The following is a 57,671-nucleotide window of genomic DNA, read 5'->3' as shown; positions in this document are numbered from 1 at the left end:
AGGGCGAGACCACCGAGGCCACTGGCACCACCCAGACCTTCTACCCGGACCCGAGCATCTTCGAGACGGTCGACTTCGACTACGAGACGTTGCGTCGTCGGTTCCAGCAGATGGCCTTCCTCAACAAGGGTCTGCGCATTACCCTGACCGATGAGCGCGTCGGTGTTCAGGACGCCGGTGATGAGATCACCGGTGATGACTCCGCCCCTGACGCGCCCGAGGTCGGTTTTCGTACTGACACCTACTGCTACGAGCACGGCCTGCGTGATTACGTCGCCTTCCTCAACAAGTCCAAGAAGGCCGACCTCGTCCACCCCGAGATCATCGACTTCGAGGCCGAGCAGTCCCTGGATGAGAATCGCTCCATCAGCCTGGAGATCGCGCTGCAGTGGACCAGCTCCTACTCCGAGTCGGTCCACACCTACGCCAACACGATCAACACCACCGAGGGCGGCACCCATGAGGAGGGCTTCCGTACGGCGCTGACCACCCTGGTCAACAAATACGCCCGGGACAAGGGCCTGCTCAAGGAGCGCGACGACAACCTCACCGGCGACGACATCCGCGAGGGCCTGACGGCCGTCATCTCCGTCAAGCTCTCCGAGCCCCAGTTCGAGGGCCAGACCAAGACCAAGCTCGGCAACACCGAGGCCCGCACCTTCGTCCAGCAGACCGTCTACGGACAGCTCGGTGACTGGCTGGACTCCCACCCGAGCGACGCCCGTGCCATCATCACCAAAGCATCCCAGGCCGCCGCCGCGCGCCTGGCCGCCCGCAAGGCCCGCGAGGCCACCCGTCGTAAGGGCGTCCTGGAGTCCGCCTCCATGCCCGGCAAGCTGCGAGACTGTTCCTCGAAGAACGCCGCGGACTCCGAGATCTTCATCGTCGAGGGTGACTCGGCCGGTGGCTCCGCCGTCGGCGGCCGCGACCCCGAGCACCAGGCGATCATGCCGATTCGCGGCAAGATCCTCAACGTGGAGAAGGCGCGCCTGGACCGGGCCCTGTCCTCCGACACGATCCGCAGCCTCATCACCGCCTTCGGCACCGGCATCGGCGAGGACTTCGACATCACCAAGCTGCGCTACGGCAAGATCGTCATCATGGCCGACGCCGACGTCGACGGCCAGCACATCGCCACCCTCCTGCTGACCCTCCTGTTCCGTTACATGCGTCCGCTCATCGAGCACGGCCACACCTACATCGCCATGCCGCCGCTTTACCGGCTCAAGTGGTCCAACGCCGAGCACGAGTTCGCGTACTCCGACGCCGAGCGTGACAAGCTGCTGGCCGCCGGCCAGGAGAAGGGCCACCGTCTGCCCAAGGACGGTGGGATCCAGCGCTACAAGGGGCTGGGCGAAATGAATGACCACGAGCTGTGGGAGACCACGATGGACCCCACGACCCGCATTCTCAAGCAGGTCACGCTCGATGAGGCCGCCGATGCCGACGAGACCTTCGCAATCCTCATGGGCGACGACGTAGAGCAGCGGCGCTCCTTCATCCAGCGCAACGCCTCCGACGTCCGCTTCCTGGACATCTGAGCAGCACCGAGCGACACGTGAACCGCCGGCCTGTTTCCGGCGACATCCTCTGAACACGAAGGAATCCTGTGAGCGACGAAGTTGAAGAGATCACCGGCGACGAGGGGCAGACGGACGTCGTCACCTCCGAGCGCATCCAGCCGGTCGACCTCCAGATGGAGATGCAGCGCTCCTACCTCGACTACGCGATGAGCGTCATCGTGGGCCGGGCCCTGCCCGACGTGCGTGACGGGCTCAAACCGGTCCACCGCCGCGTCCTGTACGCCATGTACGACGGCGGCTACCGCCCCACCGCCTCCTTCTCCAAGTCCTCGCGCATCGTCGGCGACGTCATGGGGACCTACCACCCCCACGGCGACAGCGCCATCTACGACGCCCTGGCCCGTCTGGTCCAGTGGTGGTCGCTGCGCTATCCGCTGGTGGCCGGCCAGGGGAACTTCGGCACACCCGGCAATCTGGGGCCCGCCGCCCCCCGGTACACCGAGTGCAAGATGGCGCCCCTGGCCATGGAGATGCTCCGGGACATCGACGAGGACAGCGTCGACTTCCAGGACAACTACGACGGACGCAACCAGGAGCCGGTCATCCTGCCGGCGCGGTTCCCCAACCTCCTGGTCAACGGCTCCGAGGGCATCGCCGTCGGCATGGCCACCCGCATCCCGCCGCACAACCTGCGCGAGATCGCCCGTGGTGCCCAGTGGTACCTCGAGCATCCCGACGCCTCCCGTGAGGAGCTTCTCGACGCCCTCATCGAGAGGATCCCCGGACCCGACTTCCCCACTGGCGCCACCATCCTGGGCCGGCGGGGCATTGAGGACGCCTACCGCACCGGCCGCGGCTCCATCACCCAGCGGGCCGTGGTCAACGTCGAGGAGATCCAGGGCCGCCAGTGCCTGGTGGTCACCGAGCTGCCCTACCAGGTCAACCCCGACAACCTGGCCGACAAGATCGCCCAGCTCGTGCGCGACGGCCAGGTCACCGGCATCGCCGACATCCGCGACGAGACCTCCGGGCGCACCGGCCAGCGACTCGTCATCGTCCTCAAGCGCGACGCCGTCGCCAAGGTGGTCCTCAACAACCTCTACAAGCGCACCCAGCTTCAGGACAACTTCCCGGCCAACATGCTCGCCCTGGTCGACGGGGTGCCGCGCACCCTGAGCCTGGACGGATTCGTGCGCCACTGGGTGAGTCACCAGATCGACGTCATCGTGCGCCGCTCCCGCTTCCGTCTGCGCAAGGCCGAGGAGCGCCTCCACATCCTTGAGGGCCTGCTCAAGGCGATCGACGCCCTCGACGCCGTCATCGCTCTCATTCGCCGCTCGCCCACTACCGAGGAGGCCCGCACCGGTCTCATGGGCCTGCTCGACGTCGACGAGGCCCAGGCCGAGGCCATCCTCTCCCTCCAGCTGCGCCGTCTGGCCGCCCTGGAGCGCCTCAAGATCCAGCAGGAGTCCGAGGAGCTGCGGGCCCGGGTCAAGGATCTGCGCGAGATCATCGCCTCCCCGGAGCGTCAACGAAGCATCGTCTCCGACGAGCTCGCCGAGATCGTCGAGAAGTACGGGGATGAGCGTCGCACTCGGATCGTTCCTTTCGACGGCGAGATGAGCATGGAGGACCTCATCCCCGAGGAGGACGTGGTCGTCACCATCACCCGCTCTGGCTACGCCAAGCGCACCCGCACCGACTCCTACCGCTCCCAGCACCGCGGCGGCAAGGGCATCCGCGGCGCCACGCTGCGCGAGGACGATGTCGTCGACCACTTCTTCGTCACGACGACTCACCGCTGGCTGCTGTTCTTCACCAACTACGGCCGCGTCTACCGGGCCAAGGGCTATGAGCTGCCCGAGGGCGGACGCGACTCCAAGGGCCAGCACGTGGCCAACCTCCTGGCCTTCCAACCGGGTGAGGAGATCGCCCAGGTCATGGAGCTTCAGGACTACGACCAGGCCGACTTCCTGGTCCTGGCCACCCGCCGCGGCCTGGTGAAGAAGACGCGCCTGAGCGAGTACAACTCCAACCGCTCCGGCGGCGTCATCGCCATCAACCTGCGTCAGGACGAGGACGGCAACTATGACGAGCTCGTCTCCGCCAGGCTCTTGAGCAAGGGACAGGACCTCCTCCTGGTCTCCCACGCCGGTCAGTCGCTGCGCTTCCACGCCGATGATGACACCCTGCGCCCCACGGGCCGGGCCACCAGCGGTGTCACCGGCATGCGATTCCGTCCCGGCGACTACCTGCTGGCCATGGACGTCGTCGATCCCTCCTGGCAGGACGCCGACCTGTTCGTCGTCACCGAGGGCGGCTATGCCAAGCGCACCAACGTCATCGACTATCCGGTCAAGGGCCGTGGTGGCCTCGGCGTCAAGGTCGCCAACCTCGTTGAGGCGAGGGGCAACCTCGTGGGCGCCCTGGTGACCGACTCCGGTGATGAGGTCCTGTGCATCATGGCCTCGGGCAAGGTGGTCCGCTCCGCCGTCGGTGAGGTCTCGCGTACGGGACGAACCACCCAGGGCGTGACTTTCGCCAAGCCCGACACCGGAGACCGCATCATCGCGGTGGCCCGCAACACCGAGCGGGACATGGAGAAGGCGGTTGACGCGGCTGACAGCCCCGCTGAAGCCGTCGCCGAGAACTCCGTCGACGGCGGTGCGGAAGGTCGCGCACCAGAAGGTGAGACTGATGACTCTCCTGCAGACTCAGTGGCTGACACGGTAGCGTTGGAAGACAACGAGAGTGAGGTCGAAGCATGAGCCAGCCGGTTCCCATGTCCCCCGACAGCGGGCAGTCCGCAGGTGCCGCATCCATCGTGAGCGGCACAGGTGCGTCGGGCGGCAAGAGCAGTAAGAGCAAGAAGACTATTGCCGGGCCGCGCCGTGTGCGCCTGGCGCTGACTCGGGTGGACCCCTGGTCAGTGCTGAAGGCGAGCTTCCTGCTCAGCTTCGCGGGCGGCATTATGCTGATCGTCGCCACAGCCATCGTGTGGTTCATGCTGGACCGTATGCATGTTTTCGCCACCATTGAGGGCCTGGTCAAGACAGTGGCCGGCGAGAGGTCCAACACCTTCTCCGCGATCGTGGCCTACCTCGAGCTACCACGAGCCCTGGCTGTCTCCACGATCATCGCCGTTGTCGATATGGTGCTGGTGACAGCACTGAGCACTCTCGGCGCCTTTCTTTACAACATCACTGCCGCTCTTGTCGGTGGGATCCATCTCACGCTTGCGGATGAGTGATCGGATTTGGTCTCCCGTGGCCAGGTAGGTTAACCTCTTCCGGTCGCAAGGGCCTATAGCTCAGTCGGTTAGAGCGCATCCCTGATAAGGATGAGGTCGCTGGTTCGAGTCCAGCTAGGCCCACGGCAACTTTGGAGGGAGACCATGAAGAAGTTTCTGTTCGTACTGACGGCTGCAGCTGTCGGGTATGTCGCATGGATCGAGATTCAGAAGAAGGGTCAAGATCGGGCTGTTTGGCAGGAAGTCACGGACCCGGTGGACTGACGAGCCCGCATGGTCGGGCTGCCGATGAGGGGCCGACGCTCCCACGGCCATTCGGGGCTATGGCGCAATTGGTAGCGCACCTGCTTTGCAAGCAGGGGGTTACGGGTTCGAGTCCCGTTGGCTCCACCATCTTCTTCCTCATATTCTCCGTTCCCCGAGACGAACCATTGATAATGGTTGATCTCGGGGAACGTGTTTAGTGCCGTTGTATTGAAGAAGAATCGGGACGTGGAAGCCGACAACCTGCAATGGTGAAGGCCTCTTCCAATGTTGGTGTATGTCCCAGGTAGTTGTGCCGGTACAGGCTGGTTCCGATCATCATGTCCACGCTCGTCTCCGCGTCCGGACCCTCCCAGGAGGCCTGCTCAATAGCCCGCCGGACGGTATCGATCGCAGCGTCGCGCAGGGGGCTGATCACTCGTTCTCGGTAGAGACGGGCGGTCTCGGGACGGTTGACGAGGTCGAGGGCCAGCTGCGGCAAGGTACCGGTCAGGGGTGAGTTGACGAGTAGCGTGTGTGTACGGACAACGATCTGGGCCAGGTCGTTGAGTGGATCGTCGCTGATGACGGCTTCCCGGTCCCCCAGGGCATCATCGACAGCGGCGACGGCGAGATCCGTCAGCGAGGGCCATCGCCGGTAGATCGTCGACTGCGGTGCTCTACGGCTACGGCATGCACACCTTCAGCCACCTGGTCACAGCGGCCCTTGCCGGTGCTACACCCCGGGATCGGCGACGGCGTTAACAGTCGTCCTTCCCTTCTGGATCTTCGCGAGACGGACGTTGCGAGTTCACGGGGTCGAGGTGCGTCCCCATCGATGGGTGATTCCCGTTTTCCCGCTCGCCGCAAGCAGTGTTCTCGGCAGTGCGTACCTGGTGACGAAACAAAGGGCGGGAGAACGCCGTCAATAGGAAAGTAACCTTGACTGAATGACGGGGTTACTTTACAATTTTGGTTGTGCCACGGTTGACTCAACTGATAACCGGTAGCCGATCCGCTTCTCTCCATCGACGGAAGGTAGCCATGACCATTGAGCGTAAGGCGGGTGTCGCTTACTCCATCCGATTCGGCATCGGTGCTGCTCTCTACTCCGTCGGAGTTCTGATCGGCCTGCGGTGGGCGCGATCCATGGAAGACAACCCGTGGCGCTTCGCCGTCGTTCTGCTTCCCATGGTTGGCGTTGCCGTGTGTGTGTGGGCCATGATGAGAATGTCTCAGGAGCTGGACGAGATGCAGGCGCGCAAGATGCTGGAGGCACTCGTCATCTCCGCAGCAGGAACGGTGATCGTCTCGATGGCATACGGCTTCATGGAGGAAGTTGGGGCGCCTCATGCCAGTCTCATATGGGTCAGCGCCATATGGGCCTTCTTCTTTGGTGCCGGGATGCTGTGGTCCACTTGGCGGTACCGGTGAGGAATGATCTCAAGGTGCTGCGCGCCCAGCGCAGCTGGACTCAGGCCCGGCTCGCCGAGGAGCTGGGGGTTTCCCGCCAGACGGTCAACGCCCTGGAGGCCGAGCGCTACGACCCCTCCCTGCCCCTGGCCTTCGCCATCGCGCGCGTCTTCGGCCTGACCATCGAGGAGATCTTCTTCCCCGATGACGAGGCCTCCTAGGATGATTACCGTGAGCCGCATCGTGGACATTCCTCCCCCGAGGCGGGGGCGTCGTGAGCTCGCTGAGGACACCAGGGTGCGCCTGGGCCTGCACATCAAGACGGCGGAGCAGGCCATGATGGCCGCTAAGACGGAGGCCCTGAGGAGCTTCGGCCTCACGGTGGCCCAGTACGCCGCCATGCTCTCCCTGTACTATGTGCCCGAGCAGTCCTCGGCCCAGCTGGCCAGGGCCGCCGCGGTCACCCCGCAGACGATGGCCACCGTCATCGCCAAGCTGGAGCGGAAGCGACTCGTCACCCGCCGCCCCTCCTCCGACCACGCCAAAGTCCTCATCGCCTCACTGACCCCCGAAGGCGAGGCTCTGGTTCTGCATGCCGATGAGGGCGCGCGGCGCATTGAACAGTGCATGGCGGAGGCATTCTCCGTGAAGGAGCGCGAGCAGCTCACTGAGATGCTTGAGCGGGTCACCGCAGTCCTGCGGGGCGATCTCAGTGCCGACTAGCGGCGAGTCATCGCCGATCACTGCTTTCGCGGGCGCGAGATCACACTGTCTCCACGGATCACGGCGGATGCCGCCTCGTCTTGAGTATCAGAGATCTGATACAGTGTTGATCACTGATATAGAAAGGTGTCTCAGATGAAGGCCATGCAGATCGTCAGTTTCGACGGCCCCTCGGGGCTGTGCTTCCAGGACGCCCCCACTCCCGAGCCCGGACCCGGCCAGATCGCCGTGGACGTGGACTATGCGGGTGTCGGTTACGTCGAGGCGCTCTTCGCCGAAGGTTTCGTCCCCATCGACCTGCCCTGGACTCCTGGGCTGGAGGTGACCGGTCGTGTGCGTGCCCTCGGCGAAGGAGTGAACGGATACCGGCTCGGGGACGCCGTCGTCGCCCTGACCATCACCGGGGGCGGAGGCTACGGGCAGGTGGCCGTGGCGCCCGCCGAGCTCGTCACGCCGCTGCCGGAGGGACTCGATCCGGTCCTGGCCGCTGCCGTTCCCGCCAACTCGACGACGGCGCTCGTCGCCCTGGAGGAGATCGCCCGCCTGCGCCGCGGTGAGAGTGTGCTGGTCCATGCCGCCGCCGGTGGCCTCGGCTCGCAGATGGGGCAGGTGGCCCGGCTGCTCGGGGCGGGCCGCGTCGTCGGCGTGACCCGCAGCGAGGCCAAGCGCCAGGAGATCCTGGACCTGGGTTATGATGAGGCCTGGCTGACCGAGGACCTCGCCGACGCCGAACCCGCCCAGTTCGACGTCATCGCCGACCCGGTGGCCGGTCCGGCCAGACTGCGCAGCCTCGATCTGCTGCGCACAGGAGGACGGCTCCTGGTGCTGGGCGATGCCTCCCAGGCGGAGGATCAGCGGGTGAGCACCACGTCGCTGTGGCTGCGAGGCATCGGTGTCATCGGCTTCAACCTCGGGGCATTCAGCCGGGTGGACCCGGCGCTCGTTGGTCGCCACCTGAGGCGTGCGGTGGAGCTCGTGGCGGCCGGAGAGCTCAGCGTCCATGTCACCGACCGAGTTCCGATTCAGGACGCCGCGCAGGCGGTTACCGCCGTCCGCTCAGGCTCTACCACCGGCAAGATCGTCCTGACCCACGCAGACCACTGACGGCCTCTCCAAGTCCGCAAGAATCGTCGGTGAACTCCGGGCGCCATGTGCGCATCATGGTGCGCATGAGAGAAATGATCGAGTCCTTCTACGTCGTCGGCCTGCCTCTTCGGACATCGAACCGCGAGGCGGCCCGTAGCATTCCCCCTCACTGGCGGGCCGCTGCTGACGCCGGGCTCCTCGAGCCGGGAGAACCGGGCGTCGGCTCTGGCATCTACGCGGTCTACACCGACTACGAGACTCCTGGAGACGATGTCGACGGCGTCTACACCCTCATCATCGGCAGACGCATCGAGGCCGGAAGCCCGGTTCCCCCGGGCCAGGTGGTTGTGACGATCCCGGCCTCCACTCACGAAGTCGTCACGGTGGTCAACGCCCGCCCGGAGAGCGTCTACGAGGCGTGGGCGGGTATCTGGGCACGTGACGACCTGGCCCGCGACTACCGTGCCGACTACGAGTACTACGCCCCTGACGGCTCGACCCACCTGTCCATCGGAATCCGGCCCGACCGATGAGGGCGGATCAGTACCAGCGCCACCTCGACGCCGTCACCGACTACATCTACGCCCATCTCGACGACGATCTCAGCCTGGAGACTCTCGCGCACGTCTCCGGGTTCTCCCGCTTCCACTGGCATCGCATCTACCGGGCGGTACGCGGGGAGACGACCGCTCAGACCGTGCGCCGGCTCCGCCTGGAGCGGGCGGCCGCCATGCTCAGGGAGACCTCATGGCCGGTGGAACGAATCGCCCGGAAAGCCGGATTCACCGGTAGTGAGGTCTTCAGCCGATCCTTCCTCCGCTCCTACGGGACGACTCCAAGCCAATTCCGCACTGGCCAGCGCCCGGCGTCGACCGACTCAGCGTTGACGAGCAGCGGTTCAGGCTCGACGTCGTCGGTGAGAGAGGTCCCGGGATGGCCGGTGCGCGTGGAGGCGCGGTGCGGCTATCGACTTGCTGCATCCGAGCATCGCGGGGCGTATATGGATATCGGCCGGGCATTCAGTCGAGTCAAAGACCGTATGGGAGCCGGGAGCCCGATGGTCGCCATCTATGAGGACGATCCCGACGCCGTTCCCCGGGCCGATCTGCGCTCGGCGGCTGGAACCGTCGCCGATCCCGGCACGAAGATCCCCCACGACCTCGTCGAGAGGACAGTGCCGGCCGGCCGGTACGCGATCATGCGCTACATCGGTCCGTACTCCTCGATGCACGCCGCCTACCTGTGGCTCTACGGTCAGTGGCTGCCGAACTCGGGCGAGGAGCCGCGAGACCATCCGATCATCGAGGAGTACCTCACCGATCCGGCTACCACCCCGCCTGTCCGCGCGGTTACCGACATCCTCCTGCCGCTCCTGTGAGATTTCTGGTCCGATGCTTCGTGCAGATGGGCTGCCGACGCCGAAGCATCCGCAGCCCATCAGGCGAGTTCCGACTGCTCGCTCAGATCATGAGTCGAGTCATGAGTCCAGGGCTCGACGGCGTTTGCGCGCCTGGATCATCACGACGGGCGCCGTGATTCCCAGCAGGATCCCTCCGGCGATGAGGTAGGTGGTGGCGGCGCTTCCGCCAGTGAGGGGGATGGCGGGAACCGCTGATTTGCGGTTGGAGATGTTGCCCAGCGCCACAACCTGGTCCGGAGTGGAGATGGTGATAGTGCGGGGTGTGGCATCGAGGACGTAGCCGGCTGGCGCCTTGGTCTCAATGAGCCGGTAAGAGCCGTAACCCAGGTCCGTCAGCTTGAAGGCGCCGGGGGCTGCGTCGGTGTCCAGGCTGCCTTGGGGGCAGGTGCCTGCGCAGTCGGTGATGGTGCGGGCTTGATCGGACAAGGGCTTGCCGTCGGAGTCCAGAGGAGTCAGTGACCACTGCGCTCCCTTGATGGCGTTGCCCCGTTCATCAGTCTTGGTCCAGGTGGCCGCACCCTTGATCCGGGTATTGGTGACCTGACCGAGATCGAGCGTGGGGGTGGTGTCGTCGGCACTGGCGGCGGGGGCCGATCCGTCGAGGGTCTTGGTCAGTGTCTCGCCGGAGATGTGGTATCCGGTCGGTGCCTGAGTCTCTGTGAGGGAGTACTCGCCCCAGGTCAGCCCCACGATCTTGAAGTATCCGGCTCTGGGATCCTGATCGACTGAACCGTTGGGGCAAGCGGTTCCGTCGTTGTCGGTGACGCAGTCGGTCACCTCCACCTGGCCGTTGTTCAGAGAGCTCGAGGCCATAGTGAAGACGGCTCCGGCCAGGGCATTGCCGGCATCGTCGACCTTGCTCCAGATGACCTGGCCAGGCATGGCGGTGTTGAGGACCGTGCACGTCATCCACTCGCCTGTGGCGAGGTTCAGAGTGCTCGAAGCAGTGTCGAAGGTCGATGCGGGAGTCTTGAGATCCGAGTTCGGGTGCGGTGCGCAGGTGATGGTGGCCTTGTACCCGGCGGACTTGGCCGACGAGGAGGACTCGGACAGAACCGTCTTGCCCTGGGGCAGGTAGGACGCACTGAAGCCACCGGCTCCGGAGACCGCTGTGCCGCTCTGGGGAGAAGCGGTGAGTGCCCAGTCGCTGGCGGCCAGTCCCAGACCACCGGCTGCCGTGTTGTCCACCTCCTTGACCATGGTGAGGTTGGGGAGCTGGACCTGAACCTGGTAGTCCTCGACCTCACCGTTGAGCGCGATGCCGGTGGGCTGAGGATCCTCGGCCGCCTGACCCGTCGGCGTTGGACCAGTGATGCGCAGACGCATGAACGTGGCTGCGCCATCTCCGTTGAGAGTGCTTCGCTTGGCGCCCTGGGGGACGGTCCAGGTCAGGGTGGCTTTGCCGGCTCTGGAGCAGGAGGTCACCTCGGAGCGCTCATCAGAGGAGAAGGAGCCGTCCCGATTCCAGTCCACCCAGCCGGCGACCTTGGTGCTGGTGCCCGAGCAACTGATCTGCTGGCTCCACTTCTGGCCGATGTCGGTCCAGATGACGCGGTCCCAGTTACCGGGCAGAGCATCCTCGTCGTCAGTATCGGTGACGTCGTCACCCGAGGCGTCGGTCGTCTGAGCGATGCCCTCGTCGGTGTCTGTCAACGATCCCAGACGGACGAGTGCGGACTTCGCGGTGGCCACACGGTTCTGGCCCGCTGCCTGGCTGAGGTTGTACCAAAGGCCTGCTTCAGCCTGGTCCGGACCTGTTTGAGGAGGAATATTGCTCGGACCACGGCCGGATAGTAGTCCGCCGCTCCACGAGGGCTGGAACACGCTACCAGCGGTCCCGTACGTTTCCGGTGCGTCTCCCAAATCGATATAGGACACGACTCCGAGGGCGACCGCACTATTACCACCGCCGTGAATCTCAACATAGCCACTCTTGCTGTTGCTGATGAACATGACTGAAGAAGGACCGTAACCATTTCTGATTTGATAACTGCACTCACCAGCATCCGGGCGCAGTTTGAGACCATTCTTGGTTCCAGCCGCGGTTGAGATATTAGTCAGACCCACCCAAGAATTTGTGGTACATCCTGTGACTCGGGCGCTCTCCAACAGGTAGTAGGAAACGCTTTGACCCGGATTACTGGGTTCAGGAGCCACAGAAATATATTCCTGTGGACCGCGAGTACTCCAGTTGGAGGCTTCGGCGTCAGCGAACACCATGCCCTCCATCGGAACCTCGATCTTGTTGGGCGATTCCTCCAGATCGGCCTTGCGTGGTTGGGTTGGGGAAGTGACAATGTACGCCTGGCAGTCGATCTTGAATTGATGGGTCGATGCGTCCTGGAGATTAGTGATACCAAGAGGAAGTTCGGATGAGGTAATATTAGGATTCTTGGCAACGCCTGCTGCGTAGTTCTTGCCATCGTTGTAGAGGCGAGCTAGACCGTCACCCCGCCAGGATCCCGGTTTGTACTCGACCTGTATGCCGGCGTGTGTTTTTAACCTGGTGTCGTTACGCCCTGCAGCCGTGGTTCGCACATCGGATAATGTGCATCGACTTGTGCGCCATAGACCGCTGGAAACTTGTGAAGGAGTGGACCATGCGACACCGGTGGTCCCGTCTGGAAGGATTCTCTTCTGATTCTCCCATCGGGTATTGGTCATTTCTGTCCAGTCGATCCAGTCGATCACCTGACTGAACTTGCCCCCTCCTCCGGATGGATTTGCGTGAACAGCCTCCGCCTGGGGGATCGGAAGTGCGACATTGACCATAATGGCACTGGCCAAGGCCAGTACGGAAATCGATGCGCTGGCCCGTATACGCCGATGCGAATGACATGATGGCCGACGTGCTGACGTCAGCGTCGTCCGGTGTGAGCGGACGAGGAGGCGGCGAAGCATGAAGGAGCACCTCGGTCTCGGGGAACGGGACTTGTCACGGTAGCATCAAGGTAATTTGCTGAAAATCTGGAGAGAGTCCTTGCAACTCAATAGTAATCAATATTACGGTTGAGTGTCATCAATATTTACGTCACCGATTGGATATTGATGTTTCGGTGATCTACCGTGAGGGCACGGTGTACGTGGTTTCAACAATAAGAATCCTGTTCAGGTTTGTTATCGCCGGCATGTCATGAAGGATCGTGAGGAGACTGGACTCGAACGGCTGCACCGTTGGACGGGACTGTTTAGGCTAGGTGAGGCTCAGTTATCACCCGGTGTGGAAGGATGAGGTCATGTCACAGCCTTGGGAGATCTACGACGCGCTTCTTGACGGACTGCCCGGCGACGTTGTCGTGCGTGCGGCGGGTCAGGGGCCGCGCTGGAGTCGCGTCCTCAACTCCGCCGGCGGTGTCGGCGCGGCCTGGACCATGGATGTCCGGAGCCGCCCGGCTCTTGTGGAGGGTCCGCTGGAGGGCCGCCCGCTGCGCGATGTCGCTGCCCTGGTGAAGTCCTGGAACCTCGCCGAGGCCAGTATCGGTCAGGCCGCCATCAACTCCTGGTACTCGCGTGAGGAGACGGCCGTCGTTCATGGGTTCGAACCCACTGGGGAGGGGACCACCTGGCGCCAGGTCTTCGACCCCTACAGGGAGATGGTCGTCGGCAAGAAGGTTGCGGTTATCGGTCACTTCCCTTTCGCTGAGGCCGCTCTGGCCACGGCCGGGGAATACATCTGTCTCGAGCGCAACCTTCAGCCCGGCGACTGGCCTGACAGCGCCTGCGAGTACCTCCTGCCCGAGTGTGACATCGTCTTCATTTCCTCATCGAGCTTCGTCAACAAGACCGCGCCCAGGCTCATCGAGCTCTCCCGCCATGCGCACACGGTCTTGGTCGGTCCCTCGACACCGCTGAGCCCTATGCTCCTCGACTCTGGCGTGGACACCATCACCGGCTTCGTCGCGGCGCGTTCCCTCTCTGATCCGGATGCTTTGGTCGAGCTGATCCCCGCCGGGGACATCGGCCCCGGCTTCCGCGTCCATCGTCACCGGGCCTGAATGGACTCGAGGCCCGAGGCGAGGTGTGAGCGCGCGGCTCGCACGCGCCGATCACACTTGGATCTGATCAGGGTGGGACCCGGTGCGCAGGCCTTGGTCCAGGGCGTCCAGCGCCGCCATCTGGGCGTCGTCGAGTGCGATGGAGAGGACATCGGCATTGGTCACCATGCGTCCACGGTGAGTCGACTTGGGAATGACCACCAGTGACTTCTGCAGGTGCCAGCGGATGATGATCTGGGATGGACTCACCCCAACGGTCTCCGCGATGTCCATGACAACGGGGTTCGTCAGCAACCTGCCCCGTCCCAATGGTGACCAGGACTCCGTGGTGATGCCCAGTTGCGCATGCATCGAGCGCAGCTCTGACTGGATCAGCCAGGGGTGTAGCTCGATCTGGTTGACCGCTGGGACCACGCCCGTGGCCTCCACGATCCGGCGCAGGTGCTCGGGCTGATAGTTGGAGACCCCGATGGCGCGAACCCGCCCACTGTGAAGGATCTCGATCATGGTGCGCCAGGTGTCCACCAGGTCGATTCCGGCTGAGTCCGCCAGTGGCCAGTGGACGAGAAACAGGTCGAGGACCTCAAGCCCTAGCGTTTCCATGGTGGCGTCGAAACTGCGCAGCGCGTCCTCGCGCCGATGATGTGGATTGTTGAGCTTAGAGGTGATGAACAGGTCTTGGCGCGGTAGGCCCGCGGCGGCGATCGCCCGCCCCACTCCGGCTTCGTTGCCGTACATCTGCGCGGTGTCGATATGCCGATACCCCACCTCCAGGGCATCACTGACAACGCGCTCCGCCTCGTCATCGGGAATCTTGTAGGTCCCCAGCCCCAACTGGGGGATGAGTGCCTCCTCCCCGTTGGTTCCGCGGGTCAGGGCAATGGCGGGAACAGACAGCGCGCACATACATCCAGGCTACCCACGGTGCGGGAGAATGGAGTAGGAACCTTGCGCAGGAACGTACAACGACGGCGCCGTGCGGTGAGGGACCGGAGCGGCGCCGTCGTCAACGGATCCGAGCGGCCGTCAGGCCTGAGCGGCCTCGGGGCTGATGCCGTAGCCGGCCTCCTCCTCGGTGGAGTCAGCCCAGTACTCCTCTGCCCACGGGTCCTCAACTGGCTGACTGCGACGCCATACGACGTAGGCGCCAGCGGCGGCCACTCCGGCGACGGCGAGCCAACCCAGGGTCTTGAGCACGCGGTGCTTCTTCTGCTTCTTCACGGGAACCTCCAATGCGGCGGACTTTGCGGCAACAGCCACGCGCTGAGCGCGCTCTGTCAGGGTACCGTCTGTTCCCGCAGCAGCCTGGGCAGCCACGGCGGCGCGCTGCGCACGCGGAATGTAGTCCTTGACAACTCGCTGTCGAGCTTCGCTCACCACGGGCTCCAGACGCTCCTGTGCGTCCTTGGCGACGCGGGTCACTTCCTCGGCGGCCTTGCTCACGTGCGGAGCAGCCCATAGCGCGGCTCGCTCAGCCTGATCAGCGACGGACCCGGCGAAGGACGCTGCCTCCTTGCGCAGATGAGTAGTGTCGAACTTCTTGTCGCAGCATGTCTTCATCAGGCACGACATGGTTGCCTCCCAGGTCGGATACGGTTTACAGACGGTTGTTGTGCAACGTGCCCCAATGGTCGCACCGTTGGACGATCGAGCCCACAAGATGTCCAGGCGTTTTGCCTGGGGTGAACAGCGCGGTACACCCCTCAGGGGTCGTACCGATGAGCCTGTGGGCATGCCACCATGGCCCCCATGGAAGCGACTCTTCACACCAACCTCGGCGATATCCGCCTCGAGCTCTACCCCGAGCAGGCGCCTGAGACCGTCTCCAACTTCGCGGGGCTGGCCACCGGCCAGAAGGCATGGACTGACCCTCGCACCGGCGAGGAGTCCCATGCACCCCTGTACAACAATGTCATCTTCCATCGTGTCATCCCCGGCTTCATGATTCAGGGCGGTGACCCACTGGGCACCGGCACCGGTGGCCCTGGTTATGTCTTCGACGATGAGATCGATGCCTCGCTGACCTTCGCCGCTCCCTACGTCCTGGCCATGGCCAACGCCGGTCGCCGCCTGGGTAAGGGAACCAACGGCTCGCAGTTCTTCATCACCACCGCCCCCACAGAGTGGCTTCAGGGCAAGCACACGATCTTCGGTGCCGTCACCGACGAGGCCTCCCGTGCCGTTGTCGACGCGATCTCCGCCGTTGAGACCGATCCGCGTGACCGTCCGGTGCAGAACGTCGTTATCACCTCGGTGGACATCGTCGAGTAGTCGCAAGAGGAGACTGAGTCACTGGCGCCGGGATGTGACTCGCCCCTGTGGCGCCGCCGGGACCCGAGTCTCGGCGGCGTCGTCGTATTCCGTCCTACCCGTTACTGCACGCCGAGTCGTCACAAGCCGCACAGGAGCCCCTATGACCTCAACGAACTCGTTCGCCGAGCAGGCGCCCCCGATCTGTCCCCGTCATCCGCATACGGTGGCTTATGTGCGCTGCCAGCGCTGCGACCGGCCAACGTGCCCCGCCTGCCAGGTTCCCAGCACCGTGGGAATTCACTGCGTGGACTGCGCCCGTCGGTCACAGGCCGGCCGGCGTCAGGCGCGCACGTTGCTGGGCGGGGCCGTGGTCTCCGACGCCATTGTCACCAAGGTGCTCATCGGCCTGTGCCTCGCCGTTTATGCCTGGCAGGTCTTCACCCCAGCCCTGGATTCCCGTCTTTCCTTTGTGCCGGTGCTGGCCGCCGGCGAGCCCTGGCGGTTCCTGACCACCGCCTTCCTTCACGCGGGATATATGCATCTCGGCTTCAACATGTGGGCTCTGTGGGTGCTGGGTGGCTCCCTCGAGCCGGTGCTCGGGCGCTGGCGCTTCACCGCCGTCTACCTGCTCAGTGCCTTGGGCGGCTCGACGGCGATCTACTGGCTCTCCTGGCCGGGCACTGTCTCCTGGATCACGCCGACGGTGGGAGCCTCTGGAGCGGTCTTTGGCCTGTTCTCCACCATGTTCGTGGTTCAACGGCGTTTTGGGCGGGATACCTCGGGGATTGTGATGCTGCTGATCGTCAATGCCGCCATCTCCTTCCTGGGCGCCAATATCTCCTGGCAGGGGCACCTCGGTGGGCTCATCACCGGAGGGATCATCGCGGCGATCTACGCCTGGGCCCCCCGTGGAAGGCGCCAGTCGGTGGGGATTGCCGGCACCATTGCGGTGGCGGTGGTGATCGTGGGGCTCAACGCCGTGCGGGTCCTCATGACCTGAGGTGCCGTGTTCCGCCGAACGATCATGAATGACACAGTTCGAAGAACACCCCTGTAGTTCATCCACATCTGGGGACACGGATGTGGAAATACAAGGATGTAGTTATCCACAGATGTGTCCACACTTGGGGAAAGTCGGGGTGGGTTGTGGGGAGGCATCTGTCCACCGATCCACAGGGAGGCTGTGGAATTCGAGGGGTGTTCAGCGTTTTCTCAGTGATTTGTAGTCAGAACCACAGGGCCGCTCGGGGCTCGCGTTGACGTAACCAATCGAGCCCCGTCGAAAATCGGAAAGACGGACCCCCGAGCCAGTGCTCGGGGGCCCTCGAGTTCGTCCGCTGATCGCGCAGAACGTCTGGTGGCGCGTTACTTCCAGCGCAGCAGGCCGAGGAAGCCTGACATCATGATGAGGAAGCCGATGTAGAGGTTGCCGTTGAGCAGCCAATCCGTGGCATGGTGCTTGGCGAAGTACGGCAGCGGGTACAGGCCGTTGAACAGGTAGGTGGTCACTACCCACAGCAGCCCGATGACCATGAGTGTCACCATAGTGGGGGCGTACCAGCGCGGTGAAGCGCTGTCCTTGACCTTCGTGGGCGTGCGCGAGACCCGGTTCGCCGCGGCGCGCGACTCCTCCTCCAGAACCTTGGCGACCTTGGCCGGGTTGCCCGAGCGCTCAGGGTGCCTTCTCTTCGACGTCGAGCCCTTGCTCTGCGAGTCCTTCTTCTCGGACGTCGCGGCACTCTTCTCAGAACTCTCCTTCGAGACCTTCTCCGAGCTCTTGTCGGCGTCCTCCTTTGCGGACTTCTTCTCCAAGGCCACCCTAGGTCTCCTCACTGCTTGGGGCCGGCGGCCGAGGGCCACCGCAATACATCCGGGCCTAGCCTAGGACATGGGGAGAAGCTTCCTCACGATGTGCCCTGTGATACGTCCACCACTCCCAGTTGGTCATGGGTGGGGTGCGCCGCCTTAGACTGGCGGCTAATCTGATGATGTCTCAGTTGTGAGGAGAGGTGATGGGTAGAAGGGGTGTTGTGCGACATCGTGCGTCTGGCCAGAGCCGTGTTGCACGAGTCTTCAACGGCGTGTTGACCGGGATCGGTGAGTTGCTCATCACCGCCGGCCTTGTTGTTGCGCTCTTCCTGTGCTGGCAGCTGTGGTGGACCAGTATCGATGCCAATGCCAGCGCGCAGGCTGTGGCCACCCAGTTCCACGACAAGCAGGTCGAGTCGCCGAAGACCGAGGGTACCAAGCACTACGACGATCCCCCGGTGATGGACAAGGTCGGCTACGGCGAGACCATCGGGATGCTTGTCGTCCCCAAGTGGTACGGCGTCACCAACAACAACATGCCCATCCTGGAGGGCACCGGCTCCGACGTCCTGGACCAAGCGGCCGCCGGCCACTATCCCGACACCCAGCAGCTCGGGGAGCTCGGCAACTTCGCCATTGCAGGGCACCGTCGCACCTATGGAAACTCCTTCCGGCGCATCGACCTGCTCCAGGAGGGCGATGAGATCGTCGTCTCCACAGCGAGTACCTGGTACGTGTTCACGGTGACCAACCACGAGATCGTCCAGCCCGAGCAGGTGGAGGTCATCGCCCCGGTTCCCGATCAGCCTGACGCACAACCCACTGAGCGCTACATCACGCTGACCACCTGCCATGGCTCGACCGCCGGTGAGTTCGGCAACGACCAGCGCTGGATCGTCCACGCGAAGTTCTCCTACTGGATGGACCGCTCCGAGGGGCGCCCGGCATCCGTCCTCAACGATCCGGGAGTCAACTGATGTACGGCTTCATCTGGCGCCACTTGCCCGGGCCGGCGTGGCTCAAGGCCATCGAGGCGCTCATCCTCATCGCCGGGGTCGTCTACGTACTCATGCAGTACGTCTTCCCCTGGGCCAATGAGACCTGGCACCTCTCCGGCAATGCCGACGTCGGCTGACCACAACCGGTAAAGGAGCCGCAGGCCTTTTTGCGCCACTGATGCAGCGCTGATGGGGCCGACCGTCATCTGACAGTCGGCCCCAGTTGCGTGCTTCTGCTCTGTTCACCGGCTCATGAGCCGACCAGCGAGCTTGTGCAGCTTGTCGATCCACAGCACCAGGGAGGCCATGACGACGGTGACTAGTGGCCGGGAGACGGGCGGGTCGTTGGACTGGCCCAGGAAACAAACGCAACCAGTCCAGTCGGCCGCCGTCGGCTTCAGGCCAGCGAGGGCTGAAGGCCGAGCGTGCCGACGAGGTGCTCGCGGTAGGCCGGACTGGTGACCTTGTCCAGCCAGGCGCGGGCCTCGGCCAAGCGGCCCTCGATGCCCAGGCGCTCGATGACCTCCGCGTTGTTCTCCGCGGTGTAGAAGCGGGTGAGGCCCTCAATGGCCTGGTGGGCCTGGCGGGTGTCTCGGGCGACCTTGGCGTCCAGGCGCGCCGCGTACCACGACGAGCTCAGGATGTTCTCGCGCTCGAACAGGGCGCGGAACTCCGGGCTCGTCAGGTCCCAGCCCTCGCGGGAGGTGCCGTCGATCATGATCTCCAGCAGGGCCCGCAGTGGCGGCACGGCCCACTCGATGGAGCCGTCGGCCCGGTAGTGCTCGGCCACCACCTTGTGGGTGGTGACGATGATGTCCACCGAGTCGGCGAAGACCGCCTCGTCCTGCAGTTCGGGACGCAGCATCTCCTCGGTGAAGACGACATCGGGGTGCAGGAAGATCCGGCCGAAGAATGTCGAGGCGAAGGCCTGGTTCATGCGGTAGCCCAGGCGCGAGGCCTGGATGGTGCGGCCCTCGTACTCGAAGTCCTCGATCCGCTCGAGGTAGCCGTCCTCGATGAGGCTGTGGGCGTTGCGCTCCTCGGCGCTCATGCGCGAGAAGATCTCCGGGATGAGCAGCGAGATGTCGTGAGCCACTTGGACCTTCGGCCCGATGTAGCCGGCCGAGGACAGCCAGCCGTCGTAGCCACTGAGGGCGTAGGACAGCAGGGCCGCATTGAGGTCGTAGATGGCCGGCAGTGCGTTGAACGGGGACTTGGTGAGCGCTCCCTCGCTGCCGGCGCCCGTGGTCGAGGGGGATTTGCCGGTCATGGAGGAGATGAACTCCATGAAGAGCTCGGGCAGCTCCATGTAGTGCAGCGGGTTGTAGGCGCACAGCGGAGGAACCCCGTCCTCGGGCGGGTTGTTGCGGCGCCCGGCGGCGACGACGTCGACGCTGTGACGCAGCGGCTCGGTCAGCGGCACGTCGCGGAAGAGGTGGTTGGCCAGGTCCGCCAGCGCCACATCCTTCGGGTTGGCGACGTCGGGACGCACCTGGAGGTAACGGGGGTTCTTGGTGGGGGCCCCGTTGACCAGGCGCGGGTCGGCGGTGGAGACCCAGTAGGTCTGCTCGGCGGGGTCCTCGGCCTCGGGCAGGGCCGCGGCGCGGGCCACGAGGTCCTGCATGGGCCGGGTGAAGCGGGACAGGCCGGGGGCGTCGGCGACCATCGCCCGGGCGTCGGCGGGCGTGAGCGGCTGGAAGTTCGAGATGAACAGGTCCGCCTGCGCATCCGACATGTCCGACTCGGTCTGCTTGTCGTAGCCGCGAACGATCGCGTCGTCTGGTCGCTGGAAGAGCAGGGACTCGCAGTTGGTGACGAACTTGCGCGACAGCGCCGAGTCCGGGGTTGAGACCAGGCCGCCGGGGGCCACGATCGAGGCGGTGATGTCGTCCTCGGTCTGGACCTTGGCGGCGGGGGAGAAGTCCGGGCGCAGGGACAGCAGGCGCCAGGCGCCGTCGTCCTCGAAGCCCACGCGCAGCATGTTGACCTTGATGACCTCACCGTCCAGGCGCAGGGAGTTGCCCTTGCGGCCGTTGATGATGCCCACGGAGAAGTGGCTGCGCCAGTCCTGGCCCCAGCTGGGCTGGTAGAAGCGCTTGACGGTGAAGATGAGTTCCTTGATGTGGGCCGGGATCGACTCCAGGAAGGCGTTGTACTCATCGGTGTACATCGATGACGGGGTCAGCAGCTTGATGACGCTTCCCAGAGAGCGGCGCTCGGAGAGGATCGAGCGGTGGTTGTCGCTCTTGTTGGCCGGGTCGACGAAGCGGTCGGCATAGTTGCCATCGAGGATGCTCTGGACGGCGTCGAAGTCCTCGTCGACGTCGCCGACGTATGCCTCACCGAAGACGACGGCGTCCAGGAGGGACTTGGAGATCTCCGACTTGCCGCCGCCGGAGACGGTGGCCGGCTTGTGAGCCTGAGTGGACCAGGGGGCGGTCCCCACCAGGTGCCACTGAGTGGCGTCGCCCTCGCGGTGCTTGGCATGGACCCGGTAGCCGTTGGGGGCCACGTAGGTATTGCTCACGAGCAGCGGGATTGAGGACTCCTGGCCGTCGGGGCGGGTCCAGGTGATCGTCTGGTTGTGCATCGAGTAGCGGGCGCCGGCGGGCACCAGGACCACAGTTGGGTCGTCGATGGCGACGGCGGAGCCGTCCTCGCGCACCTCGAAGCGACCGGGGTTGCGCTCGACGACATGCTCGAGGGTCAGACCCTCGGGCGTGTGGGTGTCGGTGTACTCCTGGCTCAGGTTGTAGCGCGGGTAGGCGACGGCGCCGCCGGCGTGCTCCTCCTCCACGCAGCCGAAGAGGTTGGCCGAGTACCCGATCTGGGTCTTGACCTCCTTCTTGCAGTAGCCGAAGTAGTTGTCCGCGATGACGGTGACGATGACGCCGCGCTCGTCGCGGGCCACGCACTTGAAGGCCTTGCCGCCGTTGTAGAGCTCGGCCTCGTCCTTCCAGCACTGGCCGTCGCGGCGCTGGCGCTCGGTGGCCTCCTCCCAGGAGGGCAGGCCCAACTCCTTCTTGGTCAAGGTGGTCAGGTGCGGGGCGAGAATGACGCAGCCGGTGTGGCCGGTCCAGGACTCCGGGGCCAGGGAGGAGTCGTTCTCCGGCAGGTAAGGGTCGCCGCCGTTGCCGAAGATGCCCTCGACGAAGTCCAGGTTGGAGACCAGGCCGCCGGGGGCGATGAAACGGATCTCCATGGAGCGCTCAGCGGAGAATCCGGGGACCTCGGGCACGACGACGGGGCGCAGCAGCAGGGACACGAAGCAGCGCGCTGGGTCCTCCTGCCTGGAGGCCCATGGCAGGGTCAGCAGGTCCTCGGGAGCCTCGACGGCGTGGGCCAGCAGGCGGGCGAAGACATCGCGCGGGACGGCGATCTTGTCATCGGGGATCGGCAGGCCGCCCTCGGCGACGTGGAAGACGCCGGCAGTGGTGCGGCGGTCGTTGCGGGGGTTGTGCAGGACGCCGCCGAGCACCTGGTAGCTCTCGACGTAGTCGGAGGTGAAGCTGGTGGAATCCGCAGGCAGGGACAGGGCCCGCGCCAGGCCCGGCTGATCCAGCACGAAGGTCGAGCGGGGCAGCTTCGGGGTGGCGGCCGCGCCCTGCAGGTAGGAGTCGAGGAAGGTCTGGATGCGCTGGTCGGCGGCGCAGGGGCGGTGGGCCAGTCGGCGGGAGAGCTCGCGTTGGCGTGCCAGGATCGGGGACATGAGACGGTCCGCCTCACTTTGCTTGACCGGAGCCGGGACGGAGAGCCCCAGCAGCTCCAAACGCAGGGCGATGGCGGAAGTGGTGGCTACGTCTGTCGTTGTCATGGCACGAGCCTAGCCAGACCTGATGACACGACCCTGTTACGTTCTGCCCAGAAAGACGGCTTCAGCGGTGTGGTTGACGTCGCACCTGCCGGCCGGTCATTCGTCGCCCGCGCCACCCGGCAGGTGACCGGCTCACGACAGGAGCAGTTGGGACAGTGTCGTCCCCACCAGACAGGAGGTGACGACTCCGATGAGCCCGGGCACCAGGAAGGAGTGGTTGACGACGTACTTGCCAATGCGGGTGGTGCCGGTGGGATCGAAGCCGATCGCCGCGAGGTCCGAGGGGTAGGTGGGCAGGATGAAGTACCCGTAGGAGGCGCCGATGAACCCGACGACGACGACCGGGCTCACCCCGAGCGACAGGGCCATGGGGGCGACGATGAGCAGGCCGGCCGCCTGAGAGTTCACCAGCTTGCCGATGATGAACAGGACGATGGCGTACATCCACGCATGGCTCGACAGGACTCCGGCGAGGCTGTGCTCCAGGCTCTCCAGATGGGCGTGGACGACCGTCTCGGTCATCCAGGCAACCCCGAATATGGAGAACATGGCAGTGGCTCCAGCCTTGAAAACGGCGGTGGAGGCGATCTTTCCGGCCTGCACCTTGCAGGTCAGCAGGATGAGGGCTCCGGCGGCGAGCATGACCATCTGGATGACGAGGTTCATGCTCAGGTGCTCCATCTTCCCGCCGTCGCCCGTGGGGAACTCGGGGCGCAGCACGTCGAAGGCGCCCAGGGCGACGACGATGGCTATGGCCCCCAGGAAGATCCAGGTGGCACGGTAGGCCTCGGGTGAGAACACCTTGCCGATGAGGGTCTCGGAGCTGGAGCGGACGGTGGCGCGGAACTCCGGGTCCTCCAGGCGCTTCTGGTACTCCTCGTCCTTGTCCAGGTCCTTGCCCCGGCGCATCGACCACAGGGCGGCCAGGAGCACTCCGCACAGCGACGCCGGGATGGAGATCGTCAGGATCTGAAGAACCGACCAGTGCCTGTCGGTGTTCTTGGCGATGATGGAGACTATCGAGACCGTGGCGACGGAGACCGGTGAGGCGGTGATCCCCATCTGGGCGGCGACCGATGAGGCGGCCATGGGGCGCTCGGGCCTGATGTCCTTCTTGATGGCGATGTCCGCGATGATCGGCAGCATCGTGTAGACCACGTGGCCGGTTCCGCACAGGACGGTGAGGAACCAGGTGACGCACGGTCCCAGGATGGTGATTTGTTCGGGGTGGCGGCGCAGCACGCGCTCGGCCATCTGCATCATGACGTCCAGGCCACCGGACTGCTGGAGGGTTGCGGCGCATCCGATGACGGCCAGGATGGTGAGGATGACATCGACCGGCGCCTCACCGGGTTCCAGACGGAAGCCGAAGACGAGGACCAGCAGACCGATTCCGGAGATGAGACCGAGGGCGATCCCTCCCTTCTTCGCCCCGACGATCAGGCAGGTGAGGATGATGATGACTTGGAGGATGATGCTGAGGGTCTGGAGGGCTGAGCTGGCGTCCATGGCGTGTCTCCCCGGTGAGCCGGACGGGCGGTAGCCGGTGCTCCTCGGGTAGGTGAGGAATCGGCACGAGAAACTGACACTGTGTCAGTGCCATGCCCAGTGTCTCATTTGTATCGCAGGACTATTGTCCCGATCGATATCGTCTGTTTTCAGTGCTTCTTATTGTCGCTTGGGCTCGAACTCACATTCGGGTTCAAGATCAGGTCCTCCTCCTCCGTCGAGGCGTGTGAGCACACTGGTCAGAACGGTTCATGTTGAGTCGCAGTCAGATCCAGCGCGAGCATCGTGGACGTTTTCCAGGTCCGCCTCGCTACCATCACTGCCCGCTGTTCCCCCATACTGGAGCGCATGTCGACGCCCGTTGCGGCTCGTCCGCGGCGACCGCCGCCGGCACGCAGCAGGATGTCGGCTGTCGTCAGACTCGGCATCGGCGACCAATATCGGTCATGATGGGACCGAAGATCGCAACCGGAGCGTTATCCCCGAGCCGTTGCGGTGACCGGATACCTCCATGACAGTCAACCGAAACGAGGAGCACGTGGCAGAAGGCACGAACGGGGGCGGACTCGGCCGCCCCGTCGGCAAGAAGCTGACCCAGGTAGCCAGTGCCGGTCGGCAGGTTCCGGACAAGGGCTCGAAGTCCGGCAGCAAGGCTGGAAAAGGTGGCAAGCCCTCCCAGCTCAAGCGGTCCAAGGATGCCGCCCCGGGACGTAAGCGCCGCTTCTTCAACTATCCGCGTGCCGGCAAGGGCAAGATTCATCGCTGGATCCCGAGCTGGCGGTTCGTCCTGGGTTCTTTCCTGCTCATCATTCTGGGCCTCATCGGCGCCTTCGCGTGGGCATACAACACCATCAAGGTCCCCAGTCCCAGCGAGTTCGCCCTGGCGCAGACCACCACGGTCTACTTCGCTGACGGGTCCACGGAGATGGGTAAGTTCGCCGAGATCAACCGTGAGTCCGTCGATGCCTCTACCCTGCCGGACTACGTGGGTAACTCGGTTGTGGCCTCGGAGGATCGCACCTTCTACTCCAACAACGGTGTCGATCCCAAAGGTATCGCCCGGGCCCTGCTGAACAATCTGCGCGGAGGCGACACCCAGGGCGCCTCAACCCTGACGCAGCAGTATGTGAAGAACTACTACGTTGACACCACAAGTTCCTATGGCGGTAAGTTCCGACAGGCCATCATGGCCATCAAGATCGACCGGGAGAAATCCAAGAAGGATATCCTGGGCGACTATCTCAACACGGTCTACTTCGGGCGCGGCGCCTACGGTATCGAGGCCGCCTCGAAGGCATTCTTCAACAAGTCCGCCAAGGACCTGAGCCCGTCCGAGGCAGCGCTCCTGGCTGGAATCCTTCCGTCCCCCAGCGCCTGGGATCCGGCCGAGAACCCGGAGAAGGCCCAGGAGCGCTGGGAACGGGTTCTCCAGTTCATGGCCGATGACGACTACATCACCCAGCAGCAGTACAACGATGCCAAGCAGGGGGGGATGCCGAGGACTGAGGCGCCCAAGACGGATCAGGTCTACGCCGGAACCAACGGCTATCTGCTCCAGATGGTTCGTGAAGAGCTTCAGAGCAAGGCCGGGCTCAAGCCCGAGCAGATCGACACTGGCGGTTTCAAGATCACCACCACGATCAGCCAGAAGGACCAGGAGACCGCCGTCAAGGCGGTGCACTCGCTGCCCGAGGGCGCCTCGCCGAACCTGCACAAGGCGCTGGTGTCTGTCGACCCCAAGACGGGGGGCATCCTGGCGCTCTACGGGGGGGATGACTACCTGACCAGCCAGGTCAACACCTCGACCAACGCGATCGCTCAGGCGGGCTCGACCTTCAAACCCTTCGCGCTGGTGGCCGCCCTGGAGAACGGATGGTCGCTGGGCAGTAGCTACCCGGCCACCTCGCCGATGACCATCGAGGGTCACCAGTTCCAGAACTTCAAGAATGTCTCCCTGAAGTCGGCGGACCTCGTTGAGGCCACCGAGCGCTCGCTCAACACGCCCTACCTCCAGCTCAACCAGGACCTCACCACCGCCGAAGACATCGACTCGGATGTGACCGCCCGGGTGGCGAACCGTGCCGGCTATCCCGAGAAGACCAAGGGTTTGGAGACCAAGGAGGAACGAACTCTCGTCCAGAACGTCCTGGGATCGGCCTCGCCGCACACGATCGACATCGCCTCGGCCTACTCCACCTTCGCCGCTCAGGGGATGAAGCGCGACACCCATATCGTCGCCACCGTCAAGAACACCGACGGCGGAGACCGCTACACGGCGCCGACCGCCGGGAAGCGGGAGTTCGACGAGGACGTTATGGCGGATACGACCTATGCCCTCCAGCAGGTCGTCTCCGGTGCGAACGGCAGCGCCGACAAGGTGGCCGCCCAGATGGACCGCCCTGTGGCCGCGAAGACCGGATCGTCGTCGGACAACAAGTCGGCTCAGTTCGTGGGTTTCACCCCGCAGGTGGTCACCGCGGTGACTCTCTACCAGTCCGGCGAGGACGGCTCGGAGGAGTCGATCACGCCCTGGGGCGAGTACGACGAGATCACCGGCTCGACCTATCCTGCGGATGTCTTCGTCAACTACATGAAGGTCGCCCATGAGGGGCTCAAGGTCGAGGAGTTCCCGGAGCCCGCCAACGTCATGGCCACACGCGGCGGCAGTACCGCTAAGCCCACCGCCGAGCCGGAGCCCGAGCCCACCGCGATCCTCACCGACGGTCCCGAGGAGACCGCGGCCCCCACCGATCAGGGCACTGCGGAGGCGACCCAGCCCGAGGGCTCGCAGCCGCCCGGTGGTGATGAGCCGACGTCAGAACCCACGTCCGGAAGTGGTGATGATGGCGGTGGCCGCTCGACCGGGAATCCTCGTGATGGAGGAGGGCCGAGCCAGGTTCCAGGTCCTCGGGTTGACCCACCTGATCGAGGTGCCCAAGGACAGGACGCACAGCAGTGAGCCGGACCTACTAATAATGAGGTAGGGCGTGACGGTGAGGTGGTGAACCTGACGACGGCTGACACCCGCCTCCCAGTTCGCGACTGACGGTGGGCCGACGACGTGTTGCATGGCACGTCGTCGGCCCACCGTCTCGGCTTTCAGGGCCGTCGGGTTGTCCGGTAATGTGGCGGACTGGCTGCGTCGTCGGGCGGATGAAACCTCTGTCCGTCGGATGGTGCGCCGCACGCATCACCCTCCTGTCACGGAAGGACCGTGACCGCCACAGACCAGAGGAGGTGGGTACCAAGCATGCGTCACTACGAGATCATGATCATTCTCGACCCCGAGACGGACGAGCGCACCGCCAACGCGACGCTCGAGAAGCTGCTGCAGGTCGTCCCCAGCAACGGGGGCACCGTGGACAAGGTCGACATCTGGGGCAAGCGCCGGCTGGCCTACGACATCAAGAAGAAGTCCGAGGGCTTCTACGCCGTCGTGGACATGACCACCACGCCTGAGATCGCCCAGGAGCTCGACCGCCAGCTCGGCCTCAACGAGACCGTCCTGCGCACCAAGCTGCTGCGTCCCGAGGCCTGAGCCTCTACCGGGAACGGAGACAACGCCATGGCCGGAGACACCATCATCACCATCGTCGGGAACCTCACCGCGGACCCCGAGATGCGCTTCACGCCCTCCGGGGCAGCGGTGGCCTCCTTCACCGTCGCCTCCACGCCGCGCACCTTCGACCGCGCCGCCGGCGAGTGGAAGGACGGGGAGACCCTGTTCATGCGCTGCTCGATCTGGCGCGACGCCGCGGAGAACGTGGCCGAGTCGCTGACCAAGGGCACGCGCGTCATCGTCCAGGGCCGCCTGGTCCAGCGCTCCTTCACCACCCGTGAGGGCGAGAACCGCACAGTGGTTGAGATGCAGGTCGATGAGATCGGACCCTCCCTGCGCTACGCCAAGGCCCAGGTCACCCGCCAGCCGCGTGGCGGCGGCCAGGGCGGCTTCGGCAACCAGGGAGGCCAGGCCGGCCCTCAGGGCGGAGGCTTCGGCAACCAGGGCGGATACAACCAGGGCGGCCCCCAGCAGGGTGGCTACAACAACGCTGGTGGCGGCATCGGCCAGGGTCAGTCCGGGTACAACGCCCCCGCCGGCGGAGCCGTGGACGACCCGTGGGCCACGGGCGGCTCCACCTCCTTCGGTGACGAGCCCCCGTTCTGATCCGCGACGTCGTCGACACGTTCCCCACATCACACTTTTCATCTCGTAGAGCGCCCAGGCGCTCAGACCAAGGAGTACCACCATGGCGAAGCCCCAACTTCGCAAGCCGAAGAAGAAGGTCAGCCCCGTCAAGGCCATCAAGGTCGGCACCATCGACTACAAGGACACCGCCACGCTGCGGAAGTTCATCTCCGACCGCGGCAAGATCCGCGCCCGTCGCGTCACCGGCGTCTCCGTCCAGGAGCAGCGCAAGATCGCCAAGGCCGTGAAGAACGCCCGCGAGATGGCTCTGCTGCCCTACTCGAGCTCGGCTCGCTGATCGGAGGCTCGCGCAATGACCACCAAGCTCATCCTCACGCACGACGTCTCCCACCTCGGCTCCGCCGGTGAGGTCGTGGAGGTCAAGGACGGCTACGCCCGTAACTACCTCCTGCCCCGCAAGCTGGCCACCCCGTGGACCAAGGGCGCCCAGCGCCAGATTGACCAGATGACCGAGGCGCGCCGCAAGCGCTCCATCGAGTCCCTTGAGCACGCCCAGACCGCGCGGGCCTGGCTGCAGGAGAACGTCGTCACCGTCTCCGCCACCGCCGGTGACAACGGCCGGCTCTTCGGCGCCGTCACCACCGCGGCCCTGGCCGACGCCGTCAAGGCCGCCGGCGGCCCCGCCGTCGACCGTCGCAAGATCCAGGTCGTGCCGCCGATCAAGTCGACCGGCCGTCACAGTGCCTCCGTGCGCCTGCACGCCGACGTCGTGGCCCCTCTCGAGGTCAACGTCGTCCCCGCGCGCTGAGCGCCGGGCATCCTTCCGCCGTCGGGCCGGGCCTTACAACCGTGAGGTACCGGCTCGACGGCGTCGTGCTGGCTGTTCGGGTCATAGGGTAGGTCGCGCGTTCGAACCCTCGACCCCCCGAACGCGAGACACGAGGTGCGAACGAGCAGGGAAGGGTACCGGAGGCAGTGAGGGGCTGATATCAGTGGCGCCAGGCGGTGCCGCGGGCGCGCAGGTAGGTGGTGGCGCCGCGGGCGGCCATGAAGACCCAGGCGAAGGCGACCCACAGTTGGATGAGGCCCGACGTCGAGCCGGCGGCCCCCGGCATCGCGCCGCTGCCGATGAGCAGCGCCAGGGGGACGTAGGGGACCAGTGTCACTAGACCCGCCCCTGCCAGGTAGCGGCCGTCACCGGCGCCCATGAGGACACCATCGAGCAGATAGACGACCCCGGCCAGCGGCAGTGCGCTCGCCGCGACCAGGAGCGTCGGCGTTGTCACCGCGATGACGCCCGCGTCGGAGGTGAAGGCTCGCGGCAGCCAGCCGGCGCCCGCCGCCATGACTACCCCGATGAGCAAGCCGGTTCCCGCGCCCCAGATCAGCATCCGTCGCAGGAGCTCGTCGATGGACCATCCTGCCGTTGCCGAGGCGTTCCGAGTATCGGCCTCCTCGACGGTCTCGTCAGCTGCTTGACTGGCTGTCTCGTCGGCTCTCTGTGCCCGTCCCAGGGCGGTACCGATGAGCGCCTGCGCGGCCACGGCCAGCGCATCCAGGGCGAAGGCGGCGAAGTTCCACAGGGCGCCTACCACCTGGTGCGCGGCCAGGGACACCTCCCCGAGCGCTGTCGCCGCCCACACGGTGGCCAGAATCGCCACCCGCAGGCTCAGGGAGCGGATGAGCAGCGGCGTGCCGCTGCCCAGGGAGGCCCGCAGGCCCCGACGGTGAGGCAGCAGCCCTACGCCGGCCCCCCGGGCCTCCTGGACGATCGGGCGGACCAGAGCCAGCGCCATGGCGGTCTGCGCGATGGCGGTACCCGCGCCTGAGCCCGCGATCCCCATCCCAGCGCCGTACAGCAGGATCGCGTTGACGGCCACGTTGAGTGCCGCCCCGGCGGCGGCCACGACAAAAGGTGTGCGCGTGTCCAGTAGTCCGCGCAGCACACCGGTGGCCGCCAGAACGACGAACATGCCGGGCAGCCCCGGGCAGGAGGTGTGCAGATAGGCGACGGCGGCCTGCGCCACGGGGCCGTGGGCGCCCATCGCGTCAGTCAGCCACGGGGCGGCTAGCCCCAGAAGGGCTCCTGTCCCCAGCCCCAGCAGGAGCGCCAGCCACATCCCGTCGACGCCGGCCCGCAGGCCCTCGGTGCGTCGGCCGGCCCCGAACAGACGCGCCGTCGTCGCCGTGGTGGCGTAGGCCAGGAAGACGAACAGCCCTACCGTCGTCATCAGGATCGTGGAGGCCAGCGACAGGCCTGCCAGGCTCACCGCGCCGAGATGGCCGACCATCGCCGAGTCCGCCAGTACGAAGAGAGGCTCGGCGATCAGAGCCCCCAGCGCAGGCAGAGCCAGGGACAGGATCTGCCGGTTGAGGCCTCTGGAGGCGGGGGTGATGGTGTCGGGCACGGCCCCCATTGTGGACCAGGGGGACGTCTCGGAGCATCAGGGTGTCGACAGTCCCCGGGTGGTAAGAAGCGCTGTGGAGTGAGGGCGCGGGAAGCCTCCGTGGCGGCGTGTGGCCACCACTGTGGAGCGGGGCGGGGCGCTCGAGGGCGGGAGCCGAATGTCGGCATCGAGCGGCGGAGGGAGACTGCGCGAGGCGGTCCTCACGAGCAGGTTGAGGATGAGGTTGAGGATGAGGTCGCGGGGATGGGTTGTGAACGTGACTGAGGCTACTGATCGCCCGGATTGTCCTGGAGGATCACACAACTATTCGACTTCGAGGAAAGTACTAGAAGGCTGAATATTTGCTGAGTATATGCCTGATGGGGCCGTTGTTCGGCCGAGATGACGGGGTCTGGGGATAACTGGTGCGGATCACCCTGTAGGGGAGCCACAAACGGTGTGGACCTCAAGTCGAACGTGATGTTTGTCCACAGGTTTACCCACTTGTCCACAGATCACATTGTGATGTCGTGGGAAACGCCTATAGGAACCCTGAACCGGCGAATTGCACTGATGCCAATGAAAAATCAATCGCCGTCGGAGAGGTGGCGCCGACTGCACACATCTGTGTCCACAGCCTCGTCACTTCTGTCCCCAGGCGATGGGGTGCTTCCCACAGGAGGGGTGCTGATATCCCCAGAGCTGGTGAACTTGAGAGTTTGCGAGGTCATCCTGATGGCGTTATCGTCACGCGCGCGCTCCACGCGGGCGAGCGTCTTTTCCGGCGCGGCACGACGTCGTCGGGAGCGGTAGGACGGGTCGGTGCGAGCCGGCGGAACAGTGCGGAAGGTGGCCGGATGGATAACGGCATGGGTGGGCGGGGCGGCTCGGGCGGTGACGTCGTCGGGAGCGTGCGGTCCGACAGCTCCGCCTTCGACCGCTTGCCTCCGCAGGACCTCGAGGCGGAGATGGCAACGCTCGGCGGCATGCTTCTGAGCAAGGAGGCCATCACTGACGTCATTGACGTCCTGCGCGGCTCGGAGTTCTACCGCTCGGCCCACGAGTCGATCTTCGACGCCATCGTCGAGGTCTACAACCGCTCCGAGCCCGCTGATCCCCTCATCGTGGCCGACGAGCTCTCCAAGCGCGGCGAGCTCGAGCGCGTCGGCGGCGCCCCTTACCTGGCCTCCCTCATGGCCACCGTCCCCACCGCGGCCAATGCCGGCTACTACGCCCGCATCGTCAAGGACAAGGCGCTCATGCGTGGCCTGGTCCAGGCCGGCACCCGCATTACCCAGCTGGGGTACTCCACCGACGCCGGTGACATCGCCGAGCTCGTTACGCTGGCTGAGGCCGAGGTCTACTCGGTGGCCCACCACGAGGGGGAGAAGGAGGACTACGTCGCCGTCTCAGAGCTCCTGGGGGAGGCCAACCTGGAGATCGAGGCCGCCCAGAACCGCGACAACGGGGCGCTGACGGGTGTGCCCACCGGCTTCATCGAGCTCGACGAGCTCACCGGCGGACTCCATGCCGGTCAGATGATCATCGTGGCTGCGCGCCCGGCCATGGGCAAGTCCACCCTGGCGGTCGACTTCTGCCGCTCGGCCTCGATCCACCACGGCATCACCAGCTGCTACTTCTCCCTGGAGATGGGGCGCATGGAGCTCATGATGCGCATCCTGGCCGCCGAGTCCAACGTGGACATGAACAAGCTGCGCGGCTCTCGCCAGATGGAGGACCGCGACTGGACCGACGTCGCCGTGGCCTACAACCCCGTCTCCAACGCGCCGCTGTTCATCGACGACTCACCCAACCTCACGATGCCGGAGATCCGCTCCAAGGCGCTGCGCATGAAGCAGCAGCACAACCTGGGCCTCATGGTCATCGACTACCTTCAGCTCATGAGCTCGGGCAAGCGGGTCGAGTCGCGTCAGCAGGAGGTCTCCGAGTTCTCCCGCTCCCTCAAGCTGCTGGCCAAGGAGCTGGAGATCCCGGTGATCGCTGTCGCCCAGCTCAACCGCGGTCCTGAGCAGCGAACCGGCAACAAGCCGCAGATGAGTGACCTGCGTGAGTCCGGGTCCCTGGAGCAGGACGCGGACATCATCATCCTGCTGCACCGCCCGGAGTACTACAACAACGAGGAGCGCCCCGGCGAGGCCGACATCATCGTGGCCAAGCACCGCAACGGGCAGACCCGCACCATCCCGGTGGCCTTCCAGGGGCACGTGTCGCGCTTCGCCAACATGGCGCGCGATGTCACCCCTGAGCCCGCCTACGAGTAGGCCGGCCGGGCGTCGTCGGGAGCCGGGAGGCTGACCGTGCGCAGGCGCAGGGCGCCCACAGTCCAGCTCGCGACCGTCAGCAGGACGGCCATGACGGCGACATGCGCCAGTCCCCGGTGCAGGTGAGTGGCGGCGTCGGATCCCAGATTCTCCACGACGACACTGGCCAGCTCCCGCGTCGACCACAGCGGTAGAACCCGGGTCCAGCCCTCGGAGGGGTCGACAAGCACTTGAATCGCCATGACCGATAGCAGCAGGAGCGCACCCTCCAGGTCCCGTGGGACCAGGGCGGCTGCCAGGGAGCCCAGGGGAGTGGCCACAGTGGCAGTCAGTAGCAGCATGACCGGTACCGCGCTCGGGTGGGTGAGCTCATCGCTGATCGTGACCAGCACAAGACCGGTGTAGAGCAGGCCAATGGTCCACCCCAGCCCGAGGACAGCGAGGTATCTGCCCAGAAGCAGTGCGGTGGGTGGTGCCCCGCTCACTGCGAGACGGCGGTCCACCGACCGGGACGAGACCTGTGTGAACAGCGCCAGTGTCGCCGTCGCCCACCCCAGGCCGATCGACAGGAGCCGGATGGCGGTCCAGTGCGTCTCCAGGCGCACCAGGTAGAAGACCAGCGGTAGGAGGGCCGCCAGCGTGAGTGCGCCGCGCCGTCGGGCGAGCTCACGCAGGGTGATGAGGGTGACCAGACCCGCGGTCGCGGCCGTCGACCGGAACCGGGGGCCCCCGGTGTGGGGCGACTCGGTCTGTGGTGTGGACTGGATGGGTGAGGTGCTCATGCGGGCTCCTTCCGCCGAGTCGGGCGGAGTGCCCAGTGGGGCGTCCTGCCGCTGCTCTCCTGCGGGGCCGGCAGCTCGATGACGCGGTCGACGAGGTCGATGTCTTGCAGCAGGTGGGTGACGAGCAGGACTCCCGCGCCTGAGGCGCGCCATGAGGAGATGAGTCTCCACAGGTCCTCGTAGGCCAGGGAGTCCAGGCCCTGGTAGGGCTCGTCCAGCAGGAGCAGATCGGGCGCGTCGAGCTGGGCGAGGGCGACGTTGAGCTTCTGTTGGGTACCGCCGGAGAGCATCCCGGCGGTCTGGTCTCCGCGGACGGTCCAGCCCAGACGGGTCAGAAGACGGCGACCCGTTGAGACGGAGCGGCCCCGCCGCATGCCGCGCGCTGCCCCGAAGAGGCGAAGGTGTTCATCGACCGTGAGCAGCGGTGCCAGGGAGTCGAGCTGGGGTGCGTAGCCGAAGCGCGGCGTCCTCTCGATGCTCCCACCGCTTGCGCGCAGCAGGCCCGCGCAGAGTTGGAGCAGGGTCGACTTGCCGGCGCCGTTGGCTCCGACGACGGCGACCACCTCGCTGCGGTGGATGGTGAGGTTGATGCCTGACAGGACGGTGCGGCCACCGCGGCGTGCGGACACGTTCGTCAATCGCAGGACGACAGGGGTGGCAGTGGTGGGAGCGGGTGTCGTTGCCTGATAATCCCGCAAGGCGGAGGCGACCTCGCGGGCGTAGAGGACCGCCGGTCCGTACAGGTCCTTGGGCTGTGCGCCGGCCGCCTCCGCCTCGGCGCGGGTCGAGGCGACCGTACGCACGACTTCGGGGACCGGCAGTCCGCGAGTGGCGAGCTCCGCCTCGAAGTTTCGGTACCAGTCGGCTGTGTCCGCCGTCCGGCCGAGGGCTTCCTCAAAGCGGCTCACGAGGAGGCCTCTGCCCGGGCGGTCCGACCCTCGATGAGGCCGCCGACCGCCGTGGAGAAGGTTCGCCACTCGGTCCGGCGTGCGGCGAGTTCGGTACGTCCGGCCTCGGTCAGCTCATAGTACTTGCGGGCCGGTCCGGAGGTGGAGGGGTGCCAGGAGACCGCGACGAGGCCGCGCTTCTCCAGGCGCATGAGGGCCGGGTAGAGCGTGCCGCCGGGTATTGCTTCCAAGCCGGAGACCGTGAGTCGCCGAGACAGGGACAGACCGTAGTCGGCGCGTTCGGCCAGCAGTGAGAGCAGGCAGGGTTCCAGGAACCCGCGCAGGAGGCGGGATGTCGAAGCGTCCACGCTTAATAGTCTACCTAGTTACTAGGTTGTCTATCTACCGGGACATGGGAACTCGCCGTCGGTGGTTCTCAGAGCGTCCCGGTGTCGGCGCTCCGCCCGCCGCCCGGTGCGTCGTCGTTACCCGATTTCAGGAGCCGAAAGGTCGATCTGAGACAGGGCGGCGGGTCTGGAGCGGCGGACCAGCTTGTAGCCGAGGAACAGGATGGCGGTGATCGGTAGCCCGATGTATGCGACGAGGAGGCCGTACCAGCTGAACCCGTCCAGGACCAGGCCGATGCCCTGACCGAGGATGACTCCGACGAAGACGATGAGTGCGAACCAGGTACCCGCTGGGAAGAGCTTGGCGCGGTAGGGCAGCTCGGATACGTTGCGGTTCTGGGCCTTCCAGGCCGCTCGGAAGCGCAGGTGTGCCACGCACACGGCCGCCCAGACGATGAAGCCGGTCAATCCGGTGGCGTTGTAGAACCAGGTGTAGGCCACCGAGTCGCCGACCAGGCTGGACAGGAACCCGAGCATGGAGATGATGATGGTGGCCAGGACGCCCCATACTGGGACGCCTCGGGAGGTCACTCGTCCGAAGATACGTGGTGCATGTCCGGCGCCGGCCATCGAGTACAGCAGCCGGCTGCCCACATAGAGCGTCGAGTTGCCGGCCGAGAGCACTGACGTCAGAACGACGGCGTTCATGAGGGCGGCCGCCGCCGCCAGTCCCGCTCGCTCCAGGACGAGGGTGAAGGGGCTGGCGGCGATGTTGGATTCCGAGCTGCTGAGCAGACGTGGGTCGGTGTAGGCCACGAGAGTGGCGACCACGGCGATGGCGCCGACGTAGAACAGCATGATCCTGACGAACACGGAGTTGATGGAGCGGGGCATTGTCGTGCGGGGGTTCTCGGCCTCGCCGGCGGCCACGGCGGCCGACTCGATCCCCACGAAGGAGAATCCGGCCACCATGAGTACGGACAGGGTGCCGGTGAACCCGTGGACGAAAGGTGCCTCGCCCGTGCTCCAGTTGGATAGACCGCCGTCGTGTCCGCTGAGGATGCCGATGATCATCGCGACACCCAGAACCAGGAAGACTATGACGGTGATGACCTTGATGCCGGCGAACCAGAACTCCGCCTCGCCGAAGACGCGGGCGGAGAAAAGGTTGAGCAGCAGAATGATTGTCAGGAAGGCCCCGCTCCACAGAAGTGACGGCGAGGCGGGGAACCAGTACTTCATGACAATGGAGGCCGCTACCAGTTCCACGGCGATCGTCATTGCACAGCTGTACCAGTACATCCAGCCCACCGTGAATCCCAGAGCGGGGTCCACGTAGTCGGAGGTGAAGGTCTCGAAGGCGCCGGCGACGGGGCGATGAGTGATCATCTCTCCCAGTGCGCCCATCATGAAGTAGATCGCCAGGCCGATGATCCCGTAGGAGAGCACAGCGCCTCCTGGCCCCGCCGAGGAGATCGAGGCGCCGGTGCCCACGAACAGGCCGGTACCAATTGCTCCGCCCAGCGCGATGAGGTTGATGTGGCGAACCTTCAGGTTGCGCTTCAGGGAGCCGTGGGAGGAGGTCTCGTCAGGGACGTCGGAATCGACGCTGTGGGGAGCATGGGGAAGCGCGGTGGAGGGATCGCTCATCGGGTCCTCCTTGTCCAGATAGACGGTATGGGTGTGACGTGCATGTTCATGCGGGTCGATGTAGTTTTCTACCACGTTCCGCCGAGCCCTTTGCGGGTTCTCATGAAAGGAGTATCTCGTTGGAGACGACTAAGGCGTTGGTGCGCCGTCCTGGTCCGCGGCTCTCGGAGGGTCTTGTCACCCATATCGACCGTACGGAGGTGGACTGCGACCTGGCGCAGCGGCAGTGGCGAGACTATGTGGATGCGCTCCATACGGCCGGCTGGGAGACCATTGAGGTCGACGAGGCGCCTGACTGCCCCGATGCCGTCTTCGTCGAGGACGCGGTAGTGGTCTATGGCAGCGTCGCCGTTGTCACTCGGCCGGGGGCCGATGAGCGCAAGCCCGAGGTGGACGCCGTCGAGAAGTCGGTGCGTGAGCTCGGGTATGACGTGAAGCGCATCGAGGCCCCCGGAACGCTCGACGGCGGTGACGTCCTCAAGTTCGGCGGGAAGGTCTGGGTGGGGCAGGGCGGTCGCAGCAATGCGGAGGGGCTGCGCCAACTGCGTGAGCACCTGGTGGCCGAGGGGGCGGAGACGATCGGTGTGCCATTGACCAAGGTGCTGCATCTGAAGTCCGCGGTGACGATGCTTCCGGACGGAACCGTCATCGGTTACGAGCCCCTGGTGGACGATCCGACCCTGTGGGACAGTTTCCTGGCGGTTCCCGAGGAGAGCGGAGCCCACGTCGTCCTCCTGGGAGGCTCGCACCTGCTCATGGCGGCTGATGCTCCGCGTAGCGCCGAGCTCTTCCGCTCGCGGGGCTACGAGGTCACCGAGGTGGACATCTCGGAGTTCGAGAAGCTTGAGGGCTGCGTTACCTGCCTCTCGGTGCGTTTGCGCGGCTGCCCCCGGTAGACGAGGTGCCGACCCGGTCGTTCGACAAGAGCGGGCCCCATGCCGCGACATGTATCGCGACATGGGCGGCGGTGAGAACCGATACCAGGTACTACGGTCTGCCGCTATTGTCGGGAAGCCGGTTTCAGGCCTTCCGGAACTCCCCTTGATAGACGTAGAGGAAGGGCATGTTGCCGCGCAGCCCGTGCCGGATGGAGGAGGAGACGACCTCCTTGGCGGTGACGGCGGCCTGAAGCGGGGCGGCGCCCTTGGCGAGCTCGGCGGTCACCGCAGCGGCCAGAGTGCAGCCGGCGCCGTGGACGCGCTCGGTGCCCACGGCCTCGACCTCGAGGACCTCCAGGGTGGTGCCGTCGTAGAAGATGTCCAGAGCGGTACCGGTGCCCAGCGACGGGCCGGCCTTGGCCAGGACGTTGGGGACCCCGTGATCGTGGATGCGCTTGGCGGCGTCCTTGAGCTGGGAGACCGTGGTGATCTCCTCCATGCCCGCCAGCGTGGCGGCCTCGAAGAGATTCGGGGTGGTCATCGTGGCGCGCGGCAGGATCTTGGTGCGCAAGGCGTTGTCCACCTCGAGGGCGCCCCCGAACTCCTGGCCCTTGCAGATGAGGACCGGGTCGAGCACCACTGCGGGGAAGTCGTAGGTCTCCAGGGCCTGCTCGACGACATCGATGGTGGGCGCCGTGCCCAGCATGCCGATCTTGACGGCGTCGACGCGCGAGTGGACGGCGGCGCAGGTCTCGATCTGGTCGGCGATGACACCGGGGTCCACCGGCACGAAGCGGTGGTTCCACCCGTCCTTGGGGTCCATCGACACGATGCAGGTCAGGGCCGTGCAGCCGAAGACTCCGAGGGTGTGGAAGGTCTTGAGGTCGGTCTGGGCGCCGGCGCCGCCCGAGGCCTCGGAGCCGGCGATGGTCAGGGCGATCGGAGTTCGGGGCTTGTCGACTGTAGTCATGGGAAGAAGCGTGCCCGCGCACAGGGTCCAGCGCAAACATGATGTCCACAACTGTCAGCAACTGCTAATTTGGGCTAGATTAGCAACAAACGACAGGTCGGCAGTGAGGTTCTGCGTCATGAAGGTTCCTGTTCCATCTCCAGCGGCCATGGAGGTGCTTCTGGCTCACCTGGCTGAGGACGGCCGCCTGACTGAGGTGCTCGTGTCGCCGTCGACGGCGGACACCGACTACCGGCCTTGGGACTGGTTCTTCCGCCACAATCCTCCAGCTGGCCTCACACGTGAGCAGTGGTGGGCGGCCGTGCGGCTGCGCCGAACCCAGACAGCCCGGCCCACTCCGTTCACGATGAAGGACGGCACCCGGTTCACCTACAACCTGCCAGACCCACTCCTGCGCGTCATCGATGACGTGTCCGCACGGGCGCGGGGGCAGGTTGAGCTGCCCGAGCCCATCGCCAATGCCGCGACGCGAGATCGCTACCTCGTGCGCTCCCTCATCGAGGAGGCGATGACCTCCTCGCAGTTGGAGGGGGCCTCGACCTCTCGGGTACGGGCCAAGCAGATGCTGAGGGAGGACCGGGCCCCCCGTGACCGTAGCGAGCAGATGATCCTCAACAACTACAGTGCGATGCAGCGTGTCATCGAGCTCAAGGACGAGCGGCTGACGCCCGGGCTTGTATGTGAGATCCACCGGATCGTCACAGACGGCGCGCTCGATGACCCGGCTGACGCCGGTCGACTTCAGCGCCCGGGGGATGCGAGAGTCCGCATCTACGGCACCCAGACCGAGGAGCAGATCCTTCACGTCCCACCCCCGGCCGAGACCCTGCCCGAACGACTTGAGACTCTATGCGGCTTTGCCAACGACTCCGACCGCTCTGACAGCACAGTCCCCTACATGCCACCGCTCCTGCGCGCGCTCACGCTGCACTTCATGATGGGCTACGACCACTACTTCGCGGACGGCAACGGTCGTACCTCACGGGCCGTCTTCTACTGGTCAATGCTCCGCCAGGGCTTCTTCCTCACTGAGTTCCTGTCGATCTCGCGCCTGCTGCGCAAGGCCCCGGCGAAGTACGCGCGCAGCTTCCTGCTCACCGAGCAAGATGAAGGGGACCTCACGTACTTCTTCCTGGCTCAGGCACAGGTCGTGGTACAGGCGATCGACGAGCTCGATGCCTACCTGGCACGCAAGACCGGCCAGCTGCGCGAAGCCACACGGCTCCTGCGCGACCTCGGACTCAACCACCGGCAGGTCGCGCTTGTTGAGATCTTCCTTCGCAATCCTTCCGGCAGCGTGACCGTGGAAGAGCACCGAACGACCCATGGTGTCGTCCCGCAGACAGCCCGCACGGACCTGCAGGGCCTCGAGCGTCGGGGTCTGCTCACCAGTTCCAAGCAAGGGCGAAAGGTCATGTGGTTCCCTGCTCGCGACCTGCCTCAGCGGGTCGGTGCCTAGCTCATCGGCCCCAGGCACTCGCTCCAGGCGCCCATATACGCGACCATAGATCTATGAGCGCCGCCACGTCCCTCCCGTCATCCCTCGACGACATCGTCTTCCACGTCCTGGATCCGCTTGAGGCCGCCGAGCGTGACATCTTCCTCACGCGCGCCGAGGCCTGGTATCCAGACCTCCTCGATGGGCTCACCACCCTTTACGGGGACGCCGCCGAGGCCACGGCGCTCAACCTGCTGGCCCTGGCCGCCCGGGCCTACGCGGAGCGCGAGCATGAGCTGTGCCGTCTGGACCTGGCCCGCACTCTCGACCCCGCCTGGGCCCAGCACCCCGGCCGTGTCGGATATGCCGCCTACACTGAGCGCTTCGCCGGCACCCTGCGCGGCGTGGAGGACCGCATCGACTACCTGCGCGAGCTGGGTGTCACCTACCTCCACCTCATGCCCCTGCTCACGCCGCGCCCCGGCGACTCCGACGGCGGCTACGCGGTGGCCGACTACCGCACCGTGCGCCCGGACCTGGGCACCATGGACGACCTCGAGCACCTGGCCGGCGAGTTGCGCGCCGAGGGGATCTCCCTGGTGGTGGACCTCGTCCTCAACCACGTGGCCGCCGAGCACGAGTGGGCGGTGCGGGCGCGCGCCGGCGAGCAGCGCTATCGCGACTACTTCCTCATCTTCCCTGACCGCACCGAGCCCGACGCCTACGAGCGCACCCTGCCGGAGGTCTTCCCCGACTTCGCTCCCGGCAACTTCACCTGGGACGATGACGTCAACGGCTGGGTGTGGACCACCTTCAACTCCTTCCAGTGGGACCTCAACTGGCGCAACCCCCATGTCATGGCCGAGTTCGCCGCCATCGTCCTGGACCTGGCCAACCGCGGCGTCGAGGTGCTGCGCCTGGATGCCATCGCCTTCACCATCAAGCGCTTGGGCACCGACTGCCAGGGCCAGCCCGAGGTCCACGCCATCACCGAGGTGCTGCGTGCCCTGACCCGCATCGCCTGCCCCGCCGTCGACCTCAAGGCCGAGGCGATCGTGGCCCCTACCGAGCTCCTCCAGTACCTCGGACAGGGCAAGTACACCGGCAAGGTCTCCGACCTGGCCTACCACAACTCCCTCATGGTCCAGGTCTGGTCCATGCTCGCCGCGCGTGACACGACGCTGGCCGTCGAGGCGCTCCAGGGCCTGCCGGTCGAGCCGTCCACAGCCACCTGGATCACCTACCTGCGCTGCCACGACGATATCGGCTGGGCCATCGACGACGACGACGCGGCCGCCGTCGGCCTGGGCGGCTACGACCATCGGGCATTCCTCGCCGACTGGTACGGCGGCGAGTACCCCACCTCCGACGCGGCGGGCCTCGTCTTCCAGTACAACCCGGTCACCGGGGACCGGCGCATCGCCGGAACGGCGGCCTCGCTCATCGGGATCGAGGCCGCCGCCGAGGCCTGGGAGGGTGTCACCGATGCGACCCCCGAGCATGAGGTCGAGTCGCTGTGGACCTGGCGTGAGGAGCGGATCCACGCTCTGCGCATGGCCTACGCCATCCTCTATGGGTGGGGCGGCATCCCCGTCCTGTGGAGCGGGGACGAGCTCGCCCAGCCCAACGACCCCAACTGGGACACCGAGCCCGGTCACGAGGCCGACTCGCGCTGGGCCGGGCGGCCCCGTCTCGACGAGACCCGGCTGGCCAACCGGCATGATCGCTCCACCGTCGAGGGGCGCGTCTTCACCGACCTGGCGCACATGGCGCGGGTGCGCGCCGACCTGCCTCAGCTCGATGCCGTCGTGCGCACCCAGGTCCAGGATGTTGACGACCCCGGGGTGCTGGTGACCTACCGTGACCACCCGCGCGGCAGCTTCGTGGGCGTGTACAACGTGACGCCGCAGTGGCGCTCGGTGGCCGCCGACCAGCTCGCCCGGCTCGGGGTCATGGGGGCCACCGACGTCCTGACCGACACGGTCCCCTTCGGGTCAACCTCACTGGAGGGGGCGGGGGACGGGCGAGTGCCCGTGCCGCCCTACGCCGCCTGGTGGCTGGTGCGCCCCACCGACTGACGGCAGATCGGCGCGAGCTCGTCGAACTTGGGAGCCCGGGCGCCGGGCGTGCATCATGGGGATGTGACCAGCCGTGGACTCTCCATCTCGACACACACCTCCGCCGTCGCCGGCCCTGACGGCTCGGCGGGTCCCACTGCCACCGGCATGTCGGCTCCTGCTCCGGAGACTGCCCTCGTCTCCACGGCCCTGGACTCGGCTACGCCCGCCGCCCTCCTGGCCGGGGCCATCGACGTCGAGCAGGCACCCCGCCCGCTGAGCGTCTTCGACCTCATGCGCATCGGTATCGGCCCCTCCTCCTCCCACACCGTAGGCCCCATGCGGGCCGGCCGCGCCTTCAGTCGGGAGCTGGCCGAGGCTGTCCGCCCGGGCGGCGCGGGGGCGTCCGACGGAGAGTGCACCTCACCGGTCTCCGGCGCCGGCCTGCCGCAGCCCACCCGCGTCACCGTCGAGCTCTACGGCTCGCTCGGCGCCACCGGACGCGGGCACGCCACCGACCGCGCCACCGTCATGGGGCTGGCCGGCTACGAGCCCGAAACCGTCCCAGCAGTCGTGTGCGAGTCCCTCATGGAGGAGGTCGAGGCCGCCGGCGAGTTGGTGGTCGACGGTGTCGGCCCCGTCCCCTTCAGTCCGAGTGCCGACATCCACTTTCTGCCCGGCCGGGTCCTGCCCTACCACGTCAACGGCATGACCCTGACCGCCTACTGCGCCAGCGGCGCCGAGATCCTGCGTCGCACCTACTACTCCGTGGGCGGCGGCTTCGTCATGGAGGACGTCGGCGCCCCCGGATCGCCGTCGATCCAGGCCCTGGCGACCGCCTCCGCCACCCAGGCCCACGCCACCCGCGCTCCTTTCCCCTTCACTACGTCGGCCGCGATGCTGGTGATCTGCGAGCGCGAGGGTCTGAGCGTGTCCGACGTCGTCCTGGCCAACGAGCTCTCCGCCCGCAGCCGGGGGGAGGTCATGGCCTACCTGGACCGCCTGCGCACTACGATGCGAGCCTGCATCGAGGCCGGCATGAGTGCCGAGGGAATCCTGCCCGGCGGGCTCGGGGTGCGCCGCCGCGCCAAGGCCCTCCACGAGCGGCTGCGTGCCCAGTCGACTGGCCCGGCCGCGGCCTTCACCATGGCCGACCCCCTGCGCGGCATGGACTGGGTGGACCTGTTCGCGCTCGCGGTCAACGAGGAGAACGCCGCCGGGCGCCGCGTCGTCACCGCCCCCACCAACGGCGCGGCCGGCATCGTCCCGGCGGTCCTGGCCTACTACGAGCGCTTCATCCCCGGGGCCGACGACGACGGCGCCCGCCGCTTCCTGCTGGCCGCCACCGCTGTGGGCGGGCTCATCAAGACCAATGCCTCCATCGCGGGGGCCGAGGTGGGCTGCCAGGGGGAGGTCGGATCGGCCTCCTCGATGGCAGCCGCCGGCCTGGCCGAGGCCCTGGGCGGGACGCCGGCCCAGGTGGAGAACGCCGCTGAGATCGCCATGGAGCACAACCTGGGGCTCACCTGCGATCCGGTGGGCGGGCTCGTCCAGATCCCCTGCATCGAGCGCAACGCGGTGGCCGCCGTCAAGGCCATCAACGCCGCCCGCATGGCCCTGTGGGGCGAGGGTCGGCACGCCGTCAGCCTCGACACCGTCATCGAGACGATGCGCCAGACCGGCGAGGACATGCTCGCCAAGTACAAGGAGACCTCCCGCGGGGGACTGGCCGTCAACGTCGTGGAGTGTTGAATTCATCAGCGAGCACTGTCATCGAGTATTGATGTGTTCGTGCGATTCTATCAGTTCATATAGTTGAATCTGTTTGCTTCAAGCTGTATCGAGTATTACCTCCCTATTAAGTATAGTGGTTGAGTTGTAGGATTTGTCGTGTTAATCTGCGATTAGTTGCGTCCACTGTAAAGGAAGTATGGCACATGTCGGACACTATTGTCGCATCGATTATTGGTGTTGTTGGGGCGGTAATTGCCGCTCTTGTGCCGACGATGATGTCGTCCAGAAATAATAAAGGAAGTGATGGAGGTCAGATCTACATCGCTGGGAATAGGAATGTGGCAACTATAGAAAAGCATGATAATAGGACGTACAACACCTATAACATGTACCCTTCTAGGGCGACCTCATCAAATGACGATGCGTTTATTCTTATAATCTCCGCTGTTGCGATACTTGCATGCGTTCTCGTCGGGGTGGGGGTTTTTGGGGATTTAGTTTTGACTGGGGTTGCTACTGCGGGTAGCGTCTTCGTGCTGTTTTTGCTGATTTTTTCCTTGATTGGGAATGTTTCAGTGAAAAAGATTTATCTTCTTGGTTACTTTCTGTTCGGTGTCTTGCTTTGGGTTTCGGTTCATCGTGTCACTACGTCAAATGTATTTTTGGCTCTTAAGAATGCTGTGAGATCGGGAAGTTTTACCCAGAGGGCATCTGCTGCATTTAGTGTGGGTGCTGCGGGTCACGCAGTTGCAATAGTATTTCTCTTGGTGGTGTTCTCTGTGTTTATCGCAATGTGGTCTGGGGTTGCTATATTAATCAAATACAATAATGTAAAATATGGCACGAAAGAAGGAGGTGGGAAGGAGTTTATTTCCTGCCTGATCGCTATTGCTATGCTGGTTATTTCGTGTTTAGGCGATTTAATCGGATCTTGGATCAGTTGGCTGGGTCAGGTAAACATAGGAACTTGATTGACGTCCAAATGTGGGTGGGGCCGCAGCATTGCGCTGTGGCCCCCCACCTTCGGTGTCCAGTTCGGGTCAGCTGCTCTGGGCTGTGCTGGACTGGCTGTTCGACTGGCCGTTCTGGTTGCTCTGGTTGCCGGGCTGCTGACCACCGTTGGGTGGCTGGCCGCCGCCGGGCTGACCGCCCTGGCCGCCGGGGCCACCACCCATGGGACCACCCATCCCGGCCGACAGTGCCGAGGCCGTCCCCGTGGCCGAGCCGCCCGACGACGTTGCCACCGTGTACTGCTGTCCCTCAGTGAGCCCCAGCACCGTGATCGCTGCGGCCGTGAAGTCGACCTTGACGGAAGCCACCTGTGAGCCGGAAGCATCCGTGACGGTGAGCGTGTCTCCCGCGGTCACCGAGGGGGATCCCGTCACCCCCACCAGCTGGGTCTCGCCGTTGGCGTCCACGGCCCCGTCCATCTCGCCGGCCTGCCCCGAGACCACCACGATCCCGCCTTTGACGTAGGCCGAGCCATTGGAGTCGATGCCGTCGGAGGAGGCGTAGGAGACCTCCACCTCGCCGCCGCTGATCGTGAGCACCGATCCGTCGTCGGACTCGGAGTCCGCGTTCTCGTGGCCCTCGATGACGTGGTCGCCGTTGGAGGCGTTGATGCCGTCGTCGCCGGCCGCGATGGAGAGCTCTCCGCCGACAACGTTGACGAACGGTGCCTGCAGCCCCTCATCGGCCGCATTGATGGTGACCGTTCCGGAGTCCTGTGTGTAGCTCACCCCGGCGTTGATGCCCTTGGGCGAGGGCGTCGTGGAGTCCGCCGTCGACTCCTGCCCGGGCGGAGCCTGTTCCTCAACAGTGGCGTTGGCCTGACCACCGCCGGCCGTGATCGTCAGGGCCGTGTCCTTCACGGTGACGTCCGTGATCGCGGAGATCGCGTCGTCGGAGGAGGTCAGGGTGATGCTCGCCTTTCCCAGGGAGATGAAGCCCTTCGTCTCATCATTGCCCTCACTGGACTTCAGTCCGTCACCGCCGGCCTCCACCGTCAGCGTCCCGGACTCGACTACCAGGTAGTCCTTGCCTCGCAGGCCGTCGTCGGCGGCCTTGACGGTGATGGTGGCGTTCCCGGTGATGATGAGGCCGTTCTTGGAGGAGATGCCGTCCTTGTAGGAGCCGGTCACGTCCAATTGGCCGGTCCCGGTGATGGTGAGCGTGTCGGAGGAGAACAGGGCCGCGGTGGCCTCCTGACCCGAGGCGTAGCTCGCTCCGTCGGTCAGCGTGTTCTTGGAGTCCTTGGCCAGGACCACGATCGCGTTTCCGGCGTCCTGGATGTCGATGGCCGGGCCGTCCGAGCTCGTGATGCTCGCGCCGTTGAGGACCAGGCGCACATCGTCCTTGGGGGCGTTGACGACGATCCGCCCGTTGCTGAGCTCGCCGCTGAGGACGTAGGTGCCGCCGCCGCTGATGGTGACGGTGCCCCCGTCGACCTTCACGTTGCTCGATGCCGACCCACTGGCCGAAGCCGACGATCCCGACAGCGTGATCGTGGTGGCCGACGACGTGTCCGTGGTTCCGGCGTCGTCCGCAGAGCTCGAGGCGTCCTCCACTGAGGCATTGGCCCCCAGGATGTCGGAGACGCTCGCGCCGGTGGACGCCGTGGCGACAGATGAGGAGATCGTCGTCCACGTCGTGTCCGACTCACTCGAGCTCGAGGCGCTGGCGTTTCCGGAGGCCGAGGAGGTCGAGCAGCCGGTCGCCAGGGCGATCGCGGCCAGGAGTGCGACGGCTCCGGTCGCGCGACGGCGGAGTCGGTTCAGGGGCTTGGTTGTCATCGTCTTGGTGGTCTTCATGGTTTCTGGGCCTCTTCTTCTCGGGTTTGGTGTCGGATCGTGGGTGGTCTGGGTGCAGCACTCAGGCGGCGCTCGCGGTGGCGCGGGTGGCGCCGATGCTCTCCAGGCTGGAGCGGTCGGTGCCGAACAGGTCGGCGAGCTCGTGGGTCAGAGTCCGGTACCAGCGATTGGCGGGAAGCTCGGGGTGGAGCAGCACCATGCCGGTGGCGTACTTCGAGATGCGGGTGGGCCGGTGGCCGGCGTCCCACAGGGCGCGGTCCGCAGGTGAGGGCGTGGCCGGGTTCTTCGTCTCAACGACGGCGACATCCGCCACCGCCACCGGCTCACCGTCGTTGATGGCCGCGGCCAGGTGGCCCGGGCGCAGGGCCTGAGGGGCTCCGACGGTCACGGCGGGGGTCCTCGTGCGGGCCCCCGGTGTCAGGCGCCGCCAGGTCAGGGCCGTGTCGATGGTGGCCCGGGCCTCGGCGTCAGGCAGGTGCAGGGTGGTGCGCTCATAGGTGGTGGCCAGCACAGGACGCAGCGCTGCGGCGACCTCCCGGGCCGCGGCCGGACCAGTGGCCCCCGTGCTCACCAGGCAGGCGGCCACGAAGGCACGGCCGGGGCCGGTGAGGCGGGAGGCGTCGTCGGGGTGGTAGCCCATGCGCCGCTTGACGGTGGTACCCCGTGCTCCGCGGGTCTTGACCTCCAGGAAGCACAGGCCGGTGTCCAGGTAGGTGCGGGTGCGGACCTTGAAGCGCCGACGCCGCTTGCGGGCCGTGAGCATGAAGGCCTCCAGCCCCGGGGTGTCGAAGTAGGTTGAGGTGTAGGAGAAGCAGCGCCGCTCATCGATGGTCAGCACCTGGGCGTGAGGCGCGAGCCCGTCGACGAGGTCTTGGGCGCTCTCCAGGGGCACAAGGTACTTGCGGTCCACGCGGGTGAGCAGGCCGGCGGCGCTGTTGAGGTCGGCGAGGGTGGTCGAGGCCAGGTGCTTCGTGCTTAGGGTGGCGGGGGCTGCCTGAGGTGTTTGGGGCACCGACGCCGCAGCACCCGGGTTCGTGGTGGACGTCACCATAGAGGTCGTGGTGGTCATCGTCGCGGTCCCTTCGACTCTGCTAGTCACTGTGGACCGGCGTCAGCGCCCGGCCATGGCCGGCTGGGCGACCGTCTGGGCCCGGCGGGCCGACACCGGCTGGCCGACTGACTGAGTCGTGGACTGTGATGCGGAGCGGGCGACGTACTGGGCCGCAGGGGTGATGGTGACGGGCTGGGTGTCGGCCTGGCCGGTGTCGGTACTGGTCTGTACGGTGCTCAGGTGCGTGCCGGTCCAGGCTTGAACGGTTGGGGCGGCGGGCGCACCGGCCGGCTCCAGGGCGGGGGCGTCGTCGTCGGAGCCCCGAGAGATTTCTGAGACCCCGGAGACCTCGGCCTCCAGCTCGGCGGAGGTGTCACGAGGCACTCGGAAGCGGACATCGACGGTGGTGGTGTCGTTGACCAGGTCGAGGCGCTGGACCTCCACCGAGCGGACCTGCCCGCCCAGGGTGTGCTCCAGGTGCGCGATGAGAGCGGTCTCGTTGGTGATGGCGTGGTCGAGGACGATCACCTGGTGGCGATTGCGGCGCATGAGTGCGGGATGGTCGCCGATCCACAGGGCCGCGACGACGGTCCCCATGAGGGCCGCCACCATACCGATCGGCGCGGTCTGGATCCCGCCGAGCAGGCCGAGGGCCAGGGCTGCGAAGAAGTAGGCCACCTCGTGCTGGGCCAGCTCGGTCGAGCGCAGGCGGATGATGGACAGGACGCCGAAGAGTCCCAGCCCCAGGCCGGCCGCGACACTCGCCGTCGACAGCAGCAGAGTGACGGCCAGGACGCCCACGTTGACGCCGATGTAAGCGGCCATGAGGTCCTTGCGCGAATGGCGGGGGGCGTAGAGCGCCCCGACCAGGACGGTGAGGGCGATCAGGTCGGCGGCGATGTAGGTCAGAGTGGTCAGGCTCATCGGGAGGCTCCTGTCGGGTCAATCGGACCGGTGCCGGGGCCAGCCGGGATGGGCTCTTGAAGGTCGAGCGTGTGCTCTGGTCGCGCCGCAGCCGCGGGGCTCCGTCCGGTGAGTAACAGTCAAGGAGCGCATCCCATGAGCCGGCTGTGAAAGCGGCATGGGTGAGGCATGACTTGTTCCGCCGTCGGTGTGGAGCGGCGAACAGCGCCCCCGGGTCGGGCGGGGCCCGTAATGTCCGGGGGCGCTGGTGTAGGGAGTGAGACCGTGGGTGAATACAGACTGACGTTCAGGCCGCCATCTGGCGCAGCGGTGCCTGACGCCGGTAGCGCCCCAGTTCCCGTTTGATGGTGCGGTGCCAACGGTTGGTGGGAAGGTTCGCGTACAGCAGCGCCATGCCGGTGGCGTACTTCGAGATGCGGGCCGACCGGTGACCCTGGTTCCACAGGAGCCGGTCCGTTGGGGAGGCCGTGGCCGGGTTCTTCGTCTCGACGACGTTGAGGTGGCTCACTGACACGCCTGTCTTGAGGCGGCGCCCGTCGGGGTCGAACAGGTCCCAGGTCAGCTCGGTATCGAAGGTGGCGCGGGCCTCGTCATGAGGCAGGTGCAGGGTGGTGCGGCTGTAGGTGGAGTCCATGACCGGGACGAGGGCATCGGCGATGGCGCGTGCCTCATCCGGCGAGCAGGTGGAGGACTCGACCAGGCGCTCGATGACGAACAGACGGCCGTCGGACGTGATGCGGTCGGCGTCGTCGGGGTCGTATTTGAATCGGTCCTTGACGGTGGCCTCGCGCGAGCCGTTGGTCTTGACCTCCAGGAAGCACAGGCCGGAGTCCAGGTAGGTGCGGGTACGGATCTTGTAACGTCGACGGCGCTTACGGGCCGCCAGGAAGTAGGCGTCCAGCCCGGGGGTGTCGAAGTAGGTCGAGGCGTAGCGGAAGTGCCGCAGACCGTCGATCTGGAGGACCTGCGCTCGCGGGGCGAGGTAGTCGATGACCTTCTGGGTGTCTCGGGGTGGGACCAGGTACTTGCGGTCCATGCGGGTCAGGAGGCTCGCCTCGGAGTTGAGCTCGGCGAGGGTGATCGTGTCGATTCCTTCGGTGTTCGGCACGGTACTGTCCTTTCCGGGTTCGGGAGTTGCGGTGGCGGTCGGTCGGTGCCGCGGGTCGGTTGTGGTGAAACGGTTGTGCAGTTGTGGTGGGTGGCTCAGTTGTAGCGGGGGTGCACCGTGGGGGGTGGCGGGGTGCTCGGCTGGGCCTGTTGCTGGCCGCCGGTGACCCAGGCGTATCGGGGCGGAGCGGTGGCAGCTGATGCGGCACTGTCATGTGAGGCGGTCCCGGGCCAGGCGTGCTGCCCAGACTCCAGCACCTGAGCGGCAGGCTGGAGTGGAGCCTCTTGGGGCGACGGAGGGGCCTGGCGCGCGATCCCCTGTGATGGCTGCGGAGCCTGCTGAGAGGCCACCTGCTGCTGGGGCACCGGTGTCGCCTCCCGCGATTGACGATGCAGCCTGTAGTGCACCTCGACGATGGTGGTGTCGTTGACCAGGTCCAGACTCTTGAGGTCGATGCTGCGCACCTTGGCACCGAGTAGGTCCTCGAGCTCGCGGGTGAGCTCACTCTCGTTGCTGATCGCCCGATCGATTGTGACGGTCTGGTTGCGGTTGTGGCGCATGAGTGCGGGATGGTCTCCGACCCATAGGGAGCCGATGATGAGGACCATAAGGATGATGACGATGATGAAGTGGCTCTGGATCCCGCCGAGCAGGCCGAGGGCCAGGGCCGCGAAGAAGTAGGCCACCTCTCCCTGGGCCAGGGAGGAGGAACGCAGGCGGATGATGGACAGGACGCCGAAGAGCCCCAGGCCCAGTCCGGCGCCGACGTCGTTACTCGATGACAACAGGAGGGTGACGGCCAGGACGCCCACGTTGACGCCGATGTAGGCGGCTACGAGGTCACGACGTCCGTGGCGCGGGATGTAGAGCGCTCCGACCAGGAGGGTGATGGCCGCCAGGTCAGCGGCGATGTAGGCCAGCGTGAGTGGTAGTTCTTGCAACGTCTGCTGCATGTGGAAGTCCTTGGGGAGTGGTGGATTGGGAACTGTATTGTTACGATTTCGTAATAACAACCATAAATCGACCGTTACAAAAAATGCTACAGCTTCCCCTTCTTGTTGGATGTGAGACTGAATACTTCCGGCTATCCCTCCGTGCTTCTCTGAAGTCCCTCGGGCGTCAGTGGTTGGTTGGGTGCTCAGAGGGGGTGTCCTCGGTTATTCATGACTCCAGCAATCGTTTGCTGAGTGTTTGCTGGGAGTGGCGACACGCCGTGCGTGGAGCACTCGGAGGGGATTTTTCCTTCTCTGTCCCCAGGTCTGGGGGCAGAGCTCCGGTGTCGACCGTCGACTCCTGTGGTTAAGAGGGCTGAATAGATGTCGCACCCGTGTAGGACCATCGTTCTGCGGCTCGTGGAGTCGGGGTGCAGTGTCGCCATCAGGGTGGCTGTCAGCCCTCTCCACTGGTCGTCCCCAGCTCGGTGAGTGTTTTCCACAGAAGGGAGGGGTGGTGTGCACAGGGCCACGTCAGACACAGCATCTTGGGGTGGTGGACCCGGCTTACCCCAAGGGGTAGTGTCTTGCTCCGCGGGGCCGTTCTGGCCTCCCGCGAATGACAAGCGTGTGGTGCCGCCGGCGCAGTCCCTGCCCAGGGACGGGCCGCAGTCACCGCCACCCGACCCTGAGGAAGAGACGGACATGGCGATCACCATCTACAGCAAGCCCAACTGCGTCCAGTGCACGGCCACCTACCGCGCCATGGACAAGGCCGGCCTGTCCTACGAGACGGTGGATATCTCCCTGGACGCTCAGGCTCTCGAGCAGGTCAAATCCCTGGGGTACGCCCAGGCTCCCGTCGTCGTTGCCGGAGAGGACCACTGGTCCGGTTTCCGTCCGGACAAGATCAAAACTCTCGCTCTGGCCGTCGAGTCCGTCGCGGTCTGAGGTCGCGGGGCGCGCCGTGAGTAGCGGGCCTCTGCTGGTCTACTTCTCCTCCACCTCGGAGAACACGCATCGATTCGTGGGCAAGCTCGGTTTCCCGGCGGTGCGCATCCCCCTGCGGCGCGCGGACCCGCCGCTGACCGTGGGCGAGGAGTACGTTCTGGTTGTGCCCACCTACGGCGGCGGCTCCGTCAAGGGGGCGGTGCCCAAGCAGGTCATCGCCTTCCTCAACAACCCGGACAACCGGGCCCTGTGCCGGGGCGTCATCGCCTCGGGCAACACCAACTTCGGCCAGGCCTACTGCCTGGCGGGTGACATCATCGCCAGCAAGCTGGGGGTGCCGTTCCTGTACCGCTACGAGCTGCTCGGCACCCCCACGGACGTCGCACGCGTCAAAGAAGGATTGGAAGACTTTTGGCAGACACGCTGACGGACACCGGCTCAGAGACCGTGTCCTCCCCGGATCTGGACTACCACGCGCTCAACGCGAAGCTGAACCTCTATGACGCGGACGGCAAGATCCAGTTCGACGCCGACCATGAGGCGGCTCGGCAGTACTTCCTTCAGCACGTCAACCAGAACACGGTCTTCTTCCACGACCTGGAGGAGAAGCTCGAGTACCTGGTCGAGGAGGGCTACTACGAGGGCCACATCCTGGACAAGTACTCCCCGGAGTTCGTCAAGACCGCCTTCAAGGCCGCCTACGCCCACAAGTTCCGTTTCGAGACCTTCCTGGGTGCCTTCAAGTACTACACGTCCTACACGCTCAAGACCTTCGACGGGAAGCGATACCTGGAGCGCTTCGAGGACCGCGTCACCATGGTGGCCCTCACCCTGGCCGACGGTGATGAGCAGCTGGCCCTCGACCTCGTCGATGAGATGATGTCCGGCCGCTTCCAGCCAGCCACCCCCACCTTCCTCAACGAGGGCAAGGCCCAGCGCGGCGAGCCCGTCTCCTGCTTCCTCGTGCGTATCGAGGACAACATGGAGTCGATCGCCCGCGGCATCAACTCCGCCCTCCAGCTGTCCAAGCGCGGTGGGGGAGTGGCCCTCCTGCTGAGCAATCTGCGGGAGATGGGCGCCCCCATTAAGCGCATCGAGAACCAGTCCAGCGGCGTCATCCCCGTCATGAAGCTGCTGGAGGACTCCTTCTCCTACGCCAACCAGCTCGGTGCTCGTCAGGGGGCAGGGGCTGTGTACCTGCACGCCCACCACCCCGATATCATGCGGTTCCTGGACACTAAGCGTGAGAACGCCGATGAGAAGATCCGCATCAAGACCCTCTCACTGGGTGTCGTCATCCCGGACATCACCTTCGAGCTGGCCCGCAACAACGAGGACATGTACCTCTTCAGCCCCTACGACGTCGAGCGCGTCTACGGCATGCCGTTCGCGGACATCAACGTCACCGAGAAGTACCGCGAGATGGTGGACGACGGGCGCATCAAGAAGAAGAAGATCAACGCCCGCACCTTCTTCCAGACCCTGGCAGAGATCCAGTTCGAGTCCGGCTACCCGTACGTCATGTTCGAGGACACGGTCAACAAGGCAAACCCCATCAAGGGCAAGGTCGTCATGTCCAACCTGTGCTCCGAGATCCTCCAGGTCTCCGAGCCCAGCGAGCTCAACGAGGACCTCACCTTCGCCCACGTGGGCAAGGACATCTCATGCAACCTGGGCAGCCTTAACATCGCCAAGACGATGGACTCCCCGGACTTCGCCCGAACGATCCGCACCGCCGTGCGCGGCCTGACCGCCGTCAGCGACCAGACCCACCTGCCCAGCGTGCCCTCCATCGACCGCGGCAACCACGAGTCGCACGCCATCGGCCTGGGACAGATGAACCTCCACGGCTTCCTGGCGCGCGAGCGCATCCACTACGGCTCCGAGGAGGGCCTGGACTTCACCAACGTCTACTTCGCCAGCGTCCTGTTCGCCGCCCTGACGGCGTCGAACGAGATGGCCGTGGAGCGTGAGGAGAGCTTCGTGGGCTTCGAGGACTCGGCCTACGCCAGCGGCGAGTTCTTCGAGAAGTACGTGACCCAGGACTTCGTGCCGGTCACCGAGCGGGTCAAGGAGATCTTCGCGGCCTCCAGCGCGCGTGTGCCCACCCGTGAGGATTGGGCTGAGCTGGCCGCCAAGGTCAAGGAGGGCGGCCTGTACAACCGCAACCTGCAGGCCGTGCCGCCCACCGGCTCGATCTCCTACATCAACAATTCCACCTCCTCGATCCACCCGATCGTGGCCAAGGTGGAGATCCGCAAGGAGGGCAAGATCGGCCGTGTCTATTACCCGGCGCCCTTCATGACGAACGACAACCTCGAGTACTACCGGGACGCCTACGAGATCGGCCCGGAGAAGATCATCGACACCTATGCCGTGGCCACCCAGCACGTGGACCAGGGGCTGAGTCTCACGCTGTTTTTCCCGGACACGGCCACCACCCGCGACGTCAACCGCGCCCAGATCTACGCCTGGCGCAAGGGCATCAAGACCCTCTACTACATCCGCCTGCGCCAGGCCGCCCTGACCGGTACCGAGGTCGAGGGCTGCGTCTCCTGCATGCTGTGAGCCGGGAGCGTTCGGAAATTCGAATGGTTGTGGAGAGGAATGTGAGTGGGCCGGGTTGCCTACGGGGATGAGAGTGTTCGTCGCGTTGGCGTTCCTGATCAGGTGATCGGAACGCTGGGCGATCATCGGGCTGGCTCAGATGCTGGCGATAACTGGAGCATGATCGCTGACCGTGTGCGGGTGGAGGAGATCGATCCCCGTAGATAGCGCGAACGCCGGGCCCACATGACGACACGGGTGCACCGGTGCTTACTTCCACTCCGCGCCGTAACGCGGCGGCACATCAACTATATGCCAGCAACGCCGCTATTGCCAGCAATTGCGGCATTGCTGGCAATAGCGGCATGAGTCACACGGCCGAGCATCCCCCTGCAGCCGCCTGCGGGGGACAGTGTCTAGGTATTGTGCGACGACGCAGCTCGCGCACGGTGGCATGCGGATCCTCTCCGGTAGGGAACCCAGGCAGGTGCCAGTGCCCGTTGCGAAAGAAGGATGAAGCGTCCACGTGTTCGTGCCTTGGGGTGGGCGTTCGTACCCTCTACCTCTCGAACGCGCGCCCCAAGGCACGAACACGCCGTCGGCGACTGGCAAGAATCGGCCTCCCCGGGACGTGCGCGACAGGAGCTAGTCGAGCTCGTCGTCGGAATCGTGTTCGTCCTCGGGTTCACGCCACACTTCGTCACAGCGGTGGACGCTCGTGGCGATGAGTCGCGCGTTGGGCAGGTCCACCGTACGTACCCAGTGACCGGCGTCGAGCGGGTTCTTGCCGAATTTCTCATGCCGGCTGATGAGGCGGGTCATGAGCACCTCCTCAGGAATATCGATGTGGATGAGTAGATCGATCCGCTCACGTACCGCACCCCAGCCCCGTGTCTCAAGGGCCAAATAGTTGCCCTCGGTGATGACGATGCCCGGTCCTGACACGACGCCTCCGGCCGCCACGGGCTCGTGCAGATCGCGCCGGTAGACCGGCACGAGGACCTGTTTGGTGCCATCGGTACGCACCCGGTCGAGGATTGCCAGATAGCCGTCGATGTCGAAGGTGTCTGGCGCGCCTTTACGGTCATGACGGTCCCACTCGTTCAGGACGGCGTCGGAAAGATGGAATCCGTCCATGGTGACAAGTCCGGCGAAGAGGTCCGCCTCCTTGAGGCGGGTCCTCAGTTCTGAGGCGATGGTTGATTTCCCTGATCCGGGCGCTCCGACGAGCCCGACGACGAGGCGTTCGGGTGCGGCGTCGGCCTCCAGCCGCTGTGCGAGCTGATCAACGAGGTTGCTGACAAGGGTGGAGATCGCATCCACCCGAACCGTGGGGCTCATGGAACTATTATCTCAGTCAACTACATGGCTGATACCTGAATGTCGTACCTGTTTCCGCTGTGATGCCTGGATGGAGTGGCTCCTGGCGGAGGCTGGAATCGCGGGGAATGAGGCCTGTGTCCGGTTGTCCTCATCTGCTCCGGGGTCAGCGGGGCGTTATCGGCGCACTCGCCGCTGATGCTCCCGTCCCGTCTACCTTCATGGTTCGCGATGACTCCGTCATCATTTCGTGGCGCAATGGCCGCCTTTTCGTGACCTGTACGTGAGATTTGTGCCATTGAAATCAGTAAATATTGAATCTAAATTCAGCGAGTCATCAATTGAGTGTCAGCCTTCTCCCGAAAGGTTTGCCGTGTCTGATACCCCTACTCCCAGAGTGCTCGGCGCGTCTGCGCGTGCGGCAGGTGCTCTTCTCCTGCTCGTGGTGCTCGTCGCCACGATGCTGACGGTCCTGCCGACGCAGGCCCGAGCCGCCATCAACTCGAAGATCACCGTCTCCGACTTGGAACTTGTGGCCTCGGATCCCAACGGCAAGGAGGATCCGAACAAGACCTCGATCCAGGGTGGTGACATCCTTAAGCTGAAGTTCGCCTGGGATGCCAGCAGTGTTGGCGCCAAGAGCGGGGACTCCTTCGAGATCGGACTGCCCGAGCAGATCCGCAGCAGGGAGAACCTCACGGAACCAATGACGGTCACCCACCAGGGCTCTAACCACAAGGTGGGTGAGTGCGTAGTATCCGAGCACAAGATCACCTGCACCTTCAATGACACCCTCGACGCCATTACCGCCCAGGGTTTCAGTGGACTGCGGGGTACTGGCTCGGCGCTGATGGTGGCCGCTAAGGCAACCGACTCGCCCAAGTTGACAGTCGATGCCAACGGCAAGAAAACCCCGGTGTCCATTCCCGGCGGCAAGATCACCGAGTACGTCGACAGCCCCTATAAGCCGGAGACGGTCTCCAAGTGGGCCAACGACCTCACCGCTGACACCGAGAAGTTGACCTGGCAGCTGATCTTCGGTCCCGCCCAGATCAAGAAGGCTCTCGAAGAGAACGGTCAGTCGCTGGCCGTGGATGGCAAGACCCGGTCGACCATCACCTTCACCGACGAGCTCGGTCCCGGGCAGACCTACGTCTCCAACAAGGACAGGTGGAGGCTGGGTACCGGTACCGTTGAGGGGAAGGAGACCAACTACTTCCAGCTCACGGATGGTACCGGAGTCGACCAGAACACCAGCGAGGGCGACTTCGACCTCGACGTCTCCATTAACGGCGACGTCGCCACCATTAAGGTGACCGGCCCCTTCGCGCCGCGTAGCAACTACATCATCTACTACGAGTCGACCCCCAACACCGCCAATGGCAAAATTCAGGCTGGTGTGCAGTACAGGAACAACGCCACCGCGCTGGGAAGCGGTCTGCAGGCCTCCTACTCGTTGCATTACACGAAGTCCTTTACCATTAATGTTGAGATGAAGCCCGGATTCGGTGGTTTCGACGTCACCAAGCTCCTCACCGGAGCTGAGACCGGCAAGGTGCCGGACGGCACCACCTTCAAGGTCGGCGTCCACTACGAGTTGCCCGGCGGTGCCAAGACGGATGCCTACCCGGAGTGGACTGCTCCGGGGACCGTCAACCAGGAGGGCACCGGAGGGGACGCGGAGATGTCCGTCACCGTCGGCGCGAAGACCGTGTTCAACGGCACCTTCCCGACCGGAACGGTCCTGACTTTTGATGAAGACACGACGAAGGCCTCGGTCACTCCCGATGGCGTCGTCTGGGGTGCTCCGACCTTCATGGTCGGGGGCCAGAGCACTAACACTCTGACCGTTGAGGACCAGAAGTCCACGGCTGTGACGCTGAGCAACTCCGCCAACTCCGTGCCCGTGGATCACGGAGACTTCACGATCACCAAGGCTCTGGCCGGCGATGGTGACTTCAGCAAGTCGACCTTCCTGTTCACCTACAACTGCACCGACAACACCACAGGCCTGCTGATGGTGAAGGGCGGGGCGACCTCGGAGACGTCCGAGGAGGTCAAGGCGGGCTCGACCTGCACCATCACTGAGATGACCGACTCTGCCGCCCGGGCGGGATACACGCTGACAGCCTCGGACCCGCAGACCGTTGAGATCGCCAAGGACCAGACGGCCGAGGTGACGATGACCAACACCTACACCCTCAAGGCGGGGCCTTCGCCGGAGCCGACCACGAGTCCGACGTCGGACCCGGCCACGGACCAGGCAGCAGACCCAGCCACGGACCAGGCAGCAGACCCAGCCACGGACCAGGCAGCAGACCCGGCCACGGACCAGGCAGCAGACCCGGCCACGGACCAGGCAGCAGACCCAGCCACGGACCAGGCAGCAGACCCAGCCACGGACCAGGCAGCAGACCCAGCCACGGACCAGGC

Annotated in this window: 49 protein-coding genes and 2 tRNA genes (1 of these 51 running past the window's edge); 32 read left to right on the top strand and 19 right to left on the bottom strand. The window is 65.4% G+C overall.

Going from position 1 to position 57,671, the window contains the following annotated elements; translation table 11 throughout:
- The 6 genes from gyrB to RWR81_RS02375 form a co-directional block, all read left to right on the top strand.
- On the top strand, positions 1-1,541 hold the 3' portion of the coding sequence (gene gyrB / locus RWR81_RS02400) for a DNA topoisomerase (ATP-hydrolyzing) subunit B (protein WP_314453855.1). Its footprint begins 487 nt before the window's first position; 1,541 of the gene's 2,028 nt are visible here — the last part of the coding sequence; the start codon falls outside the window, past its left edge; the stop codon is at positions 1,539-1,541.
- Positions 1,542-1,609: 68 nt separating this feature from the next.
- A complete protein-coding gene (gyrA, locus tag RWR81_RS02395) occupies positions 1,610-4,291 on the top strand; it encodes a DNA gyrase subunit A (protein WP_314453852.1) in 2,682 nt (893 codons plus the stop codon).
- Positions 4,288-4,773: a DUF3566 domain-containing protein gene (locus tag RWR81_RS02390; RefSeq protein ID WP_314453848.1), complete on the top strand. Its 486-nt coding sequence runs from the start codon at positions 4,288-4,290 to the stop codon at positions 4,771-4,773. The genes gyrA and RWR81_RS02390 overlap by 4 nt, the downstream gene beginning before the upstream one ends.
- 49 nt (positions 4,774-4,822) lie before the next feature.
- Positions 4,823-4,896, top strand: a tRNA-Ile gene (locus RWR81_RS02385).
- Between the two features lie 21 nt (positions 4,897-4,917).
- Positions 4,918-5,037: a DLW-39 family protein gene (locus tag RWR81_RS02380; protein WP_232205954.1), complete on the top strand. Its 120-nt coding sequence runs from the start codon at positions 4,918-4,920 to the stop codon at positions 5,035-5,037.
- 53 nt (positions 5,038-5,090) lie between these two features.
- Positions 5,091-5,166: transfer RNA gene (locus RWR81_RS02375), tRNA-Ala, on the top strand.
- 67 nt (positions 5,167-5,233) lie between these two features.
- Here RWR81_RS02375 and RWR81_RS02370 read toward each other — a convergent pair.
- Entirely contained in the window at positions 5,234-5,578 is a 345-nt protein-coding gene (locus RWR81_RS02370; RefSeq protein WP_314453920.1) for a TetR/AcrR family transcriptional regulator C-terminal ligand-binding domain-containing protein, read from the bottom strand.
- A gap of 482 nt (positions 5,579-6,060) precedes the next feature.
- Here RWR81_RS02370 and RWR81_RS02365 point away from each other — a divergent pair, with 482 nt between their 5' ends.
- From RWR81_RS02365 to RWR81_RS02340, 6 genes are all read left to right on the top strand, one after another.
- A complete protein-coding gene (locus RWR81_RS02365) occupies positions 6,061-6,450 on the top strand; it encodes a hypothetical protein (protein WP_314453843.1) in 390 nt (129 codons plus the stop codon).
- The gene (locus RWR81_RS02360) at positions 6,447-6,650 is read left to right on the top strand and encodes a helix-turn-helix transcriptional regulator (protein ID WP_314453841.1); all 204 of its coding nucleotides are present in this window, start codon (positions 6,447-6,449) and stop codon (positions 6,648-6,650) included. Before RWR81_RS02365 ends, RWR81_RS02360 begins: the two co-directional genes overlap by 4 nt.
- Position 6,651: 1 nt before the next feature.
- Entirely contained in the window at positions 6,652-7,152 is a 501-nt protein-coding gene (locus tag RWR81_RS02355; protein ID WP_314453838.1) for a MarR family transcriptional regulator, read from the top strand.
- Between the two features lie 135 nt (positions 7,153-7,287).
- Positions 7,288-8,256: a zinc-binding dehydrogenase gene (locus RWR81_RS02350; RefSeq protein WP_314453835.1), complete on the top strand. Its 969-nt coding sequence runs from the start codon at positions 7,288-7,290 to the stop codon at positions 8,254-8,256.
- Between the two features lie 65 nt (positions 8,257-8,321).
- Entirely contained in the window at positions 8,322-8,771 is a 450-nt protein-coding gene (locus tag RWR81_RS02345) for an effector binding domain-containing protein (RefSeq protein WP_314453832.1), read from the top strand.
- On the top strand, positions 8,768-9,616 hold the full coding sequence (locus RWR81_RS02340; protein ID WP_314453829.1) for an AraC family transcriptional regulator: 849 nt from the start codon (positions 8,768-8,770) through the stop codon (positions 9,614-9,616). The genes RWR81_RS02345 and RWR81_RS02340 overlap by 4 nt, the downstream gene beginning before the upstream one ends.
- Positions 9,617-9,715: 99 nt before the next feature.
- On the opposite strand, the gene RWR81_RS02335 is transcribed toward RWR81_RS02340, so the two are convergent.
- Positions 9,716-12,559 carry a CshA/CshB family fibrillar adhesin-related protein gene (locus tag RWR81_RS02335; RefSeq protein WP_399497854.1) on the bottom strand — a complete coding sequence of 948 codons (2,844 nt, stop codon included), beginning with the start codon at positions 12,557-12,559 and terminating at the stop codon, positions 9,716-9,718.
- Positions 12,560-12,894: 335 nt separating this feature from the next.
- Here RWR81_RS02335 and RWR81_RS02330 point away from each other — a divergent pair, with 335 nt between their 5' ends.
- A complete protein-coding gene (locus tag RWR81_RS02330) occupies positions 12,895-13,653 on the top strand; it encodes a Rossmann-like domain-containing protein (RefSeq protein WP_314453824.1) in 759 nt (252 codons plus the stop codon).
- A gap of 51 nt (positions 13,654-13,704) precedes the next feature.
- Here RWR81_RS02330 and RWR81_RS02325 read toward each other — a convergent pair whose 3' ends face one another.
- Both RWR81_RS02325 and RWR81_RS02320 read right to left on the bottom strand, forming a co-directional pair.
- A complete protein-coding gene (locus RWR81_RS02325; RefSeq protein WP_314453821.1) occupies positions 13,705-14,559 on the bottom strand; it encodes an aldo/keto reductase in 855 nt (284 codons plus the stop codon).
- A 120-nt stretch (positions 14,560-14,679) separates the two neighbouring features.
- A complete protein-coding gene (locus RWR81_RS02320) occupies positions 14,680-15,225 on the bottom strand; it encodes a hypothetical protein (protein ID WP_314453818.1) in 546 nt (181 codons plus the stop codon).
- Between the two features lie 177 nt (positions 15,226-15,402).
- Here RWR81_RS02320 and RWR81_RS02315 point away from each other — a divergent pair, with 177 nt between their 5' ends.
- Both RWR81_RS02315 and RWR81_RS02310 read left to right on the top strand, forming a co-directional pair.
- Positions 15,403-15,924 (top strand): peptidylprolyl isomerase, encoded by a 522-nt coding sequence (locus tag RWR81_RS02315; RefSeq protein ID WP_314453815.1) that lies wholly within the window; start codon positions 15,403-15,405, stop codon positions 15,922-15,924.
- Between the two features lie 142 nt (positions 15,925-16,066).
- Entirely contained in the window at positions 16,067-16,906 is an 840-nt protein-coding gene (locus tag RWR81_RS02310; RefSeq protein ID WP_314453812.1) for a rhomboid family intramembrane serine protease, read from the top strand.
- Positions 16,907-17,271: 365 nt separating this feature from the next.
- Here the strand turns inward: RWR81_RS02310 and RWR81_RS02305 are convergent, their stop codons facing one another.
- Positions 17,272-17,724: a cell division protein CrgA gene (locus RWR81_RS02305; protein WP_314453809.1), complete on the bottom strand. Its 453-nt coding sequence runs from the start codon at positions 17,722-17,724 to the stop codon at positions 17,272-17,274.
- Positions 17,725-17,918: 194 nt separating this feature from the next.
- Between RWR81_RS02305 and RWR81_RS02300 the strand changes: the two genes are divergently transcribed.
- Positions 17,919-18,692: a class E sortase gene (locus RWR81_RS02300; protein WP_314453806.1), complete on the top strand. Its 774-nt coding sequence runs from the start codon at positions 17,919-17,921 to the stop codon at positions 18,690-18,692.
- The gene (locus RWR81_RS02295; RefSeq protein WP_314453803.1) at positions 18,692-18,850 is read left to right on the top strand and encodes a hypothetical protein; all 159 of its coding nucleotides are present in this window, start codon (positions 18,692-18,694) and stop codon (positions 18,848-18,850) included. The genes RWR81_RS02300 and RWR81_RS02295 overlap by 1 nt, the downstream gene beginning before the upstream one ends.
- A gap of 260 nt (positions 18,851-19,110) precedes the next feature.
- Here RWR81_RS02295 and RWR81_RS02290 read toward each other — a convergent pair whose 3' ends face one another.
- Positions 19,111-22,527: a hypothetical protein gene (locus tag RWR81_RS02290; RefSeq protein WP_314453800.1), complete on the bottom strand. Its 3,417-nt coding sequence runs from the start codon at positions 22,525-22,527 to the stop codon at positions 19,111-19,113.
- A gap of 132 nt (positions 22,528-22,659) precedes the next feature.
- The gene (locus tag RWR81_RS02285) at positions 22,660-24,036 is read right to left on the bottom strand and encodes an anaerobic C4-dicarboxylate transporter (protein WP_314453797.1); all 1,377 of its coding nucleotides are present in this window, start codon (positions 24,034-24,036) and stop codon (positions 22,660-22,662) included.
- A 511-nt stretch (positions 24,037-24,547) separates the two neighbouring features.
- Here RWR81_RS02285 and RWR81_RS02280 point away from each other — a divergent pair.
- The 5 genes from RWR81_RS02280 to rplI all read left to right on the top strand — a co-directional run bounded on the left by RWR81_RS02280 (position 24,548) and on the right by rplI (position 28,991).
- The gene (locus RWR81_RS02280) at positions 24,548-26,995 is read left to right on the top strand and encodes a transglycosylase domain-containing protein (protein WP_314453795.1); all 2,448 of its coding nucleotides are present in this window, start codon (positions 24,548-24,550) and stop codon (positions 26,993-26,995) included.
- A 291-nt stretch (positions 26,996-27,286) separates the two neighbouring features.
- Positions 27,287-27,574, top strand: a complete 288-nt coding sequence (gene rpsF, locus RWR81_RS02275) for a 30S ribosomal protein S6 (protein WP_003788455.1) — start codon at positions 27,287-27,289, stop codon at positions 27,572-27,574.
- A gap of 27 nt (positions 27,575-27,601) precedes the next feature.
- Positions 27,602-28,201: a single-stranded DNA-binding protein gene (locus tag RWR81_RS02270; RefSeq protein ID WP_314453791.1), complete on the top strand. Its 600-nt coding sequence runs from the start codon at positions 27,602-27,604 to the stop codon at positions 28,199-28,201.
- 82 nt (positions 28,202-28,283) lie between these two features.
- The gene (gene rpsR, locus RWR81_RS02265) at positions 28,284-28,520 is read left to right on the top strand and encodes a 30S ribosomal protein S18 (RefSeq protein ID WP_003783656.1); all 237 of its coding nucleotides are present in this window, start codon (positions 28,284-28,286) and stop codon (positions 28,518-28,520) included.
- 15 nt (positions 28,521-28,535) lie between these two features.
- Positions 28,536-28,991 carry a 50S ribosomal protein L9 gene (gene rplI / locus RWR81_RS02260; RefSeq protein WP_314453788.1) on the top strand — a complete coding sequence of 152 codons (456 nt, stop codon included), beginning with the start codon at positions 28,536-28,538 and terminating at the stop codon, positions 28,989-28,991.
- 181 nt (positions 28,992-29,172) lie between these two features.
- On the opposite strand, the gene RWR81_RS02255 is transcribed toward rplI, so the two are convergent.
- Positions 29,173-30,600 (bottom strand): MATE family efflux transporter, encoded by a 1,428-nt coding sequence (locus RWR81_RS02255; protein ID WP_314453784.1) that lies wholly within the window; start codon positions 30,598-30,600, stop codon positions 29,173-29,175.
- An 827-nt stretch (positions 30,601-31,427) separates the two neighbouring features.
- Here RWR81_RS02255 and dnaB point away from each other — a divergent pair.
- On the top strand, positions 31,428-32,852 hold the full coding sequence (gene dnaB / locus RWR81_RS02250) for a replicative DNA helicase (protein ID WP_314453781.1): 1,425 nt from the start codon (positions 31,428-31,430) through the stop codon (positions 32,850-32,852).
- Here dnaB and RWR81_RS02245 read toward each other — a convergent pair.
- From RWR81_RS02245 to RWR81_RS02230, 4 genes are all read right to left on the bottom strand, one after another.
- The gene (locus tag RWR81_RS02245; RefSeq protein WP_314453779.1) at positions 32,843-33,634 is read right to left on the bottom strand and encodes an ABC transporter permease; all 792 of its coding nucleotides are present in this window, start codon (positions 33,632-33,634) and stop codon (positions 32,843-32,845) included. The two genes, dnaB and RWR81_RS02245, sit on opposite strands and share 10 nt — an antisense overlap.
- Positions 33,631-34,542 (bottom strand): ABC transporter ATP-binding protein, encoded by a 912-nt coding sequence (locus tag RWR81_RS02240; RefSeq protein ID WP_314453776.1) that lies wholly within the window; start codon positions 34,540-34,542, stop codon positions 33,631-33,633. The genes RWR81_RS02245 and RWR81_RS02240 overlap by 4 nt, the downstream gene beginning before the upstream one ends.
- Positions 34,539-34,889, bottom strand: a complete 351-nt coding sequence (locus RWR81_RS02235; protein WP_314453775.1) for a PadR family transcriptional regulator — start codon at positions 34,887-34,889, stop codon at positions 34,539-34,541. The genes RWR81_RS02240 and RWR81_RS02235 overlap by 4 nt, the downstream gene beginning before the upstream one ends.
- A gap of 117 nt (positions 34,890-35,006) precedes the next feature.
- The gene (locus tag RWR81_RS02230) at positions 35,007-36,518 is read right to left on the bottom strand and encodes an amino acid permease (protein ID WP_314453772.1); all 1,512 of its coding nucleotides are present in this window, start codon (positions 36,516-36,518) and stop codon (positions 35,007-35,009) included.
- 119 nt (positions 36,519-36,637) lie between these two features.
- Here RWR81_RS02230 and ddaH point away from each other — a divergent pair, with 119 nt between their 5' ends.
- Complete coding sequence (gene ddaH, locus RWR81_RS02225) at positions 36,638-37,414, top strand: dimethylargininase (protein ID WP_314453770.1); 777 nt, start codon at positions 36,638-36,640, stop codon at positions 37,412-37,414.
- 124 nt (positions 37,415-37,538) lie between these two features.
- Here the strand turns inward: ddaH and RWR81_RS02220 are convergent, their stop codons facing one another.
- Positions 37,539-38,366: a hydroxymethylpyrimidine/phosphomethylpyrimidine kinase gene (locus RWR81_RS02220; RefSeq protein ID WP_314453767.1), complete on the bottom strand. Its 828-nt coding sequence runs from the start codon at positions 38,364-38,366 to the stop codon at positions 37,539-37,541.
- A gap of 118 nt (positions 38,367-38,484) precedes the next feature.
- Here RWR81_RS02220 and RWR81_RS02215 point away from each other — a divergent pair, with 118 nt between their 5' ends.
- From RWR81_RS02215 to RWR81_RS02200, 4 genes are all read left to right on the top strand, one after another.
- Positions 38,485-39,825 (top strand): Fic family protein, encoded by a 1,341-nt coding sequence (locus RWR81_RS02215; protein ID WP_314453764.1) that lies wholly within the window; start codon positions 38,485-38,487, stop codon positions 39,823-39,825.
- Between the two features lie 53 nt (positions 39,826-39,878).
- Positions 39,879-41,882, top strand: a complete 2,004-nt coding sequence (locus RWR81_RS02210) for an alpha-amylase family protein (RefSeq protein WP_314453760.1) — start codon at positions 39,879-39,881, stop codon at positions 41,880-41,882.
- A gap of 147 nt (positions 41,883-42,029) precedes the next feature.
- Positions 42,030-43,613 carry an L-serine ammonia-lyase gene (locus RWR81_RS02205; RefSeq protein WP_314453919.1) on the top strand — a complete coding sequence of 528 codons (1,584 nt, stop codon included), beginning with the start codon at positions 42,030-42,032 and terminating at the stop codon, positions 43,611-43,613.
- Positions 43,614-43,798: 185 nt separating this feature from the next.
- Entirely contained in the window at positions 43,799-44,566 is a 768-nt protein-coding gene (locus tag RWR81_RS02200; protein WP_314453757.1) for a hypothetical protein, read from the top strand.
- A 69-nt stretch (positions 44,567-44,635) separates the two neighbouring features.
- On the opposite strand, the gene RWR81_RS02195 is transcribed toward RWR81_RS02200, so the two are convergent.
- The 5 genes from RWR81_RS02195 to RWR81_RS02175 form a co-directional block, all read right to left on the bottom strand.
- Positions 44,636-46,405, bottom strand: coding sequence for a carbohydrate-binding domain-containing protein (locus RWR81_RS02195; protein ID WP_314453754.1), 1,770 nt, complete (start codon positions 46,403-46,405; stop codon positions 44,636-44,638).
- 61 nt (positions 46,406-46,466) lie between these two features.
- Positions 46,467-47,474, bottom strand: coding sequence for a polyphosphate polymerase domain-containing protein (locus tag RWR81_RS02190; RefSeq protein ID WP_314453751.1), 1,008 nt, complete (start codon positions 47,472-47,474; stop codon positions 46,467-46,469).
- A gap of 42 nt (positions 47,475-47,516) precedes the next feature.
- Positions 47,517-48,380 carry a DUF4956 domain-containing protein gene (locus RWR81_RS02185; RefSeq protein ID WP_314453748.1) on the bottom strand — a complete coding sequence of 288 codons (864 nt, stop codon included), beginning with the start codon at positions 48,378-48,380 and terminating at the stop codon, positions 47,517-47,519.
- A gap of 286 nt (positions 48,381-48,666) precedes the next feature.
- Complete coding sequence (locus tag RWR81_RS02180; protein ID WP_314453745.1) at positions 48,667-49,488, bottom strand: polyphosphate polymerase domain-containing protein; 822 nt, start codon at positions 49,486-49,488, stop codon at positions 48,667-48,669.
- A gap of 95 nt (positions 49,489-49,583) precedes the next feature.
- A complete protein-coding gene (locus tag RWR81_RS02175) occupies positions 49,584-50,441 on the bottom strand; it encodes a DUF4956 domain-containing protein (RefSeq protein ID WP_314453742.1) in 858 nt (285 codons plus the stop codon).
- Between the two features lie 684 nt (positions 50,442-51,125).
- On the opposite strand from RWR81_RS02175, the gene nrdH reads away from it, so the two are divergent.
- From nrdH to nrdE, 3 genes are read left to right on the top strand one after another with little or no spacing between them, the layout of a single operon-like run.
- Positions 51,126-51,371: a glutaredoxin-like protein NrdH gene (nrdH, locus tag RWR81_RS02170; RefSeq protein ID WP_003788409.1), complete on the top strand. Its 246-nt coding sequence runs from the start codon at positions 51,126-51,128 to the stop codon at positions 51,369-51,371.
- A 16-nt stretch (positions 51,372-51,387) separates the two neighbouring features.
- Complete coding sequence (gene nrdI, locus RWR81_RS02165) at positions 51,388-51,798, top strand: class Ib ribonucleoside-diphosphate reductase assembly flavoprotein NrdI (protein WP_314453738.1); 411 nt, start codon at positions 51,388-51,390, stop codon at positions 51,796-51,798.
- A complete protein-coding gene (gene nrdE / locus RWR81_RS02160; RefSeq protein ID WP_314453736.1) occupies positions 51,783-53,939 on the top strand; it encodes a class 1b ribonucleoside-diphosphate reductase subunit alpha in 2,157 nt (718 codons plus the stop codon). The genes nrdI and nrdE overlap by 16 nt, the downstream gene beginning before the upstream one ends.
- A gap of 624 nt (positions 53,940-54,563) precedes the next feature.
- Here nrdE and RWR81_RS02155 read toward each other — a convergent pair.
- On the bottom strand, positions 54,564-55,259 hold the full coding sequence (locus RWR81_RS02155; RefSeq protein ID WP_314453733.1) for an AAA family ATPase: 696 nt from the start codon (positions 55,257-55,259) through the stop codon (positions 54,564-54,566).
- A gap of 352 nt (positions 55,260-55,611) precedes the next feature.
- Between RWR81_RS02155 and RWR81_RS02150 the strand changes: the two genes are divergently transcribed.
- A partial coding sequence (locus tag RWR81_RS02150) for a DUF5979 domain-containing protein (RefSeq protein WP_314453730.1) occupies positions 55,612-57,671 on the top strand: 2,060 nt, incomplete at its 3' end.

The organism is uncultured Actinomyces sp. (assembly GCF_963526355.1).
Lineage (GTDB): Bacteria > Actinomycetota > Actinomycetes > Actinomycetales > Actinomycetaceae > Actinomyces.
The sequence above is the reverse complement of the archived record's forward strand: the minus strand, read 5'-3'. Positions and strand labels throughout refer to the sequence as shown.

Coding starts and splice junctions, on each gene's coding strand:
- RWR81_RS02390 (WP_314453848.1), top strand. CDS start 4,288: ATGAGCCAGCCGGTTCCCATGTCCCCCGACAGCGGGCAGTCCGCAGGT.
- RWR81_RS02380 (WP_232205954.1), top strand. CDS start 4,918: ATGAAGAAGTTTCTGTTCGTACTGACGGCTGCAGCTGTCGGGTATGTC.
- RWR81_RS02365 (WP_314453843.1), top strand. CDS start 6,061: ATGACCATTGAGCGTAAGGCGGGTGTCGCTTACTCCATCCGATTCGGC.
- RWR81_RS02355 (WP_314453838.1), top strand. CDS start 6,652: ATGATTACCGTGAGCCGCATCGTGGACATTCCTCCCCCGAGGCGGGGG.
- RWR81_RS02350 (WP_314453835.1), top strand. CDS start 7,288: ATGAAGGCCATGCAGATCGTCAGTTTCGACGGCCCCTCGGGGCTGTGC.
- RWR81_RS02345 (WP_314453832.1), top strand. CDS start 8,322: ATGAGAGAAATGATCGAGTCCTTCTACGTCGTCGGCCTGCCTCTTCGG.
- RWR81_RS02340 (WP_314453829.1), top strand. CDS start 8,768: ATGAGGGCGGATCAGTACCAGCGCCACCTCGACGCCGTCACCGACTAC.
- RWR81_RS02335 (WP_399497854.1), bottom strand. CDS start 12,559: ATGCTTCGCCGCCTCCTCGTCCGCTCACACCGGACGACGCTGACGTCA.
- RWR81_RS02330 (WP_314453824.1), top strand. CDS start 12,895: ATGTCACAGCCTTGGGAGATCTACGACGCGCTTCTTGACGGACTGCCC.
- RWR81_RS02325 (WP_314453821.1), bottom strand. CDS start 14,559: ATGTGCGCGCTGTCTGTTCCCGCCATTGCCCTGACCCGCGGAACCAAC.
- RWR81_RS02320 (WP_314453818.1), bottom strand. CDS start 15,225: ATGTCGTGCCTGATGAAGACATGCTGCGACAAGAAGTTCGACACTACT.
- RWR81_RS02315 (WP_314453815.1), top strand. CDS start 15,403: ATGGAAGCGACTCTTCACACCAACCTCGGCGATATCCGCCTCGAGCTC.
- RWR81_RS02310 (WP_314453812.1), top strand. CDS start 16,067: ATGACCTCAACGAACTCGTTCGCCGAGCAGGCGCCCCCGATCTGTCCC.
- RWR81_RS02300 (WP_314453806.1), top strand. CDS start 17,919: ATGGGTAGAAGGGGTGTTGTGCGACATCGTGCGTCTGGCCAGAGCCGT.
- RWR81_RS02295 (WP_314453803.1), top strand. CDS start 18,692: ATGTACGGCTTCATCTGGCGCCACTTGCCCGGGCCGGCGTGGCTCAAG.
- RWR81_RS02290 (WP_314453800.1), bottom strand. CDS start 22,527: ATGACAACGACAGACGTAGCCACCACTTCCGCCATCGCCCTGCGTTTG.
- RWR81_RS02285 (WP_314453797.1), bottom strand. CDS start 24,036: ATGGACGCCAGCTCAGCCCTCCAGACCCTCAGCATCATCCTCCAAGTC.
- RWR81_RS02280 (WP_314453795.1), top strand. CDS start 24,548: ATGACAGTCAACCGAAACGAGGAGCACGTGGCAGAAGGCACGAACGGG.
- rpsF (WP_003788455.1), top strand. CDS start 27,287: ATGCGTCACTACGAGATCATGATCATTCTCGACCCCGAGACGGACGAG.
- RWR81_RS02270 (WP_314453791.1), top strand. CDS start 27,602: ATGGCCGGAGACACCATCATCACCATCGTCGGGAACCTCACCGCGGAC.
- rpsR (WP_003783656.1), top strand. CDS start 28,284: ATGGCGAAGCCCCAACTTCGCAAGCCGAAGAAGAAGGTCAGCCCCGTC.
- rplI (WP_314453788.1), top strand. CDS start 28,536: ATGACCACCAAGCTCATCCTCACGCACGACGTCTCCCACCTCGGCTCC.
- RWR81_RS02255 (WP_314453784.1), bottom strand. CDS start 30,600: ATGGGGGCCGTGCCCGACACCATCACCCCCGCCTCCAGAGGCCTCAAC.
- dnaB (WP_314453781.1), top strand. CDS start 31,428: ATGGATAACGGCATGGGTGGGCGGGGCGGCTCGGGCGGTGACGTCGTC.
- RWR81_RS02245 (WP_314453779.1), bottom strand. CDS start 33,634: ATGAGCACCTCACCCATCCAGTCCACACCACAGACCGAGTCGCCCCAC.
- RWR81_RS02230 (WP_314453772.1), bottom strand. CDS start 36,518: ATGAGCGATCCCTCCACCGCGCTTCCCCATGCTCCCCACAGCGTCGAT.
- RWR81_RS02220 (WP_314453767.1), bottom strand. CDS start 38,366: ATGACTACAGTCGACAAGCCCCGAACTCCGATCGCCCTGACCATCGCC.
- RWR81_RS02215 (WP_314453764.1), top strand. CDS start 38,485: ATGAAGGTTCCTGTTCCATCTCCAGCGGCCATGGAGGTGCTTCTGGCT.
- RWR81_RS02210 (WP_314453760.1), top strand. CDS start 39,879: ATGAGCGCCGCCACGTCCCTCCCGTCATCCCTCGACGACATCGTCTTC.
- RWR81_RS02205 (WP_314453919.1), top strand. CDS start 42,030: ATGTCGGCTCCTGCTCCGGAGACTGCCCTCGTCTCCACGGCCCTGGAC.
- RWR81_RS02200 (WP_314453757.1), top strand. CDS start 43,799: ATGTCGGACACTATTGTCGCATCGATTATTGGTGTTGTTGGGGCGGTA.
- RWR81_RS02195 (WP_314453754.1), bottom strand. CDS start 46,405: ATGAAGACCACCAAGACGATGACAACCAAGCCCCTGAACCGACTCCGC.
- RWR81_RS02190 (WP_314453751.1), bottom strand. CDS start 47,474: ATGACCACCACGACCTCTATGGTGACGTCCACCACGAACCCGGGTGCT.
- RWR81_RS02185 (WP_314453748.1), bottom strand. CDS start 48,380: ATGAGCCTGACCACTCTGACCTACATCGCCGCCGACCTGATCGCCCTC.
- RWR81_RS02175 (WP_314453742.1), bottom strand. CDS start 50,441: ATGCAGCAGACGTTGCAAGAACTACCACTCACGCTGGCCTACATCGCC.
- nrdH (WP_003788409.1), top strand. CDS start 51,126: ATGGCGATCACCATCTACAGCAAGCCCAACTGCGTCCAGTGCACGGCC.
- RWR81_RS02155 (WP_314453733.1), bottom strand. CDS start 55,259: ATGAGCCCCACGGTTCGGGTGGATGCGATCTCCACCCTTGTCAGCAAC.